Source organism: Amycolatopsis sp. 195334CR, from assembly GCF_017309385.1.
Taxonomy (GTDB): Bacteria; Actinomycetota; Actinomycetes; order Mycobacteriales; family Pseudonocardiaceae; genus Amycolatopsis.
Genome location: NZ_JAFJMJ010000001.1, coordinates 1,296,790 through 1,353,686 on the forward strand (window position 1 = coordinate 1,296,790; position 56,897 = coordinate 1,353,686).

A 56,897-nucleotide genomic window follows, 5' to 3' on the forward strand; every position below is an offset into this window, starting at 1 on the left:
GGTGATCACCAGGTCGGTGGCAGGCGAGACGATGCGCCACTGGCCGTCCGGCTGCCGCGCCAGCTGGACCGGCTTCTCGAACCCGCCGCTCAGCGGGATGAAGGCGCTGTCGGGCCCGAGCTTGCCCACGTTCGTCCCGCGCAGCAGCACGATGCGCCGATTGGGATCGGCGGGCTGCTCCGGGGCGTAGACCGTGTCGAACTTCTCCTCCATCACGGTCAGCCCGCGATCGGGCCGCCAGGTCGCCTTGGCCGGCGGGTCGAAGTAGACCCGCGCCCTGGCGTTGTCGTTTTGCGGCTGCGCGCTCGCCTCGACGAACTGCCGGACCACGCCCAGCGCGTCGAGGTCCTTGGCCGGTTCGGGCACCGACGGCGCCGGAGCCGCCACGCCCCCGGAGGAGATGACCCGCGCCTGCGACTCCTCGGGCACGGTCGCGCACCCGCTCGCACCCAGCACGGTCAGGCAGGCCAGGAGCGCCCCGATCGCCCGCAGACGTTTCCTCACCTGGCCTCCTCGCGTTCGGCGGCGACCAGATCCGGCGTCACCGACACCTCACCGGCTGGCTCGTCCGGCTCGATCCCGATGAACCCGCCCGGCGGCACGTCCGGCGGCAGGTCCAGCGGGCTGTCCTCCCACTCCTCGCCCTGGCGCAGCGGCAGCGTCAGCCGGAAGCAGGCACCGCGGTCCGGCTCGCCCCACGCCTCCAGCTCCCCGCCGTGCAGCTTCGCGTCCTCGTGGCTGATCGCCAGGCCGAGGCCGGTGCCGCCGGTCCGGCGGTTGCGCGAGGGGTCGGCCCGCCAGAAGCGGTTGAACACCAGCCCGGCCTCGCCGGTCCGCAGGCCGACGCCGAAGTCCTGCACGGTGATCGCCAGCGCGTGCTCGTTGGTGGCCAGCCGCACCCGCACCGGCTTGCCCTCGCTGTGGTCGACCGCGTTGGCCAGCAGGTTCCGCAGGATGCGCTCGACCCGGCGGCTGTCCAGCTCGGCCTCGACCGGGGTGTCCGGCAGCTCCACGTCGAGCAGGCTGTCCGCCTCGCCGGCGATCACCCGGACCTGCTCGACCACCCGCAGCACGATCGGCCGCGCGTCGATCAGCTCCGCGGACAGCTCCTCCACCCCGGCGTCCAGCCTGCTGATCTCCAGCAGGTCGCCGAGCAGCGCCTCGAACCGGTCCAGCTCGTCGACCAGCAGCTCGGTGGACCGCGCCAGCCCCGGCGGGAACTGCTCGCGCGAGGCGTGCAGCACGTCGGCGGCCATCCGCACGGTGGTCAGCGGGGTGCGCAGCTCGTGCGAGACGTCCGAGGTGAACCGGCGCTGCAGCTGGCCGAACTCCTCCAGCTGCCGGATCTGCCGCTGGATGCTCGCGGCCATCTCGTTGTACGACTCGGCGAGCTTGGCCAGGTCGTCCTCGCCGAGCACGCCGAGCCGCTGGTCCAGGTCCCCGTCGGCGAACCGCTCGGCGGCGGCCGCGGCCCGCCGGACCGGGTGCACCACCTGCCGGGTGACCAGGTTGGTGATCAGCACCAGCAGGAACAACAGCACCAGACCGCCGACCAGCAGCGTGTTCTGCACGGTCGAGACGGTGTTCTGCTCGGCGGTCAGCGGGAACAGCAGGTACAGCTGCAGCGGGCGCGGCGCGCCGGTGATCGGGGCGCCGATCATCAGGTACGTGGTGCGGGCGTTCTCCACGCCCGCGGTGTGGATCTGCTCGGAGAACTGCTCGCCCTCGACGAACTGCCGCAGCCGGGGCGTGACCTTGTCGAACGGCCCGGAGGAGACCAGGGTGTCGCTGGACTTGCTCGGGTCCACGCTGGCCAGCACCGGTTCGAAGGCGCCGGCGCTGGCGCTGGTCGGGTCCTGCCCGGCCGGCACGCTGGTGAGCTTGCGGAGCACGTTGTCCAGGCGCGACTTGAGCTGGTCGGTGGCCGCGTCGATCCCGGACAGCTCGCTCTCCGCGCTGTCCAGGATGGCCCTGGTCTGGGCGATCGCGGCGACCTTCTTGGTCTCGATCAGCCGGTCGGTGATCTGGTTCTGCAGCACCATGCCCAGCACGAAGACCACCGCTGACGAGAGCGCCAGGGTGGAGATGGTGACCCGGAACTGCAGGGACTGCCGCCACAGCTCGCCGAAGTCGATGGACCGGCGGCGGACGAAGGCGGAGACCCGCCTGCCGGTGGCCGCGGTGGCGCGGCCGAAGGCGGCGAGCCTGCTCATCCGGTCAGTGCCGGTCTGCTCACGGCGGGCCTGCCTTGTACCCGACGCCGCGCACCGTCAACACCACCTCGGGGTGCTCCGGGTCCTTCTCCACCTTGGAGCGCAGCCGCTGGACGTGCACGTTGACCAGCCGGGTGTCGGCGGCGTGGCGGTAGCCCCAGACCTGCTCCAGCAGCACCTCGCGGGTGAACACCTGGCGCGGCTTGCGCGCCAGCGCGACCAGCAGGTCGAACTCCAGCGGGGTGAGCGGGATGGCCTTGCCCTCCCTGGTCACCTCGTGGCCGGGCACGTCGATGGTCAGGTCGCCGATGGCCAGCGACTCGGCCGGTTCGGACTCGGTGCGGCGCATGCGGGCCCGCACCCGCGCCACCAGCTCCTTCGGCTTGAACGGCTTGACCACGTAGTCGTCGGCGCCGGACTCCAGGCCGAGCACGATGTCCACCGTGTCGCTCTTCGCGGTCAGCATCACGATCGGCACGCCGGACTCGGCGCGGATGGCCTTGCAGACGTCGATGCCGTTCATCCCCGGCAGCATCAGGTCGAGCAGGACGAGATCAGGCTTGAGCTCGCGCAACGCGGGCAGCGCACGCGAACCGTCCGCGACAACAGCGGTGTCGAAGCCCTCCCCACGCAGCACGATGGTGAGCATCTCCGCGAGCGCAGGGTCGTCGTCGACCACCAAGACACGTGCCTTCATGTTCACATACTCGCACTCACGGCCGTCCGGGTACGCACGACCCGGCGAACAGCCGTTGATCACCGCCGCACTTAGCCCGGATGGACGATCAAGCGGCCGGGTCGCCCAGGCCGCGGGCAGGGTCGCCTCACCCGGTCGGCCGAGCGGAACCGGGCAGAACGGTTACCGTTGCGCCATGCGGAACTCCGAGCAGAGCAAGGGAGCCCCGAGCCAGGTCCAGTCCGTCGACCGCGCGATCAGCGTGCTGGAACTGCTGGCCCGCAACGGGGAAACCGGGATCACCGCGATCGCGCAGGAACTGGGAGTGCACAAGTCCACCGCGTCACGCCTGGTCAGCGTGCTGGAAGCCCGCGGGCTGGTGGAGCAGCTCGGCGAGCGCGGCAAGTACGTGATCGGCTTCGGCATCGTGCGGCTGGCCGGGGCCGCCACCGGCCGGATGGACCTGGCCAGACTGGGCAGGCAGACCTGCCAGGCACTGGCCGAGTCGCTCGGCGAGACGGTCAACATCGCGGTCGCGGACGAGGGCGGTGCGATCAACATCAGCCAGGCCAGGGGGTCGGCCGCGATCACCACCCAGAACTGGACCGGCCAGCGCACCCCGCTGCACGCCACGTCCAGCGGGAAGGTGCTGCTGGCGTACATGTCCGACACCGAGCGGCGCCGCATCCTGCGCCGCCGGCTGGAGCAGTTCACCCCGCGCACCACCACCGACGCCGGTGAGCTGGGCACGGAGCTGGAGCGGGTGGTCGAGGACGGGTACGCGGCCTGCTTCGAGGAGCTGGAGCTGGGCATGCACGCGGTGGCCGTGCCCATCCACGGCGCGCACGGCGAGGTGGTCGCCGCGATGAGCGCTTCGGGGCCGTCCTACCGGCTCTCGCGCCAGCGCGTGCGGCAGCTGGTCCGTCCGATGACCGAGGCCGCGGAAGAACTTTCCGAGCAGCTGGGCTATTTCCAGCAGTGACCGTCCTAAACGGACATTAGCTGGGTGGCCAGCGCGGTGGTGTCCACGGTGTTCGCGCCGTCGAGCACGAACCACGGGGAGAGCCAGCTTTCCGCAGCCAGCTGGTCGTACACCTCGCCGCAACGGGCCTGCAGGCCGTCGTCGGATTCGAAGGCGTCCCTGGCGCGGTCGGCTTCCTCCCGCGCGCGCCGCTCGGCCCGTTCGGCGGCGACTTCGCGCGGTACGCGGAGCAGGATCTGCGCGTCGGGAAGGGGTAGGCCGAAGCGGCCGATCTCCAGTTCCCGCACCCATTTCACGACTTCGCCGCCGCTGTCCTGGTGCAGGCGGGCGGCCGCGTAGGCGGCGTTGGACGAGACGTAGCGGTCGAGCAGGACCACGTCGTGCCGGTCGAGCAGCCCGCGGATCTCGTCGGCGGCGCCTGCCCGGTCGAGCGCGTAGAGCAGGCCCATGCCGTACACGGAATCGGCGAGGTCGCCGTGGCCGCGGTGCAGCGCCTCGCGGACGAGGTCGGCGTGCACACTCGCTCCGTAGCGCGGGAACGCCAGCGTGCCGACGGTCGCGCCGGCGTTGTGCAGCGCTTTGGTCAGGCCCTCGGTCAGCGTCCGCTTACCGGCGCCGTCGAGTCCTTCGATCACTACGAGCCTGCCCACCGCCGCAGCGTACCGAGTGGGCACGGGCGGCGATGGGCAGGGACGGCGCGACCTCGCCTGCCGCGCCGGAGGCGCGGCCAATGACTCAGTAGCGGTAGTGGTCCGGCTTGTACGGGCCTTCGACGTCCACGTCGATGTACTCGGCCTGCTCCTTGGTGAGCTTGGTCAGCTCGCCGCCGAGGGCTTCGAGGTGGATCTTCGCGACCTTCTCGTCGAGCTTCTTCGGCAGCCGGAAGACCTCGTTGTCGTACTCCTCGTGCTTGGTGAACAGCTCGATCTGCGCGATCACCTGGTTGGAGAAGCTGTTCGACATCACGAACGACGGGTGCCCGGTGGCGTTGCCCAGGTTCAGCAGGCGACCCTCGCTCAGCACGATGATCGACCGGCCCGAGGGGAAGATCCACTCGTCGACCTGCGGCTTGATGTTGTTGCGGATGATGCCCGGGTACCGCGCGAGGCCGGCCATGTCGAGCTCGTTGTCGAAGTGGCCGATGTTGCCGACGATGGCCTGGTGCTTCATCTTCGCCATGTGCTCGACCATCACCACGTCCTTGTTGCCGGTGGTGGTGATCACGATGTCCGCCTCGGGCAGCACCGACTCCAGCGACTTGACCTGGTAACCGTCCATCGCCGCCTGCAGCGCGCAGATCGGGTCGATCTCGGTGACGATCACCCGCGCGCCCTGGCCCGCCAGGGATTCCGCGGCGCCCTTGCCCACGTCGCCGTACCCGCAGACGACCGCGACCTTGCCGCCGATCAGCACGTCGGTGCCGCGGTTGATGCCGTCGATGAGCGAGTGGCGGATGCCGTAGCGGTTGTCGAACTTCGACTTGGTCACCGCGTCGTTGACGTTGATCGCCGGGAACAGCAGCTCACCCGCGGCGGCGAGCTGGTAGAGCCGCAGCACACCGGTGGTGGTCTCCTCGGTGACCCCGAGCACGCCCTCACCGATCTTGGTCCACTTGCCGGTGTCGGTGGCCAGGGATTCCTTGAGCAGGCCGAGGAAAACCTTCCACTCGTCGGGGTCGTTGTCGTCCGGCGACGGCACCACACCGGCCTTCTCGAACTCGGATCCCTTGTGCACCAACATGGTCGCGTCGCCACCGTCGTCGAGGATCATGTTCGGGCCCTCGCCGTCCCAGGTGAGCATCTTCTCGGTGCACCACCAGTACTCCTCGAGCGTCTCGCCCTTCCAGGCGAAGCAGGGCACGCCCTTCGGCTCCTCGGGGGTGCCGTGCGGGCCGACCACCACCGCGGCGGCCGCGTGGTCCTGGGTGGAGAAGATGTTGCACGAGGCCCACCGCACCTCGGCACCGAGCGCGACCAGCGTCTCGATCAGCACCGCGGTCTGCACGGTCATGTGCAGCGAACCGGAGACCCTGGCGCCGCGCAGCGGGTAGACCTCCGCGTACTCGCGCCGGAGCGCCATCAGGCCGGGCATTTCGTGTTCGGCGAGGCGGATCTCCTTGCGGCCGAACTCGGCCAGTGCGAGATCGGCCACGGCGAAGTCGATCCCGTTGCGGGTCTGCAGCCGCGCGGCAACGCTTTCGGACGACATAGTGGTGGTTCCTCCAAGGCTCGCTGACGCCAGAACAGTACCGTGTCTTGCTTGACGAACAATTGAGCACAACTAAGGAGACCCTCAGTGCCGTTACCAGGTCCGGACGCCCGCGTGGTGGAGATTCGCGTGGCCGGCCTGGTCGGCACCACCGGCGAGGCCCTGCTCGACGCGACCGCCGCGGTGGACGTGGCCGGGGACGGGATCGGTCAGTTCACCCGCCCGGCCGATCGGCTCCGCCGACCGGCTCCCGGTCCGGTGCTCCAGGCGCTCGGCCGCACCGTACCGCGGATCCTCGAGGGGTACCTCTGGAGCCGGATGACCTCCGGTGGTGTGGCGAAAGCCACCTGGGCGCTGCTGTTCCCGTTCTCGCTGGCCAACGTGGCGCACTGGATGCTGCCGCCGGTCCCCGAGCGCAGCCGGGTCGCGCGCGTGCTCGCCGCGGTGTGCCGCAGCCTGCTGCGGGTCGCGTCGCTGGCGCTGACCATGTTGCTGATCAGCCAGGTCGCGGTGATCACCCTCGACCTGGTCGCCGCGCAGTGCCTGGCGCCGAACACCGGCTGCCTCGACTGGGCGCCGTCGTGGTCGCGGGAGAGTTCGGCCGCCCGGCTGTCGGCGGGGTTGCTTCCCTTGCTGGTCTTGATCTTCCTGCTGCACCTGATCTCGTCGACGAACTGGCCGGTCGAGCCGTCGAAACCGGTGGATGCGGTGGGCGACCCGCTGCCCGGTGACGATCTGCGCACCTCCCCCGACACGCCGCTGCTGCGCTGCCTGCACACGCTGTCCGCGCTGGCGTGCGTCGCGCTGCTCCCGCTCGGCGGTCCGCTGCGACCGCCGTCCGACGCGTTCGGCGCGGTGCTGTGGGGGGTGGCGGTCGGGCTGATCGTGCTCGGCCTGGTGCTGGTGGCGGTGCTGGACGTGCGGATGCTCACCCGGGCGATCGGCCGGTGGACCCAGCGGCTGGTGCTCGGACTCGGGCTGGCGCTGGTGGTCGCGGTGGTGGTGCGGGTGCGCGAGATGCCGCAGGCGCTGCCGGGGACGCAGGGCATGGTCGAGGTGATCGGTGGCGGGCTGCTCGTGGTGGTGGTGCTGTTCGCGCTGCTGCTCATCCCGTCCGCGCTGCTGGCCCGGCGCGGCTGGGCCGCGCTCCCCAAGCGGCTCCGCCCGTGGATGGGCGGCTGGGCGGCGGCGCCCGCGCTCGCGCTGGCCGGGCTGCTCGGCGGCGGGTTCGGCGCGGGCGTGGCGATCGCGGCGCGGAAGCTGCTCGGCGACGACGACCTGGTGCTGCCGCGCGGGTACACGCTGCTGACCATGGTGTGGGGCGTCGGGATCGTGGTGGCCGCCGCGCTGGCGGTGTTCGGTTTCGCCGGCGCGGTCCCGCGGCGGTTGCGCAAGCGCGGGGTGCCGAAGGTCGTCGAGATGCTGCAGGACAAGCCGGAGGACTCCCAGGAGGCGGCCGCCGCCTGGGCGCGCTCGGCCTGGGAACGGCGGCGGTTGCACCAGCTGGTGCTGGCCGTGGTGCTGGTGATGTCGGCGGCCACGCTCGCGCTGCTGACCGTGCGGATCGGCGACCTGCCGCTGCCGACCTGGCTCGACCCGCTGTCCGCGCTGGGCGTGTTCGCGCTGGGTGCGCTGGCCGCGGGTCTGTTGCGGGTGGTCTACACCGCGGCGACCAGCCCGGAACGCAGCAGGCACCTCGGCGCGCTGGCCGACCTCGTCTGCTTCTGGCCGCGGGCGGCGCATCCGACGGTGCCGCCTTGTTACGCGCTGAAGGTGGTCCCCGAGCTGGCCGCGCGCACCCGGACGCACCTGGAGGAGCCGAACACGCGCGTGGTGCTGGCGGGCTACAACCTCGGCGGGCTGCTCGCCGTGGTGACCGCGGCCAGGCTGATGCGGGAGCTGCCGGAGGCCGACCGGTCGCGGGTGGGCGTGCTCACCGCGGGGTCGCCGTTGCAGTGGGGGTACCAGCGCGCGTTCCCGGCGGTGCTGCCGCACCGGACGCTGGCGCGGTTGTTCGGCAGGCTGGACGGGCGGTGGCGCGGGCTGAGCCGCGGCACCGACACCTTCGGCGGCGGCGTGACGACGTGGCGGCACGAGGTGAAGGACGACAAGCTCCACGGCGTCGGTTATCTGCCGGACGGCACGGTCGGCCCGCTCGTGCCCGCCGAATGCGGCACCTCCGGCGCGGTGGTGCTCGGTGGTGACCACTGGCTGCCGGACCCGCTGCGCGCCCCCTCGCCCGGTCACCGGTGGGCGCCGGGCGTCTGCCGGCACGCCGACTACCTGGCGGACCCGGAATGGGACCGGGCGGTCGCCTGCGCGGCGGGCCTGGAGATCCCCGGCAAGCCGATGCGCCCGGCCGCCGAACAGTTCCCCCTGTTCGGCGACCTGCCGCCGGTAGAACGCCCCCGCTTCAAACTGGACCTACGCCACTCCCCCAACTGAGCGAGGCGCCAATGCTATGAGTGGGGCATTACTTGCAATCAACGCAAGTAATGCCCCACTCATAGCAATCAACCGGCTCGCGGGCCGGGGCCCGGCGCCCCTACTTCTTCGGGTCGGCGCCGTCCACCGGCAACGGCGTAGCCGTCGCGCCGTCTTCCTTGATCTTCTTGCCCAGCAGGGAATGGCGCCGGCTGTAGGCGAAGTACACCACCACGCCCAGCGCCATCCAGGCCAGGAACCGCAGCCAGGTCAGCACGGTCAGGTTCAGCATCAGCCACAGGCAGGCGATGATCGCCGCGATCGGGATCACCGGGACCCACGGGACGCGGAACGCGCGCGGCAGGTCCGGCCGGGTCTTCCGCAGCACGATCACACCCGCCGAGACCAGGATGAACGCGAACAGCGTGCCCACGTTCACCATCTCCTCCAGCTTGTCCGCCGGGAAGAAGGTGGCCGCCACCGCGACCAGCAGGCCGACCACCAGGGTGGCGTTCTTCGGTGTGCCGCGGCTGCCGGTCTTGGCCAGCGGGCGCGGCATCAGCCCGTCGCGCGACATCGCGTAGATGACCCGGATCTGGCCCAGCATCAGCACCATCACCACGGTGGTCAGCCCGGCCAGCGCACCCACCGAGATGATGTTCGCCGCCCAGTCGACGCCGTTCGCGGAGAACGCCGACGCCAGCGTCTTCCGGTCGGGGCTGCCGTCCGCCTTGGTGCCGGTGGACAGTTCGGTGTAGTTGACCATGCCGACGATCACCAGCGAAACCGCCACGTACAGCACGGTGACGATGCCCAGCGAGCCGAAGATGCCGCGCGGCACCGACTTCTGCGGGTTCTTCGTCTCCTCCGCGGTGGTGGCCACGATGTCGAACCCGATGAACGCGAAGAACACCAGCGAGGCACCGGCCAGCAGGCCGAACGCGCCGAAGCTGCTGCCCTCACCGCCGAGCAGCGCGGAGAACAGCGACTGCTCGACCCCGGTCTGCCCCTCGCCACCCGGCTGGGACGGCGGGACGAACGGCGAGTAGTTCGAGCCCTTGACGTAGAAGAACCCGAGCACCACCACGAAGAGCACCACGGCGACCTTGATGCCGGTGATCACCATCGACACCCGCGAGGACAGCTTCGTGCCCAGCGTCAGCACGGTGGCCAGGGCGAGCACCAGGATCAGCGCGCCCCAGTCCACGGTCATGCCGCCGAGGTCGAAGGTGGTCCTGGCGCCCTCACCGAAGATGTAGCCGAGCACCGTCTCCAGGTAGACCGACCAGCCCTTGGACACCGCGGCCGCGCCGACCGCCAGCTCCAGCACCAGGTCCCAGCCGATGATCCAGGCCATGAACTCGCCGAAGGTGGCGTAGGAAAAGGTGTACGCGCTCCCCGCCACCGGCACCGTCGAGGCGAACTCCGCGTAGCAGAGCGCGGCCAGCGCGCACGCGATCGCGGCGAGCACGAAGGCCACCGACACCGAGGGACCGGCGAGGTCACCCGCCGTGCGCGCGGTGAGGGTGAAGATCCCCGCGCCGATCACCACCGCCACGCCGAAGACCGTGAGGTCCCAGGCGCTGAGGTTTCTCCGCAGCTTCGTGTCCGGATCGTCGGTGTCCGCGATGGACTGCTCCACCGACTTCGTGCGCCACAAACCCGTGCCGGGCAACGTCGACCTCCTCGGGGGTGCCAGTTCGGGGATTCACCCTAATGGTCACCACCCGAGGCCGCCGCTCGGGCACGAAACGGCTGGTCAGCGCCGTTCGGCGAGGTTTCGGTCGAGATCGGGCTCGAGGTAGATCAGCCGGGCCGACGGCACCTTCGCCCGCACCCGCTGCTCCGCGTCGTCGATGGCCTGCGCCACCTCGGCGGTCTCCAGGCCGGGCCGCAGCGCCAGCTTCGCGGCGACCAGCAGCTCGTCCGGGCCGATGTACTGGGTGCGGATGTGGATGACCCGCTCGACCTTGCCCGCGGCCAGCTCGTCCTCGATGGTGCGCAGTTCGGTCTCGGTGGCGCCCTCGCCGATCAGCAGGCTCTTCATCTCGATGATCAGGATGATCGCGATGACGCCGAGCAGCAGGCCGATGCAGATGGTGCCGAGCGCGTCGAAGACCGGGTCACCGGTGATGGTGGACAGCCCGACGCCGAGCAGCGCGAGCACCAGGCCGAACAGCGCGCCCGCGTCCTCCAGCAGCACCACCGGCAGCTCCGGGGTGCGCGACTGGCGGATGAAGCCCCACCAGGAGGCGTCGCCCTTGATCTTCTTCGACTCGACGATCGCGGTGTAGAAGCTGTAGGTCTCCAGCCCGATCGCCACCACCAGGATCACCACCGCCACGATCGGCGACTTGAGGTCCTCGGGTTCCTGCAGCTTGTGGATGCCCTCGTAGAGCGCGAAGGCGGCGCCGAGGGTGAACAGCATCAGCGCCACGATGAAGGAGTAGAAGTACCGGTCGCGGCCGTAGCCGAACGGGTGCTCCTTGGTGGCCTTGCGCTGGGAGGTCTTCTGCCCGAGCAGCAGCAGGCCCTGGTTCGAGGTGTCGGCGACCGAGTGCACCGACTCGGCCAGCATCGACGACGAACCGGTGATCAGGAATCCGACGAACTTCGCCGTAGCGATCCCGGCGTTGGCGAACAACGCCGCCAGAATCGCCTTGGTCCCGCCGCTTGCTGCCACCACTGCCCCCTGGAGCGTCGACCCGTTTTGTCGGGTTGCAGCCTAGAGCCAGTTCACCCGTCCGCGCCCAGTAGGTGCAGGAAGTCGCGAAAGCTTTCCGACATGTCCACTTCGTCCGGCGCGAGCAGCCACTGCAACTGGAGGCCGTCGAGCACCGCGACCAGCAGCGGGGCCAGCCGCTCGGCGGGCAGTTCCGCGGGCAGGTCGATGCCCTGCTGCTCCAGCAGCAACGCCATCTGCCGCCGCAGCACGTGGTAGCGGCGGACGAAGTAGTCGTGCGCGGGATGCGCCTCGGTCACCGAATCCGCGGACAGCACGGTGTACGCCTGGGCGATGGCGCGGCGGCCCTGGTTGTACTCGACCAGGTCGGCCACCTGGGCCAGCCGCAGCCGGGACAGGTCGCCGCGGCTCTCCATCCGCAGCAGGTCCCACTCGTCCCGGGCCGCCAGCACGGCCGCGAGCAGGTGTTCCTTGCTCGGGAAGTAGTGCATCAGGCCCTGCTGGGTCAGGCCGACGCGCTCGGCCACCGCGGCCAGCGACGCCCGCTGGTACCCGCGTTCGGCGATCACGTCGAACGCCGCGCGGACGATCTCGTCGCGGCGGCGGGCGGCCCTCGTCATGGCAGGAGGATAGTCAGCCCGTTATAACGAAAACATTACGTCACCTACCGCGCACCAGGTGATCGCCGCACCCTGGAAGGCAGCCGAGGAGGTGCCGATGCAGATCACCGAACTGGTGCGGAAGCTGGACCTGGACACCAAGGCCGCGCTGCTGTCCGGGCAGGACGTGTGGACCCTGCCGCCGGTGGCCGGGATCGGGCTCGCCTCGCTGGTCATGTCGGACGGGCCGGTGGGCGTGCGCGGGGTGCACTGGACCGCCGACGACCCCGCGGTGACACTGCCCAGCCCGACCGCGCTCGCCGCCACCTGGGACCCGGCGCTGGCCGAGCGCGCCGGCGGCCTGCTCGCCCAGGAGGCCCGGCGCAAGGACGTGCACGTCCTGCTCGCGCCCACGGTCAACCTGCACCGGACACCGGTGGGTGGCAGGCATTTCGAGTGCTACTCCGAGGATCCGCTGCTCACCGGGACGATCGGCGCCGGGTTCGTCCGCGGCGTCCAGTCGGGCGGGGTCGCCTGCGCGGTGAAGCACTTCGTGGCCAACGACTCGGAGACCGATCGCTTCACCGTGGACGTGCGCGCGGACGAGCGCACCCTGCGCGAACTGTACCTGGCGCCGTTCGAGCAGATCGTCGCCGAGGCGCGGCCGTGGGCGGTGATGGCCGCCTACAACAGCGTCAACGGCGCCCTGATGACCGAGAACAGCTTGCTGTGCAACGGGGTCCTGCGCGGCGAATGGGGGTTCGACGGGATCGTGGTGTCGGACTGGCTGGCCGCCAGGCACACCACGCGCGGCGCGAACGGCGGGCTCGACGTGGCCATGCCGGGCCCGAAGACGGTGTTCGGCAAGCGGCTGGCGCAGGCCGTGCACGCGGGCGAGGTCGAAGAATCCACAGTGGACACCATGGTGGCCAGGGTGTTGCTGCTGGCGAGCCGGGTGGGTGCGCTGGACGGGTTCCCGCAACCCGTTGCACCCTCCTCAGTAGACGGCCCGGCGGTGGCCCGCGAGGTGGCGCACCGCTCGTTCGTCCTGTTGCGCAACGAGAATTCCTTGCTGCCGTTGCGGAAACCACGTCGGATCGCGGTGCTCGGCCAGGCGGCCACCGAAGCCAGGATTCTCGGCGGTGGCAGCGCGACGGTGTTCCCGTCCTCGGTGGTTTCGCCGTTGGAAGGGTTGCGCACGGGAGCTCCGGACGGCGTCGAGATCACCCACGCCGTGGGCGCGGACCCGCGCACCACGCTCCGGCCCGCGCTCGACGGATTCCTGCTGGAGGCGGTCGTCCGCGACGACGAGCAACGCGAACTGGGCCGGTACCCGCTCGGCGAGGGCTCGGTCGACTGGATCGGCGAGCTGCCGCGCGGGCTCAGCGCGAGCCGGATCGGCACGGTCGCGATCACCGGCACGTTCGTGCCCTCGGTGTCCGGCACGCACCTGCTGAGCTTCACCGGCAGCGGTGACCTGCGCTTCACCGTGGGCGAGCGGGTCCTGTTCGACGGGCGGCACCTGCCCGACGGCGAGGACCTGGTCACCGCGATCATGTCGACCAAGGAGGCGCGGTTCGAACTGGACTTCACCGCGGGCGACGCGGTCGAGGTCGAACTGGTCTACCAACCGCCCGCCCTACCGGAAGAAGACGAGGGATTCGCCTGGATTTCCTTCGGGCTCGGGCACGCGGCGCCGGGAGCGAGCAAGGACGAACTGCTCGACGAAGCCGCCGCGCTCGCCGCCGACGCGGAGGTCGCGGTGGTCGTCGTGGCGACGACGCCCGAAGTGGAGACCGAAGGCGTGGATCGGACTTCGCTGGAACTGCCGGGCAGGCAGGACGAACTGGTGGCGCGGGTCGCGGCGGTCAACCCGAACACGGTCGTGGTGGTGAACGCCGGTTCACCGGTGGAGATGCCGTGGACCGCCGACGTGGGCGCGGTGCTGCTCACCTGGTTCCCGGGGCAGGCTGGCGGGAGCGCGCTGGCGGACGTGCTGTTCGGCGACGAGGAGCCCGGCGGCAGGTTGCCGACCACCTGGCCCGCGCGGATGGCGGACAGCCCGGTGCTGCGGGTGCGCCCGGAGGACGGCGTTCTTCCTTATGAGGAAGGGGTTTTTGTCGGCTACCGGGCATGGGAGCGGTCGGGCGGCACGCCGGCGTACTGGTTCGGGCACGGGCTCGGGTACACCACGTGGTCCTACGATTCGGCGGCCGTCGAGCCGGGTGGCGTGCGGGTCGGGGTGACGAACTCGGGTGACCGGCCGGGGCGGGAGGTGGTGCAGGTGTACCTCGGTTCGTCCGATGTGGATCGTCCGGCGCGGTGGCTGGCCGGGTTCGCCGTGGTGACGGCGGGGCCTGGGGAGTCGGCGGAGGTGGTGGTTCCGTTGCCGGAGCGGGCTTTCCGCACCTGGACGCCGGATGGGTGGGAAGTGCGGCCCGGGGAGTACTCAGTGGAAATCGGCCACGCCTTGGACGACATCCGGCTGCGCACGGCCACCCACCGCTAATCCTGGTCGGGGGCGGTCAGTCGTCGGTGGCGGCCAGGCTGCCGAGGAGTTGCAGTGCTTCGGCGGTCTGGCTGTCCGCGTCCGCCTGGTAGATCACCAGCTGCTGCCCCGGGGCGCTGTTCACCGTCAGGCTCTCGTAGCTCAGCGTCAGCGCGCCGACCAGCGGGTGCCGGAACCGCTTGGTCTCGCCCGTCTTCTGCCGGATGTCGTGCCGGGCCCACAGCTTGCGGAACTCCGCGCTCTTCACCGACAACTCCCCGACCACCTCGATCAACCGAGGGTCGTCCTGGTCGGTCGCCGCCGCGCGCAGCGCGCCGACGGTGTTCACCGCCACCTTCTCCCAGTCCGGGTAGAACGCGCGCCCGTCGGGATCCAGGAAAACCAGGCGCAGCAGGTCGTCGCTGTACCGGTGCCCGGCGAACAACGCGCCACCGAGTGCGTTGTGCGCGAGCACGTTCAGGTACGGCCCGAGCACCACGGCCGGGGTGTCCGGCCAGGCGGCCATGCTGCGCAACAGGTTCTCGCTGACGCGATCACCGGCCGGGCGGCGGGCGGGCAACGGCCGCGCGACGCGGTGCAGGTGCGCGGCGAGTTCCTCGTCCAGGTCGAGCGCCTGCGCCAGCGCGTCGAGCACCTGCGCCGACGGGTTCCGCTCGCGCCCCTGCTCCAGCCGGATGTAGTAGTCGGTGCTGACCCCGGCCAGCAGCGCGACCTCCTCGCGGCGGAGCCCGCTCACCCGGCGGCGCGGGCCCGGCGCCAGTCCGGCGTCCTCCGGCTTGGCCTGCGCGCGGCGGGCCCGCAGGAACTGCCCCAGCGGATTCGTCATGCCTTCGAGGCTAAACCGGCCGGCCGCCCGCTGGGTGGCCGTGCCGCACCCAGGTTCAGCAGGTACCCGCGGTCGCGCGGAACAACTGGGCGGGCTGGTCCCCGGTCGGCGTGATCGTCACCGCCGGGTCGACCGCGGCCAGCCAGATCGACTGCCCCCGGTTCAACTCCAGCTCCGCGCCGTCCTCGGCGACCACGTGCAGCGCGCCCTCGGTGCACAGCAGGATCTGCGGACCGGTGCTCCCGGCGACCACCGGCTCCCGATCGCTCGCCGTCCACTCGATCCTGGACAGCTCGAACTCCGGCGCCCCGGTCCGGTACACCGCACCGCAGTCGCCCTCCTCGCCCTTGAGCACCGGCATCTCGGCGGCGGCGAAGTCCACCACGCGCAGCAGCTCCGGCACGTCCACGTGCTTCGGGGTCAGCCCGCAGCGCAGGATGTTGTCCGAGTTCGCCAGGATCTCCACGGCCGTGCCGTGCAGGTAGAGGTGCAGGTTCCCGGCGGGCAGGTAGATCGCCTCGCCCGCGCGCAGCACCAGCCGGTTCAGCAGCAACGCGGCCAGCACGCCGGCGTCACGCGGGTGCGCCTCGCCGAGTTCGAGGATCGTGCGGCATTCGGTGTCGAACTCGCCGTGGTCCTTCACGTGCGCCACGCACGCGTCGAGCACCTCGGGCAGCAGCTCGTCCAGCGTGGCCTGCGGCAGCGTGATCCAGGTGGTGAACAACGCGCGCAGCCCGTCCGAATCCGGCTGCGCGGCGAGCAGGCTGGAGTACTTCGCCAGCCCCGGCGTCTCGATCGCGTTCAGCAGCTTCACCGTGCGCGTCGGGTCGCGGAACCCGGCCAGCGCGTGGAACTCGGTGAGCGCGCAGACCAGTTCGGGCTTCGCGGTCGGGTCCGGGTAGTTACGGTTGGCCGCGTCCCGCGGGATGCCCGCCGCCTCCTCACGCGCGTAACCCTCGGCGGCCTGGTCGGCCGACGGGTGCGCCTGCATCGACAGCGGTTCCTCGGCGGCCAGGATCTTCAGCAGGAACGGCAGCCGCCCGCCCCAGGTACCGGCGCACTTCTCACCGAGCTGGGCCACCGGGTCGGCCTCGACCAGCTCCAGCAGGCTGCGCTCGGTGCCGTCGGCAGCGACGACCTTCGACGGGTCGCCGGGGTGCGCCCCCATCCAGAGCTCGGCCTCCGGGTGCGGGGCGGGCACCGGCCTGCCCAGCAGCTCGGGGATGGTCGTCCTCGAGCCCCATGCGTAGGGCCGCACGGCGTTGCGCAGCAGCTCCACTGTGTTCTCAACTCCTCGGCGACCTGGTCACGCGGTCGCGGACGTGTAGCGGCCGGCCCCGGGAATGCTTCCCGTCGCCAGACCCAGGTAGACCGCGGCGAGCTCGAACCGCAGCGCGAGCACCGCCGCCCTGGTGGGCTCGTCGGCGTCGATCTCCTCGGCGGGGGCGAGCACGTCGACCCCGGCGAGCATGTCCTCGGCCTGCCTCCGGGCGGCTTCGGCGCCGGGACCGGAACGCAGCGAGAGCAGCAGCACCCTCGGCTGCGGCAGCCCGCCCTCGTCCGGATCGGCGAAGATGTCGCGTTCGGTGGTGCTGCCGACCGCGGCGCGGTGCAGCGCCGGGCGGGCGAGCGCCTGGTGGTAGTCGGCCACGTCGCAGACCATCGCCGCCTGCGCGGCGAACGAGTGCGCGGCGTGCCCGGCCACGGCCAGCGCCACCGGGTCCAGCCCCCACAGCAGCGGGGTGCGGTCGGCCAGGCGCAGCGCGAGCACCTTCGCCGGGTTCACGAAGGACTCGTGGTTGGGCTGGTCGCGTTCGGCCTCGGCGTCGAGCTGGTCGGCCAGCGCCTCCACGTCGGCGACCAGCACGCCCAGCGCGTTGGCGGTGAGCAGACCGGTGGCGAACGCACGCGGGAAGGACAGCTCGGGCGGCACCGGGATGCGCGGCGCGAGCAGCAGGCCGCGCCCGGACACCGCGGCGGCCACCGGGCCGTCCGGCGGTGCCGAGAGCACCACGGTCGCGCCGTAGCGGGCGGCGCGCTCCAGCGACACCGCCAGCTCGCGGTCGTCGCCCTGCTCGGTGTGCGCCACCACGACGTCGAGCGCGCCGATCCACGACGGGACCGACTCGCTGACCACGATCGGCACCGGGCAGGTCGGGGTGAGCAGCGCGGCGAGCATGTTCGTCACCGTGCGGCCGACCCCGGGCCTGGCCAGCAGCACCAGCGCCCGCGGGCGGCCGACGTCCAGCCGGTCGGCCAGGCCGATCTCGGCCGCCGCCTCGGTGGTGGCCCGGACCTGCGCCCCCGCCATCGCGGTGGCGCGCAGCAGGCCCCGCGCGTCGACGTCGGTCAGCCGCGCCGGGTCGTCGAGCAGCGTGTCGTCAATCACCATCGGTCGCGGGATCCTTTTCGGCCCGTTCGACGGCCTCGTCGAGCAGGAGCACCGGGATGCCGTCGCGGACCGGGTACACCCGGCCGCACGAGGTGCAGGTGAGCGCGTCCGCCTCCGGGTCTTCCGGGGAACCCGGCCGCAGCGGCGCGTGATCCTCCGACGGACACGCCAGGATCTCGAGCAGCTGCTCGTCAAGCGTTACGGCCATGGTTCCTCCTTACCACCGCGAGGTCCGTGATTACCCTCGCCTCAGTCACGAACTATCGCCAGAACCTCATCGGTCAGAGCACGGACGGCCTGCTCGTCGGGTGCCTCGACGTTCAGCCGCAGCAGCGGCTCGGTGTTCGAGGCACGCAGGTTGAACCAGCTGCCGTCGTCGAGCCGTACGGTCAGCCCGTCCAGTTCGTCGACCAGCGCGCCGTCGCGGCCCGCGTAGGCGTCCTTGACCGCGACCTGGCGGGCGACCTGGTCGTCCACCGTCGAGTTGATCTCACCGGACGCGGCGTAGCGCGAGTACTGGGCGGTCAGCTCGGACAGCGGGCCGTCCTGCTCACCGAGCGCGGCCAGCACGTGCAGTGCGGCCAGCATGCCGGTGTCGGCCTTCCAGAAGTCGCGGAAGTAGTAGTGCGCGGAGTGCTCGCCGCCGAAGATGGCGCCGGTGGCGGCCATCTCCTGCTTGATGAACGAGTGCCCGACCCTGGTCCGCACCGGCTTGCCGCCGTGCTCGGTGACGATCTCCGGCACCGCCTGCGAGGTGATCAGGTTGTGGATGATGGTGGCGCCCGGCTCCTTGACCAGCTCGCGCACCGCCACCAGCGCGGTCACCGCGCTCGGGGAAACCGGCTCACCGCGCTCGTCGACCACGAAGCAGCGGTCGGCGTCGCCGTCGAAGGCCAGTCCGGCGTCGGCGCCGGTCTCGCGGACCTTGGCCTGGAGGTCGACCAGGTTCTTCGGGTCGAGCGGGTTGGCCTCGTGGTTCGGGAAGCTGCCGTCCAGCTCGAAGTACATCGGGATGACGTCGACCGGGAGTCCGTCGAACACAGTCGGCACGGTGTGGCCGCCCATGCCGTTGCCCGCGTCCACCACGACCTTGAGCCGGCGGTTGGCCGAGAGGTCGACCAGCTGCCGCAGGTGGGCGGCGTAGTCGGCGAGCACGTCCCGCTCGGTCACCGTGCCGCGCTGCCCGGCGAACTCGGGCACGCCCTGGCTCACCGTGTCGCGGATCTCACCGAGGCCGGAGTCCTGCCCGACCGGGGCGGCGCCGGCCCGGCACAGCTTGATCCCGTTGTACTGGGCGGGGTTGTGGCTGGCGGTGAACATCGCGCCCGGCAGGTTCAGCGAACCGGAGGCGAAGTACAGCTGGTCCGTGCTGGCCAGGCCGATGTTGATCACGTCGAGGCCCTGCGAGGTGACGCCCTCGGCGAAGGCCGCGGCCAGGCCCGGCGAGGACTCGCGCATGTCGTGGCCGATCACCACGGCCGTGGGCACGTCCAGCTTCACGAGCAGGGCGAACGCGGCCCCGAAGTCCCGGACGAGGTCGGCGTTCAGCTGCTCCCCGACAACGCCACGGATGTCGTAGGCCTTCACGATGCCCGACAGGTCTGACACGCCCTCTCCCGGTGGTTTCGACGACGACTCGTGCGCTCGATGCGCGTCGGAAAGCCTACCGGCGAGGTGCGACGGTGGATGCAGGTACTGAATTAACGGTAAGTGGATCAGTGCTTGATGGGGTCGGGCAGGACCCTGAGATGGCCGCGACGCCCGGAGGGCGCTTCCGGTTCGGCCTGGGTGGCGGGCCCGTCCTGGCGCCCCGCCTCCCGGACGGCTTCGGCGAGTGCGGTGAGCTCGTCACCCGAGGGCTGCGGTGCGGCGAAGCCGCCCTCGTGGCGCACGACCTCCCAGCCCCTCGGCGCGGTCAGCCGCAGGGCGTGCTCCTCGCACAGGTCGTAGGAGTGCGGCTCGGAGGCGGTCGCCAACGGTCCCACGACAGCGGTCGAGTCGCTGTAGGCGTAGGTCAGCGTGGCGACAGCGGGCTCCAGGCACCCTGTCCGCGAACACTTTCGTACGCTCGGCACAAGGTCAGACGATAGCGCTTAACACGCGCCACTTCGCGCAGGCGCACCGGTGAGGCGGATTCTCGCCTCGTGCACGGGGGCGCGTACCCTTCGTTCCGTGGCGATGGCTCGTGGATTCCGACAGCAGCAGCGCCTGCGCCGGGACCGGCACGGGCGTGGCCTGCGCGGGCCCCTGTACCCGTCCACCCTGCCCGCCGCCTCGAGCCGGGCGGAGAAGTTCGACGCGCTGGTCCTGGACGCGCTGGAGCCGATCGAGGCCCGCTGGCGGCACGAGCTGACCAAGCTGGACGTCGCGGTCGACGACGTGCCGGAGGTCCGGCGCAACGGCCGCCCGGTGAACACCGAGGGCGTGCTGCACGACGGCTCGGTCCCGCTGTCCAGGCTGGTCCCGGCCGGGGTCGACCGGGCTGGCCTGCCCACGCGCGCGCGGATCGTGCTGTACCGGCGCCCGCTGGAGGCCCGCGCGAAGGACCCGGCCGAACTCGCCGAGCTGGTCCACGACGTGCTGGTCGAGCAGGTCGCCGGTTACCTCGGCGTCGAACCGGACGTGATCGAAGGCGAGTGACCTCGCCGGGTCAGCGGCGCGCCGCCGAACCCGACGGCGACTGCGTGCCCCGCCGGCTCGGCACCGCGGTCAGCGCCGCGAACAGCAGGGCCGCCACCTGCGCCAGCAGCAGCACGTTCCGCCCGCCACCGGTGTACTCGACGACCACCTCCGCCTGCCGCGTCGGCACCGCGACCGCCACCTGGTGCCCCCACGCCCGCACGATGGCCGCCTGCTCCCCGTTGACCGTGGCCTTCCAGCCCGGCTCCTCGTCGGCGGCCAGCACCAGCAGCCGCCCGGCCGGACCGTCGGACACCCGCACCCTGACCTCCGGCGGCACCGCCTCGACCACCGCGGTCCCGGCCACCGAGGCGTCCGCCGACTGGATCTCCGGCGGCCGTCCGTTCACCGCCCGCTGCGCCAGCTCCGGTGAGATGAGCACCACCGGCCCGCCGACCGTGGTCAGCCGCAGCACCTGCCGCCCGTCCGCGGCCGGTGGCGCCGCGGCCACCTGCTCCTCGGCGATCGCCAGGATCGGCGCGCCGTCCACGCCCGGCGGCAGCACCACGAACAGCACCCCGCTGGCGGCCATGCCCGCCACCGCCTCCTGCACCGGCTCGCGCACGCCGCTGAGCAGGTTCACCTGCCAGTCGGCCAGCCGCTCGCGCGCGCCGGTGGTCGGCACCAGGTCGTCGTCCCCGTAGGCGGGCAGCCGTCCGGCGGTCTGCCGCGCCGGTTCACCACCACCGGCCAGCACCACCACCGACCGCTGGGTCTGCGCGAGTTCGTTGGTCAGCGGGTCGGCCAGGCGCAGGCCACCGCCGACGGTGAGCGGGCCCGCACGCCCGGCGACCAGCGCCCCGGTGGCCAGCACCACCAGCAGCACCACCCCGCCGACGGCCGCCGCCTTGGGCAGCCAGGCCGCACCCGGCGTGGCCGTCCGCTCGCACGCCGCGAGCACCGCCCACAGCAACCCGGCCCCGGCCACCAGCAACGGCACCCCGGCGAACCCGGGGGTCAGCACCCCGCCCGGCGTGTCGGCGATCTCGACCGAGCGCACCAGCACCACCCCCGCCGCCCCCAGCAGCGCCAGCAGCAGGCCCGGCACCGCCCGCGCGGTCGGCCGCAGGATCAACGCCATCAACGCCGCCGCCAGCACCACCACGCCGACCGGCCAGGCACCGGGACCGCCGGGCGCCAGCCCGAACAATTCACCGGCACCGGGCTGCGCCCCACCCGGCGCGCCCAGGCCGTGCAGCAGGAACTTCGGGTACCGCACCAGCACCGCGGGCCACGGCAGCAGCAGCAACAACGGCAGGAAAACCACGATCACCACGGACGCCGCCCGCCGCAGCAGCAGGCCCGGCGCCGGGAGCACGACGAAGGCGACCACCAGGCCGACCAGCGCGAGCGCGTGCCCGAGTGGCGAGAAGGCCCCGAACACCGCGAGCCCGAGCGCGCACAACACCGAGGTGTGCAGCCACTTCCGGCGCTCGGCGGTCAGCACGGCGACGATCCCGGCGAGCACCACCGGCAGCAGCAGGTGCGCGCCGACCACGTCGAGCCGTCCCTGCGCGACGCCGGCGGTGGCCGCGGGCAGCAGCCCGTACCCGGCCGCGACCGCCGCGCGCACCCAGCGGCGCACCCGCAGCCGCCGCGTCACCGCGTAGGCGAGCAGCGCGGCGATCGGCGCCTCCAGCAGCAACACCAGCGCGACCAGCGTGGCCGGTCCGCCGACCGGGGCGAACACCGCGCCGAGCAGGCCGAGCACGGCCAGCGTCGGCGGGGCCGCGGCCGCCGTGCCGCCCCCGACCGCGTGCCACGAGGCCACGTAGTCCGACCACAGCTGCCCCAGCCCGCCGACCGGCAGCAGGTGCCCACCGGCCAGGTCGAAGCCGAGCCGCCCGGTGTTCGTCACCAGCGCGATCGCGGTGAGCACCGCAAAAAGCACCACTGGCGGCGAAAACACCGTCGCGGCGAGGATCCGCCGCCGGTTGACTTCGACAAAAACGAGTTCGCGCGGCGTCTCGCGCGGACCGGGTGACGGCCGCGGCCGCTCCGGTTCGGCGGCGGGCTCGTCGGGCAGTTCGACCGCGACCACCCCGGCCGGCCGGCGCAACCCGGACACCAGCGACCGCCCCGAAGCCCGCACCCCGGCGGGCAGCGCGTCCGGGCCGACCGGACGGCGGCCACCGGTGGCACCGCCCATCGCCTCCGGCGGGATCCAGGCGGTTTCGGCGGCGGTGGTTTCGGGCAACCTGCCGAGTGCGGCCTCGCTCGCCACCCGGCGCCGGATCAACGACAGCACCAGCGCCCGGGTCGCGTTGCGCAGCCGGACGAACCGGCCGACCAGCAAACCGCGCACGGAACCGCGGTGGCCGGCCCGCTCCCGGCGCGCCGCTCTCAGCCCTGCCCGCCCACCGGCGAGGTAGCCGATGGCCCGGAACTCCGCGGCGGCCCGATTTCCCCGGCGCAGCAAGGCAAATCCCAGCCCGCGCAGCACGCACAGCAGGAGCAGCCGAGGCAGTCCCCACCAGAACGAGAGCGCCGAGCAGTTCACCAGGAAGGTGCGCAGGCCGAGCGCGCGATCGGCGGCGGCCAGCCCGTGCGGCACCGCGTGCGCGGTCCGCTGCCCGGTGGCCAGCGCACGTACGTGCCGCAGGCGCGCGGTCGGCACCGACAGCACCACGCTGCCCGCCGCGTTCGCCCGCCAGCCGAAGTCGATGTCCTCGCGCAGCAACGGGATCGCGGTGTCGAAGCCGCCGAGCTCGGTCCACAGCTCACGCCGGACCAGCACTCCGGCGCTGGGCACGGCGAGCACCTCGGTGCTCTGCTCCGGCCGGTTCTCCAGGTCCCCGGCCACCGACTGCCGGTGCCCGGAGGCGTCGGTGGACAGCCCGGCTTCGGTGATCAGCCGCGGGTCGGTCCAGTCGACCGAAATCGGGCCGAGCACCCCGGCCGAGGGTGAGGTCTCGGCCGCGCGCAGCAACCGGTCGAGGCAGTCCGGCTCCGGCGCGCAGTCGTCGTGCAGCAGCCAGAGCCACGATCCCGGGTCGCCCCAGCGCTCGGTGGCGTGGGACACCGCGGCGGAAACCGCTTCGGCGAAGCCGGTTTCACCCGTGAGTGTGAGAACTCCGTCAAGGATCGGGCCCTCCCCGCCGACCGCCCCGTCCGGATCGGCGGCTTCGGCGAGCAGCAACGGCGTCCGGTCCGTGGAACCGGTGTCCACGGCGAGCACGTGACGGGGGCGCGGGCCGCTGCGGCGCAACGCGGACAACGCCAGCGGCAGCCAGGCTTCCCCGTTGTGGCAGACCAAAACCGCGAGGACGGGCACGGTGGCGAAGCTCGGCACGCGCTCACCCTACGGGCCGGGCGGGCAGGCACCCCGGCGGGGCGACTGTCGCGTTAGGAGGGTCTCACTGACTGGAAACCCGGCCGCTCAAATGGCGAGACGGCGTGCTCGCCGGGGTGCGCACACCCTGGCGAACACGCCGTCTCGCGGAGCTTTTGCTTAGACCGCGCGTTTCTTCAGCTTGCGCCGCTCGCGCTCGGACAGCCCGCCCCAGATGCCGAAGCGTTCGTCGTGCGCCAGCGCGTACTCGAGGCATTCGTCCTTCACCTCGCAGCCCTGGCAGATCCGCTTGGCTTCCCTGGTGGAGCCCCCCTTTTCCGGGAAGAACGCCTCCGGGTCGGTCTGCGCGCAGAGCGCGCGCTCCTGCCACTGCTGTTCCTCGGCCGGGTCGAAAAGATCAGTGAGAACCCCCAGTTCCTGCTCCGGGCGTTCGCCCCAATCCATGACCGAGCCCCCTTCCCTTCCGTCGATCGCTGTCCGCATGTCCGCCTCCTCGCTTCCACGCACTCCCAGGCTGGCGGTACCGCAATCACCCGTTGATCCCCTAGCTCCAACGAATGACATCGTTGTGATTACACCCGTGTAATCGGGTCAGGTCAAGCTGAGTAGCGTGTTCGGGGGATACCCGAGACCTTTCGCGCAAGCGGACACGCCGTGCGCCACCCAACGTCGATGGGGAAGACTGGACCAGTGCACCGATCTGCCACCCGCCCAAGCCCCTTGTTCTACGCCCTGCTGGCGGTCACCGTCGCGGGCGGGGTCATCATGGCCCTGCAGAGCCCGTTCCCGTTCGAGGACGGCCGCGTGTTCCTCGGTGAGCGCGACTGGCTCGGCACCGCCGGCGCCGTGCTGCTGATCCTCGGCGGCTGGGCGGTTTCGTTGGTGCTCCACGAGTTCGGCCACGCGCTGGTGGCCTACCGCGGCGGCGACCACGAGGTGGCCGCCAAGGGCTACCTGACGATGGACATCCGCCGGTACACCGATCCGGTCTTCTCCATCCTGATCCCGCTGCTGATCCTGGCCATCGGCGGCATCCCGCTGCCCGGTGGTGCGGTGTGGATCAACCGCTGGGCGCTGCGGTCCCGTTCGGTGTCCTCGTGGGTCTCGCTCGCCGGGCCGCTGAGCAACCTCGCGCTCGGCATCCTGCTGACCGTCTCGGTGGCGCTGATCCCGATGCCCACCGGGCTCACCATCGGGCTGTCCTACCTGGCCTCGCTGCAGATCCTGGCCTTCGTGATCAACATCCTGCCGGTGCCGGGGCTGGACGGCTACGGCGCGATCGAGCCGTACCTCTCGCCTCAGGCACGTGAATTCGGTGCGAAGGCACGGCCTTGGGCACCGCTGGTGCTGTTCGCGCTCATCCTCGCCGTGCCCGCGGTCGGCAACGCGCTGTGGAGCCTGACCGACCTGGTCTTCGACTCCGTCGGCGGCAACTCCGTGGCTTCGACGGTGGGCCAGTACGCCTTCCGCTTCTGGAGCTACTGAGTCCCGCCCGGCCCCTGGGGCACGCTTTCCCGATCGATCCAGGCGTGGGCCCGCTTGGCCACCTTCTTGAGCCCGGACCGTTCGCCGAGGTAGTCCCCGGCCATGCCGACCACCGGCAGCAAACCGAGCGCGCGGTGCACCAGCCGCCCGCGCGGGCGCTTCTCCAGTTCGTCCACGATGGACAGAAGGGAGCGCCCCAGCCGCCACAGCGTGCGCGCGGCCGCCTTCACCGTGAGGCGGCCGTGCTCGCGTTCGGCGCCGGTGAGTTCTTCGGTCAGTTCGTCGGTCCGCGAGTCCTCCGCCGAAGCGTCGTGCTCCGCGTTCTTGCCAGCGGCCAGCACCGGATCGATGTCCCGCTCGAACAGCACCCACGCGATCAGGCGGACGCGGTCACCGATTTCGGTGATGCCGTGTTCCCCGCTGATCGCGCACAGCAACAATCCCTGCGCGGCCGCACCGAGCGTGTCCTGCACCGGGAGCCGGTCGGCCAGCGCGCCGCCGAGGCCGGGGATCGAGGTGAGCAGCGCGGTGAACCGGCCGACCCGGTTGACCCACCACCGGGTCCGCTCGTCGGCGTCCATCGCGGCCCAGGCTTCGGTACCGGGAACCTTCACCGAAGTCAGTCCGTTGAGCAGTTTGTCGCGCAGGCCCGGATCGACCTCGTCCAGTTCCGAGTCCTCGTCCCGCCTGCGCGCGCGAGCCAGCAGGCCGAGCGGATCGGACTCGCGCAGCGCGTCCAGCATCGGACCGCAGCCGCGGACGAACGGCCGCAGCACCTTGACCACCTGCGCGTCCGAAATCGCCTCACCCACGGAGCTTCGCCTCCTGTCCCGCTCGCACCGCGCCACCGACGGCGAACGCGCCGGGGAGCGCGCCGACGGCCAGCAACAGCAATCCTCGCCAGTCCTCCACGAATACCCGATCGCCGCCGGGACCGAACATGGCGAAGGCGATCGCGGTGAACGCCCACACCGCCAGCACCACACCGGCGAACGGCGGGCCGACCAGCGCCCGCCCGGCCAGCACCAGCATCGGCGTGGTGATCGCGGCCACCAGCAGCGAGAGCGGTACCGGGAACGCGCCGAGCGCGGGCAGCAGCGTGCCGTCGGCGCGCAGCGGCAGGAAGAACAGCTCCAGCACGGCCAGCAGGACCGCGTCCACGACCAGCACGACGGCCAGCAGCGCGCGCATCAGTCCCAGCCCCCGAACAGATCGGTGGCCGCGCCGGTGCCGTCCCCGGCGACCAGCACGAAGCACTCGGTGGTGGCCAGCGGCTGGGCGAGGTTGTTGGACAGGGCGAACAGCCCGTCGCCGACGTGCACCTGCGTGGCGTGCGCCCGCAGGGCGGCCACCTTCGCGGCCAGGTGCCCGGAGACGTCCACCCTGGTGGTGATCACCTCGTCCGGGGTGGACGGCAGCTCGCTGTCGGCGGGCACCGCGAACGGCAGGTCCGCGCGGTCACGGAGCAGCGCGAGCCCGCGGGAGGTGTCCCCCGCCGAGGACACCGTGTGGAACACGCGCCGCACGGACTCGGCACCGGCCACCGCGGCCATGGTCACCTCGTGCGCGCGGATGTGGTCGGGGTGGCCGTACCCGCCGAAGTCGTCGTAGCTGACCACCACCTGCGGCCGCAGTTCGCCGAGCAGGGTGCGCAGCTGCCCGGCCTGCTCCTCGATCGACCCGCGCACGAAGGCCCGCGGGTGCTCGGCCGACGGGGTGCCCGCCATGCCCGAGTCGCGCCAGCGGCCCACCCCGCCGAGGTACTCGTGCCGGGTGACGCCCAGCGCCTCGCAGGCGGCCGCCAGCTCGCCGCTGCGGTAGCCGCCGAGCTGGTCCCCGGCCCAGGAACCGAGCTGGGCGAGTTCGGGCGGGATGATCTCGCCCTCCTCCCCCAGGGTGCACGTGACGACGGTCACTTCGGCACCTTCGGCCGCGTACCGGGCGATGGTGCCGCCGGTGGTCAGCGTCTCGTCGTCGGGGTGGGCATGGACCAGCAGCAACCTGCGGGGTTCTGGCGAGATCACGGCTTCAGATTAATTCGTGCGTTGGTATTCCACGCGGGCCGACCTCGGATATCCTGCCCGGCAGAGTTGTACGTGACGGGCGAGCGGTACCTCGAATGCGGCGAACAAAAGCGCTGTGGCTGAAGGGCTCGCTACGTGTACCCCCACGAAGGGCATCTTGGTGAGCACTGAAGCAACAACGACATCGGGTTCCGTGCTGTCCATCTCGGACCTGCACATCACGTTCTCCACCGACGACGGCATCGTCCAGGCCGTCAAGGGGATCGGGTTCGACGTGGCGCCCGGCGAGATCGTCGCCGTGGTCGGCGAGTCCGGCTCCGGCAAGTCCGTGACCTCGATGTCGGTACTCGGCCTGCTGCCGAAGACCACCAAGATCGCCGGCGAGCGCCGCCTCGAGCAGACCGACCTCGGCGTGCTGAAGGACGCCGAACTGCGCAAGGTCCGCGGCAACGAGATCGCGATGATCTTCCAGGAGCCGATGAGCGCGCTGAACCCGGTCTACACGATCGGCTGGCAGATCCGCGAGGCGCTGCGCACCCACCAGGACCTGTCGAAGGCCGCCGCCGACGCCCGCGCCATCGAGCTGCTGGACATGGTCGGCATCCCGAACCCGCCGGTCCGGTTCAAGCAGTACCCGCACCAGCTCTCCGGCGGGCTGCGCCAGCGCGTGGTGATCGCCATGGCGATCGCCTGCGACCCGAAGGTGATCATCGCCGACGAGCCGACCACCGCGCTCGACGTGACCGTGCAGGCGGAGATCCTCGGCCTGCTGCGCAAGCTGCGGGACACGCTGAACACCGCGATCGTGCTGATCACGCACGACATGGGCGTGGTGGCCGACCTGGCCGACCGCGTGGTGGTGATGTACCAGGGCGAGATCGTCGAAACCGCGCCGGTGCGCGAGCTGTTCGCCTCGCCGAAGGAGGAGTACACCCGCAAGCTGCTGGCCGCGGTGCCGGTGCTGGGCCAGCGCCCCGAGGGCAGGCGCCTGCTGGAGACCGAGTCGATCGAGGTCGCCACCGAGGAGATCCGGCTGACCGACAAGGAGCTGGAAGCCCAGATCGAGGAAACCGCGTACGCGCTGGAGATCAAGAACCTGGTGCTGGAGTACCCCGGCCGGCGCGGCCAGCAGAAGAACCGCGCGGTCGACGACGTCTCGCTGCACATCAGCAAGGGCGAGATCCTCGGCCTGGTCGGTGAGTCCGGTTCGGGCAAGTCGACCGTCGGCCGCTGCGCGATCCGCCTGCTCGACCCGACCGAGGGCCAGGTGTTCATCGCCGGGCGCGACATCACCAAGCTCAGCACCAAGGAACTGCGCCCGCTGCGCCGCTACTTCTCCATCGTGTTCCAGGACCCGGCGTCTACTTTGGACCCGAAGATGACCATCGGCGAGTCCATCGCCGAGCCGCTGGTGCTGCACAAGGTGGTCGAGGGCAAGGCGCTCAACGACCGGGTGAGCACCCTGCTGGACAACGTGGAGCTGGGCGGGCACTACCGCAACCGGTACCCGCACGAGCTCTCCGGCGGCCAGCGCCAGCGCGTCTCGATCGCGCGGGCGCTCGCGCTGGACCCGCAGCTGCTGATCGCCGACGAGCCCACCTCGGCGCTGGACGTGTCGGTGCAGGCGCGGGTGCTCGACCTGTTCCTCGACCTGCAGCAGAGCCTCCAGTTCGCCTGCCTGTTCATCAGCCACGACCTGGCCGTGGTCGACCTGCTGGCGGACCGGGTGGCGGTGATGCAGCACGGCAAGCTGATCGAGGTCGGCACCCGCGACCAGGTGCTGCACACCCCGCAGGAGGACTACACCCGCCGCCTGCTCTCGGCGGCCCCGGTGGCCGACCCGGTCCTGCAGGCCGAGCGGCGCAAGGCGTGGGAAGCGGGCAAGCTCGCCCCGGTCGCGGACTGACCCAGAGCACGCGAAAAGGCCCCCGCGTCCCGAGTGGACGCGGGGGCCTTTCGCTGTGCCCGTACTACGCCTTCTGGCGACGCTGACGCGGGTCGAACGCGTCCCGCAGGCCGTCACCGATGAAGTTGATGGTGAGCGAGATCAGCACCAGCACCACGAACGGCCCGAAGAACAACCACGGCCTGCCCTGCAGCTGCGCGTAGTTCTCCAGGATGACGCGGCCGAGCGAGGTGTCCGGCAACTGCACCCCGAGGCCGATGAACGACAGCGCCGCCTCGGCCAGCACGGCCTGCGCGACCGCCAGGGTCGCGTTCACCGTGATGCTGCCGACCATGTTCGGCACCAGGTGCTTGAAGATGATCCGCCCGGTACCGGCACCGGCCGCCCGCGAGGCCTCGACGAACTCCCGCTGCGACAGCGACATCGCCTCGGCCCGGACGATCCTGGCGATCGGCATCCAGCCGAACGCCGCCAGCACCATCGCCACCACGTACCAGGACCCGCCGCCGGCCACCTTCACCAGGATGGCCGCCGCCGCGATCTGCGGCACGATCAGGAACAGGTCGGTCAGCCGCGAGGCCGCCGAGTCGGTGAACCCGCGCAGGTACCCCGCGCTGGCCCCGATCAGCACCCCGAGCGTGGTCGAGACCACCGACACGGTGAGCGCGATCAGCAGCGAGTACTGGGTACCCCGCAGCACCTGCGAGACCATGTCCTTGCCGACCTGCGTGGTGCCGAGCGGGTGCTCCCCGCTCGGCGGCAGGAAGCCGCCGACCGTCTCCTCGTAGCCGTACGGCCAGAAGATCGGCATGATCACCGTGATCAGCACCAGCAACAGCAGCACCGCGCTGGAGACCATCGCGGCCTTGTGGCGCAGGAACTTCCGCAGGACGAGCTTGCCCTGGCTGGTCGGCTCCGGCGCGCCCGACGGCGGCAGGGCCCCGTCCGCCATGGTCGGGGCGTCCGTCTGTGCTCCGGTCAGGAGCGAGTTCATGTCAGCCAACGCGAATCCTCGGGTCCAGGATGCCGTACATCAGGTCGGCGATCAGATTGGCGACCACCACCATCGTGGCGACCAGTACGAGCCAGCCCATCAGCACGTTCGGGTCGTTCCGGTCGACGGCTTCGACCAGCACCGACCCCATGCCGTTCCAGTTGAACACCCGCTCGGTGATGATCGCCCCGGTGAGCACACCGGCGAAGTTGACCGAGAACAGCGTGGTCACCGGGATCAGGGCGTTGCGGAAGGCGTGCCGGAAGATCACCCGGGACGAGGACAGGCCCTTCGCCCGCGCGGTCCGCACGTAGTCCGCGTTCAGCGTCTCCAGCATCGAAGCGCGCTGGAAGCGGCTGTAGGCCGCGAAGCTGATCGCCATGATCGACAGGGTCGGCAGCAGGAACGCGCCGACGTACTTGGTGGCGAAGTCGAACAGACCGTCCGCCTGCAGGTTCTCCGGACTGGTGGTGCGCAGCCAGGGATTGCCCAGCCATTCGTCCCACCCGAGGTCGCGGACCAGCACGTTGATCTCGATCGCGTACTGCTTGAGCACGATGGCGACGCAGAAGATCGGCATCGAGAACAGCAGGAACGCCACCGTGGTCGCCAGGTAGTCGACGATGGAGTACTGCTTGACCGCGGCGATCACGCCGACGGTCACGCCGAGGACCACCGCGAGGAGCTCGGTACCGATGACCAGCCGGGCGGTCACCTCGAAGGCGCTCATCACCTTCGGGAAAACCGGTTGCAGGCCCTGGCCCTGGGCGATAGACACACCCCAGTCACCGGTCAGGAAGCTGCCGAGCCAGTCGAAGTACCGGGGCACCAGGCCCTGGTCGAGGCCGAGTTGGCGGGCCAGCTCGTCGACCGCCTCGCGGCTGACGTTCGGGTTCCCGCGCAGTTCCCCGAGCGGGTCGCCCGCGCCGGCGACCATCAGGAAACAGAGGAATGTCGCGATCAGCAGAATGGGAATGGAGATCGCGATGCGACGTAGTACGTAGACAACCAGGTTCAACTAATTGCTCCTCGTCGGGGCCCGGCCTTGGAACGCAACCGAGCCCGGAATTCAGGTACACCGTAGTGCCCCGGTCCCGGGCGTCAACAGCTACTTCCGAAGGGGATCGGGGCCGGCTTGTGGCCGTGCCCCGATCCCCGCCGGGTCGATCGGTAGGAAGCGGGAAAGACCAGGACTAGCTGGTCTTCTCCCACTCGCCGGCGTTCCACAGCGCACCGTTGTACGACTGCATGTACACCTTGTCGATGCCCCGGAAGCCCCACATGGACGGGGTCTGGAACAGCGGCAGCGTCGCATAGTTGTCCGCGATCGCCTTGTCGGCTTCCTGGTAGGCCTGCGTACCCTGCGCCTCGTCCGTCGCCGAGACCGCCTTGTCGAAGGCCGTCTTGATGTTCGGGTCGTTCAGGCTCTGGTAGTTCTGCGCCCCACCCTGGTCCTTCGGGATGTAGATGGACGGCTGCTCGGCCTTGAACGGCGCCGACGACCAGCCGAACAGGGCGATGTCGTACTCACCCTTGTCCAGGTTCCCCTTGAGGAAGTTCGGGTCGGTCTGGTCGGTGATCTCGATGCCCGCGGCCTTGGCCTGGGCGATGATGATCTCGACGGTCTGCTTGCGGCGGTCGTTCTGGTTGTGCGTGATGGTGACCGAGAAGCGCTGGCCGTCCTTCGCGAAGATGCCGTCGGCACCCTTCACCCAGCCCGCGTCGGTCAGCGTCTTGGCCGCCACCTCGGCGCCCTTGCCCGCCTTGTCGCTGTAGAGGTCGACGTAGCCCTGCTCGCCCGGGTAGAAGACGATGCTGTTCAGCGGCTGCGCGTCGGCCTGGACCTCCTTGAGGAGCTTGTCCACGATCTCCTGGCGGTTGACCACCTCGAAGAACGCCTTGCGGGTCTCCTGCTTCTGGAAGATCGGCTTGGCGAAGTTCAGGTCGAGGTGCTCGAAGGTCAGCTGCGAGGCCGAACCGTAGGTCACGCCCTGCGAGGCGAGGCCCTTCATGGTGCCCGCCGCGGTGGCGTCCGGCTGGGTCGACGCCGCGACGTCGATCTCACCGTTCTGCAGCGCGGTGGCCATCGCCTTGGTGTCCTTCATGGCGCGGACGACGATCTTCGCCGGGCCGCCCTTCTCGCCGATCCAGAGCGGGTTCTTCTCCAGGGTCACCGACTCCTGGTTGGCGTCGAAGGCGGTGATCTTGTAGGGCCCGGAGCCCGGCATGGTGGCCGGGTCGAAGTCCTTGAACTTGTTGGTCCAGTAGTCGCCGGCCTTCTTCAGCTCCTCGAGCGGGCTGCTGAGGGTCAGCTTGGTGATGTCGGCGATGCCGGTCTGCTTCTCCACGATGTGCGCGGGCATCACCGCGGTGGAGTTGAACATGCCCTTGTAGTCGAGGTAGGGCTTCTCGAACTTGGCCTCGAAGGTCAGGTCGTCCTTGCAGGTGGCCTCGTTGACCAGGCTGTAGCCGGCCGAGGACGCGGAGTTGAAGACCGGCGTCTCGCCGTCCTTGACCTTGCCGCTGTGCGAGAGCCAGGCGAGGTAGAAGTCATCGCAGTCCCAGGCGTCGCCGTCGGACCACTTGACGCCGGGCTTGATCTTCCACTCGACGACCTGCGGCTCCTTCGAGGTGACCGTCCACGACTCGAGCACGTCGTTGTTGAGCAGCACCTTGTTGTTGCCGTCGAGCACGTCGGCACCGGAGAGCACCGTGGTCAGCACGTAGGTGTTGTACGAGCTGTTCGAGTCCGGCGTGTCGTTGTTGTACGCCGAGAAGCCCTGGTCGATGCCGACGATCACCTGGTCGCTGTTCGCCGCGGCGCCCAGCTTGAAGTTCTCGCCGCTCTGGGCCTTGCCCGTCGCCATACTTTTGATATCGGCGCTCGAGCCGGTGTTCGGGTCGCCACCCTCGTTGCCGCCGCCGCTGCACGCGCTCAACAGCAGCGCGGAGCCGGCGACCAGCGACAGGGCGGAGACTGCTTTGCTTCTCCTCATTTACGTGTGCCCTCCTAGCACTGGGTCCCGGGGCATCGGACCTGGGGACCCACCCGCCCCGGATAGTTGAGCCGGAGCTTATGACACGCCAAGCAACACTCAATTGGCGCACTGCGGGTGCACGCTAGAAAGCGCGGGCACGCGCGGTCACCAGTTACCGCGCGATCGTGACCAAAGGGTGACTTCCCACCAACGTCCGGAAATACAACGGTTACCACCCGGTACCGACCGCGCAACGGACCTCACCCGGACGCAACACGGGGCCGGGTGTTCGCCCGGCCCCGCGCGGTGATCAATGATCACTCAGTCGTGCGTATACCTACTTGGTGACGGCCCACTCCCCGACGTTCCACAGGGCGCCGTTGTAGGACTGGTTGAACACCCTGTCGATACCGCGGAAGCCCCACATCGAGGGAGTTTGGAACAGCGGGAGCGACGCATAATTTTCCGCGATGTACCGGTCCGCCTCGGCGAAGCCCTCCCGCGCGACGTTCTCGTCGGTGGCCGCGATCGCCTTGTCGTACGCGGTCTTGATCCGCGGGTCGTTCAGGCTCTGGTAGTTCTGGTTGCCGCCCTGGTCCTTGGGCACGTAGATGGGCGGCTGCTCGGCCTTGAACGGGGCCGCCGACCAGCCGAACAGGGCGATGTCGTACTGGCCCTTGTCCAGGTTCCCCTTGAGGAAGTTGGGGTCGGTCTGGTCGGTGATCTCGATGCCCGCGGCCTTGGCCTGGGCGATGATGATCTCGACCGTCTGCTTGCGGCGGTCGTTGGTGTTGTGCGTGATCACCACGGAGAAGCGCTGGCCGTTCTTGGCGAAGATGCCGTCGGCGCCCTTCACCCAGCCCGCGTCGGTCAGCGTCTTGGCCGCGGCCTCGGCGCCCTTGCCGGCCTTGTCGCTGTAGACGTCGGCGTAGCCCTGCTCACCGGGGTAGAACACCAGGCTGTTCAGCGGCTGGATGTCTGCCTGGACCTCCTTGAGCAGCTTGTCCACGATCTCCTGGCGGTTGACCACCTCGAAGAACGCCTTGCGCGTGGCCTCCTCCTGGAAGATCGGCTTGGCGAAGTTCAGGTCGAGGTGCTCGAACGACAGGCGCGGCGCCGAGCCGTACTTGACGCCCTGCGCGGCCAGGCTCTTGAGCGTGTTGGCCGCGGTGACGTCCGGCTGCACCGAGGAGGCGACGTCGATCTCGCCGTTCTGCAGCGCGGTGGCCATCGCCTTGGTGTCCGGGATGCCGCGGACGAGCACCTTCGCCGGGCCGCCCTTGGCGCCGATCCAGTGCGGGTTCTTCTCCAGGGTGACCGACTGCGCGTTCTGGTCGAAGGCGGTGATCATGTACGGCCCGGAGCCGGGCATGAGCGCCTTGTCGAAGTTCTTGAACTTGGTGTTCCAGAACTCGCCGACCTTTTTGAGGTCCTCGATGCTGCTCTGGAGGTTGAGCGTCTTGATGTCGGCGATGCCGGTGCCCTTCTCGACCACGTGCGCGGGCAGCACCGCGGTCGAGTTGAACATGCCCTTGTAGTCGAGGAACGGGCTGGCGAACTGGGCCTCGAAGGTCAGGTCGTCCTTGCAGACCGGGGCGCTGACCTTGTCGTAACCCGCGATCGAAGCCGACTGGAAGACCGGCGAGTCGCCGTCCTTGACCTGGTCGCTGTGCGAGAGCCAGGCGAGCCAGAAGTCGTCGCAGTCCCAGGCCTCGCCGTCGGACCACTTCACGCCCGGCTTGATCTTCCACTCGACGATCTGCGGGTCCTTGGACTTGACCGTCCACGACTCCAGCACGTCGGTGTTGAGCAGCACCTTGTTGTTGCCGTCCAGCACGTTCGCCCCGGCCAGCACCGAGGTCAGCACGAAGGTGTTGTACGAGCTGTTGGCGTCCGGGGTGTCGTTGTTGTACGCCGAGTACCCCTGGTCGATGGCCACCGTTACGGCATCGCTGGCCGGCGCGTCACCCAGCTTGAAGTTGTCGCCGGTCTGCGCCTTGCCGATGGCCATGCCCTTGATGTCCTCGGCCGAGCCGGTGTTCGGGTCACCGCCCTCGTCACCCCCGCCACCGCAGGCGCTCAGCACGAGCGCCGCGCCGGCGAACAACGAGATCGCCTGGACCGCTCTGGTTCTCCTCATGTCGGTTGTGCCCTCCTAGCACCTGGCCGTGGCGATGGCCGCCGGCCGTTGGTGCACGCTAGAAAGGCTCTGTGGCCCTGGTCATCAGTTGACCGGCGATCGTGACCAAAGGGTGACGAGCGGAACAACCACGCAATTCACGCGCAACACGCGCGGTCAGTTGGTCCCGCGCGTCCAGTTCACCGCGTTGCCGAACGGCCCGGTCATCGGCGGGCCCGGGGTGACCCCGGAAACGCCCTTGCCGACGGCGAGCGTGTCCGACAGCTGGAACAGCGGGATCACCACGTTTCGCTGCCACAGCTGGGACTCCGTGCTCTCGATCAGCTCGCCCGGCGCGCTGGTTCCGGTGAGTGCCGACTCGATTCCGCTCTGCAGTCCCTGATCGCAGAACGCGGCCGGGTTCGGCGAGGATTCCGGAGTGGTCGGTGTGGTGCCGGGCTGGGTGGGGCGGCAGCCGAACTCGGACGCCAGGGTGAGCGCCGGATCGGTGCCCACCGCCTGCGGCACCACCGCCAGGTCCACCCCGACGCCGCCGTCGACCGGCGGGAGCGCGGTGCCGTCACCGGCCGGTTGCGCGAGCAGGTTCGAGAACAGTTCGCGCGGCTGCGGGTTGATCAGGCGCACGTCCACGCCGGCCGCGACCAGTTGCGAGGTCAGTTCCTTGGCAATGGTGGCGTACGGCTCCTGCTGGCCCGGCGAAGCGACCACAAGGGACAGTTGCCTGCCGTTGGAATCCCGCCAGGTTCCCGCATCCCGGGTGTAACCGGCGTTGGCGAGCAGTTCGCCCGCCTTCGCCGGGTCGGCGGTGGCGGGCGGGCCGCTGCCCGGGATGGTCGGCCGGTACCCGGCCACCGAGGGCGGGGTCAGCAGCGAATCGGCGCGCAGCGCGGCGGACGAACCGCCCTTGGTGCCCTCGTCGATCAGCTGGTTCCGGTCGAGCAGCGCGGCGATCGCGCCGCGCACGCGGTCGTCGGTGAGCTCGGGTCCGCTCGGCCGCAGCAGCACGCTGGCCAGCCGCGGTTTGGCCACGGTGTGCAACTGCACGGATTCGCCGAGTTCACCAAGCAGCTTGAGACCGGTGGAGTCGGTGCGGGACAACGAGAACTGCACGGTCCCGCTGCGCAGGGCGGCCGCGGTGCCCGCCTGATCGGCCCGTCGCAGCACCAACCGGTCGACCGCGGCCGGTTTCTCCCACCAGCGCTCGTTGCGCTCCAGGATGATCTCACCGCGGTCGCGGTCGAGCGTCTTGATCGAGAACGGACCGCCGTACGCGGGGAAGCCGCCTTCGAGCGCGGCCCGCCAGCCGCCGGGCGCGTCCTTGAACAGGTGCTGCGGCAGCAGTCCGCTGAACAAGGTCTTCCAGCCGGGGTAGGGCTTGGCGAAGGTGACCTCGACGCGCTTGCCGCCCTCGCGCGACTGGATGTCGGAGATCAGCCGGTAGCCCGCCGGGTCGACCACCCCCGGCTCCTCCTTCATCGCGTTGGCCAGGTAGGCGAAGTCCTCGGCGGCGATCGGCGCGCCGTCGGACCAGGACGCGTCCGGCCGGATGTCGTAGGCCACCACGAACGGCATTTCGGAGCTGACCTGCGCCGAGCCGGAGATGACCTCGGCGGACTCCATCAGGTTCTCGTCCAGCTGCGGGATGCCCCCCGCGTCGGGCCGGAACACCGAGGGCAGCAGGAGCTCGGACAGCGCGGAGGTGACCGTCGAGGAGTCGGCGAGGTTGTGCGGGTTGTACCCGCCCACGATGTCGTCGACGCCGATGACGATCTGCGACGGCGTTTTCCCCGGTGGCGTGGACTCCTCGGCGACCGGTGTGCTCACCACCGGCGGTGGCGGGGTGTTGGTGCACCCGGCGAGCAGTGCGGCGGCGAGCAGCCCGACGGCGCCCAGCCTCGGCCGGCGCCCGCCGGTTTCGCCCCTCACCCGCAACTGCTCGCCTCTCGGTAGCTGGACCGCCATGCTGCCATGGGCAGCGACTGGCACGACACCGGGTTTACGTCCCCCGGTAAGGGGACGCTCCAACCCCGGTGCCGGTTCCAGGTCCGGGCTCAGCCGCGGTTCTTGACCCGGTTGCGCTCCTTGGCCCTGGTGTTCACGTCCAGGATCACCTTGCGGATCCGGACCACCTCGGGCGCGACCTCCACGCACTCGTCGGCGGCGCAGAACTCCAGCGCCTCCTCCAGCCCCAGCTTGCGCGGGCGGGCCAGGCGCTCCAGCTCGTCACCGGTGGAGGAGCGCATGTTGGTGAGCTTCTTCTCCTTGGTGATGTTGATGTCGAGGTCCTCCGCACGCGGGTTCTCCCCGACCACCATGCCCTCGTAGACCTCGGCACCCGGCTCCACGAAGAAGGTGCCGCGGTCGGCCAGCTGGATCATCGCGTAGGCGGTGATCGGGCCGGACCGGTCGGCGACCAGCGAGCCGCTGTGCCGGGTGCGGATCTCGCCCGCCCACGGCTGGTAGCCCTCGAACACGTGGTTGGCGATGCCGGTGCCGCGGGTCTCGGTGAGGAAGTCGGTGCGGAAGCCGATCAGGCCGCGGGCGGGCAGCACGTAGTCGAGCTTGATCCGGCCGGTGCCGTGCCCGCCCATGTGCTCCATCTTGCCCTTGCGCGCGGCCAGCAGCTGGGTGATCGAGCCGAGGTACTCCTCCGGCGCGTCGATCGACAGGCGCTCGAACGGCTCGTGCAGCTTGCCGTCGATGGTCCGGGTGACCACCTGCGGCTTGCCGACGGTCAGCTCGAAGCCCTCGCGGCGCATCTGCTCGACCAGGATGGCCAGCGCCAGCTCACCGCGGCCCTGGACCTCCCAGGTGTCCGGGCGCTCGGTGGGCAGCACGCGGATGCTGACGTTACCGATCAGCTCGGCGTCGAGGCGGGCCTTGACCAGCCGCGCGGTGACCTTGTCGCCGCCGTTGCGCCCGGCCAGCGGCGAGGTGTTCACGCCGATGGTCATCGAGATGGCCGGCTCGTCGACGGTGATCCGGGGCAGCGCCTCCGGGTCGTCCACGTCGGCGAGGGTGTCGCCGATGGTGATGTCCGGGATGCCCGCGATGGCGACCAGCTCGCCGGCGCTGGCCTCGGTGGCCGGGACGCGGGTGAGGGCCTCGGTGACCAGCAGCTCGGAGATGCGCACGGACTGCACCGAGCCGTCCTCGCGCAGCCAGGCCACGGTCTGGCCCTTGCGCAGCTTGCCCGAGTGGATGCGGATCAGCGCGATGCGGCCGAGGAAGTTCGACGCGTCGAGGTTGGTGACCAGCGCGCGCAGCGGGCCGTCCGGGTCGGCGACCGGGGCGGGCACGTGGTGCAGCAGGGTCTCGAACAGCGGGTCCAGGTTCTCGCTCTCGGGCAGGCCGCCGTCGGCGGGCTGCTCCAGGCTGGCCTTGCCCGCCCGGGCCGAGGCGTAGACGACCGGGAGGTCGAGGACCGCGTCGAGGTCGGCGTCCTCGATGTCACCGGCCAGGTCGAGCAGCAGGTCGTGGGTCTCCTCGACCACCTCGGCGATGCGCGCGTCCGGGCGGTCCACCTTGTTGACCACCAGGATCACCGGCAGGCCGGCTTCGAGCGTCTTGCGCAGCACGAACCGCGTCTGCGGGAGCGGGCCCTCGCTGGCGTCGACCAGCAGCACCACGCCGTCGACCATGGCCAGGCCGCGCTCGACCTCACCACCGAAGTCGGCGTGGCCGGGGGTGTCGATGACGTTGATGGTCACCGGCCCGTCCGCGGTCTGGCGCCGGATCGAGGTGTTCTTGGCGAGAATGGTGATGCCCTTCTCGCGTTCGAGCTCGCCGGAGTCCATCACCCGGTCGACCATCTCGGCCCGTTCGGCGAACGCGCCGGACTGGCGGAGCATGGCGTCGACCAGGGTGGTCTTGCCGTGGTCCACGTGTGCGACGATGGCGACGTTGCGCAGGTCGGGCCGGGTCCGGCCGGACGTCTCGCGGTCGGCTCCGGCGGCGATGACACTGGCTGCGGGCACGCTCGAGCTCCTGATACTTCGGAATTGGGGTGGCCGACCGCGGATACCCGTGTTGGAATCGATCCAAGGCACGCGCGAGAGCGGCGCTGGTCATACGCGATCACGAACAGGATACCTGCCGTGTCCCTGTGACCAGGGCCACGCCCCAAGATCGGTTAGCCTCACCTAACCTGAGGAGCTGGAACCAGGCGGGTAGGAGTGTGCGTGGGCAAGAAGAAGCACGGTGACGATCCACGAGCGCTCGTGCGCAAGTGGATGAAGGCGGGCAAGGTCAAGAAGAAGTGCTGCCGGTCCAAATCCCGGTGCAAGAAATGCCCGGTGCTCGCGCTGAAGAAGGCGAAGACGAAAGTCGCCGCCTGATTCCGCCGGTCGGTGTTTTCAGTGCGCGATGGCCTCGTTCACGAGGTGCAGCTCGTGGGCGGTCCTGGTGGCGGAGAATTCGATCACCTCGTAGGTGGCCAGGTGCTGCAGCGCGAAGGGATCGGTGGCCAGGATCGCGTCGAGTTTGCCGCGGGGCATGGGGCGCGTGATGATCACGCCGCCGACGCGGGGATTCCGCCTGCCCGAGGCGAGGAAATGCTGGCTCTCGTAGTGCCGGGTCAGCCATTCGGCGTGGTCGGCCAGCGCGTAGTCGATTTCTTCCAGCGGTGCGGTGTAGTTCACCAGGACGACATACATCCGTTCAAGGTAACTCCGCTCCGGCGCGGTGAACCAGGTTCACCACCTGGTCGATGCGGGTCTGATCCCTTAGCATGGTCGCTATGCGCTTTTCGTCTCAGATGTGGTGGCCGCCGACGGCGGCCTGAGACTTTCGCGTGACAAACCGGCCGCCCGATCGGGTGGCCGTTGTCGTGTTCGGTGTCCGATCCGGGTGGTCCTGACCGAAGGGACCCCTCCGTTGATCCGGCTTTCCGCCATCACCCCGTCCGGCCACGTCCACCTCGGCAACCACCTCGGCGCCATCCGCCGGTGGGCGGCCGAGGGCGAGCCGGACGACCTGTACTTCATCTCCGACCTGCACGGCATGACCGGTGCGCACAACCCCGGCGTGCTGCGGGCGCTGGCCAGAGAGCAGCTCGCCGTGCTGATCGCCGCCGGGGTCGGCGAGCGGACCGTGTTCGTGCAGTCCGATCTGGCCCGTGAGCTGGGCGCGCTGACCTGGGTGCTGGAGTGCACCTGCAGCTACGGCGAGGCCGCGCGGATGATCCAGTTCAAGGAGAAGAGCAAGGGCCAGGCCGGGGTCCGGCTGAGCCTGCTCACCTATCCGGCGCTGATGGCCGCGGACATCCTGCTGCAGGGCGCCGCCCAGGTGCCGGTCGGCGAGGACCAGCGGCAGCACGTGGAACTGGCGCGGGTGCTCGCGCGGCGGTTCAACGCCACCTACGGCGAGGTGTTCACCGTGCCGGAGGCGGTGCTGCCGCCCGCCGCCGCGCGGGTGCGGGACCTGAGCGAGCCGACCAGGAAGATGTCGAAGTCGACGCGGGACTCGGCCGGGGTGCTCTTCGTGCTCGACGAGCCCGACGCGCTGCGGCGCAAGATCAAGCGCGCGGTGACCGACGGTGGTTCCGAGGTGGCCTACGACCCGGCCGGACGGCCCGGCCTGGCGAACCTGCTGGACATCCTGGCGGGCTGCCTCGGCGGGGACCCGGCCGAGCTGGCCGCCTCGTTCAGCTCGTACGGGGCACTGAAGGAGGCGGTGACCGAGGCGGTGGTGGAGACGCTCGCGCCCATCCGGACGGCCGCCGTCGCCCTGCTCGAGGACCCGGCGGAACTGGACCGCATCCGGAAGGCGGGCGCCACCCGGGCCGCCGCCAGGGGCGAGCACCGCCTCCAGTCCGCCCTGCGCCTCATCGGCGCCGGCTGACGGAGGCCGCGCCGGCTGACGGAGGCCGCGCTGTGAATGTGGCTTTCACTGCGGATTTCGCTGTGAAAGCCACATTCACAGCAGGGCGGCCAGGTCCGGGATGAGGAGGCGGTCCGCCGGTAGCCAGTCCAATGACTTCAGCTCGTCCGGCCCCAGCCACCGCAGGTTCCGGTGTTCCACCGCCCGCGGCTCGACCCCCGGCTCCAGCAGCGCCGCGTAGATCCGCAGCACGGCACCGCCCGGCAACGGCACGTCGGCGCCGACCCGCTCCCCCACGCTGATCGCCGCGTCCAGTTCCTCCACGCACTCCCGCCGCAGCGCGTCCACTTCGGACTCGTCCGGCTCGACCCGGCCGCCGGGCAGCTCCCACTTCCCGGCCGCGTCCGCCGGCCAGGCCCGCTGCTGCACCAGCAACTTCCCGTCCCGCACCACGGCGGCACCCACCACGACCTTCACAAGCGCGGCACGCTAGCCGACCGCCACCGCACCTCGAACCGCGCCCCGCCCTCCGGCGACTCCCCCACCTGCACCGAACCACCCCGGCGCCGCACCGCCTCGGCCACCATCGCCAGGCCGAGCCCGGTGCCGCCGGACGAGCGCGCCCGGTCGTCCGACACCCGGTAGAACCGGTCGAACACCCGATCCCGGTGCTCCGCCGCGATCCCGGGCCCGTCGTCGTCGACCACCAGCCGGACGCTCGACCGCGCCGCCAGCACCGACACCACGATCTGCCCGCGCGCGTACCTCGCGGCGTTGCGCAGCAGGTTGTTCAGCACCAGCTCCACCTCGGCGTGCGACGCGTGCGCCCACGCCTCGCCGACCGCGCCGGTGATCCGGGTCTCCGGCGCGTCCGCCGGCATGCGCGCGACCGCGGCCCGCGCCTCGGTGACCAGTTCGACCGGCTCCGCGGGCGGCAGCTCCCCCGCGTCCGACCGCGCCAGCGCCAGCAGCCCGTCCAGCAGCGCCGAGAGCCGTTCGGCCTCGGCGAGCACGTCGGCCAGCGTCTCCTGCGCGAGTTCCGGATCCGGGTTGGCGACCGCGACCTCGGCCTGCACCCGGATCGAGGCCACCGGCGACCGCAGTTCGTGCGCGGCGTCCCCGGTGAACCGGCGCAGCCGCTGGGCGGCCTCCTCCTGCCGCGCGAGCAGCTCGTTGAAGTCGGCGGCCAGCGCGCGCAGGTCGTCCTGCGCGGTGGGCAGCGGCAGCCGTGCTCCGGCCGGCAGCGCGCGCACCGACCGGCGCATCCTGGTCACCGGCCCCAGCGCGGACCGCACGCCGAGCCAGGTCGCCATGGCCGCCACGAGCGCGCTCAGCAGGGCCACCCAGACCAGCCAGAACGCCCCGTCGGAGACCGCCTCGTGGAAGCCGACGAGCCCGGTGCCGACCACCACGAGCCGTTGCGAACCGTCCGGCTCGGTCACCACCGAACCGAGCCACCGCCAGCGCGGCCCGTGGTCGCCGTCGTCGTCGGTGCGCACGGCGACACCGGACTTCAGCGCGCGGATCTCCTTCGGCCCGAGGCCGGGCGCGGGCGGCAGGCCGTCACGCGGCGCGCCCGCGATGTCGAGCACGCGCACGGTCACCCCGGACAGCGGCGTGGCCGGGCGCCCGGCGGCAACCTCGGCGGTGGCCGGGGCCAGCGCCTGGTTCAGCTCGAAATCCACCGATCGGATGAGCAGCGGGCCCAGTCCGCGACCGGCGATCAGCGCCAGTCCGGCCAGGCAGGAGAAGGTGACCGCGGCCGAGATGAGCGTGATCCGGAACCGCAGGCCGCGGCGACTCCACCAGTTCACCCCGGGGTCAGGACTTCGTCCAGTTGCGGGTCCGAAGCCAGGTAGCCGTGCCCGCGCACGGTGCGCACCACCGAGCCCGCCCCGACCGCGTCCAGCTTCCGCCGCACGTATCCGACGTACACCTCGACGACATTACGGGTGGCCGCCTGCTCGTCGCCCCACACCGCGCGCAACAGCTCGTCCTTGGTCACCACCGTGCCCGCCCGGCCGACCAGCACCTCCAGCAGCGCGAACTCCCGCGGGCTCAGCGCCACCTGCTCGTCGCCCCACCTGACCTCGCGCGAGGCCCGGTCCACCTGCAGCGACCCGATGCGCAGCGGCCCGCGCGCGCCGTCCGGGGCGGTCCGCCGCAGCACCGCGCGCACCTGCGCCACCAGCACCACGAACGAGAACGGCTTGACCAGGTACCCGTCGGCGCCCAGATCCAGCCCGTCGGCCTGGTCCACCTCGCCGTCCTTGGCCGAGACCAGCAGCACCGGCGTCTGCACGCCCTGGGCCCGCAGCGCCTGCAGCACGCGGTACCCGGACAACCCGGGCAGCATGATGTCGAGCAGCACCACGTCGAAGGCCCCGGTCTCGGCGAGTTTGAGCGCGCTCGGCCCGTCCGCGGCGGCGATCACTTCCATGCCCTCGGCCCGGAGCCCGCGCTGCAGCGCCTTCCGCACACCCGGTTCGTCGTCGACGACCAGCACCCGTGGTTTCACGGTTCTCAGAATGCCCTGAATGTCGGCTTGCGCGCCGAACCTCTCAGCCGACTCTCAGCTGGCGCGGCCGTCTCAGGGCCATCTCAGCCTCAGGAGGGAAGCCTCGGTGCCGGGAATCCTCCACACTGGCAGTCGAGACCACAGGGAGTTCACGCGATGCAACCCAGGAAGAAAGCACTCGTCGCCGCGGCCTCGGGGACCGCGATCGGCCTGGCCGGGCTGGCCTTCGTCGCCATGCCGGCCGGCGCCGGTGAGGCCCCGCCCGAGCTGCCCGCGGTCAGCGCCGAGGACCTGGTCCAGTCCGTGCTCACCGCGGACGCGCCGGCGCTGCGCGGCACGGTGACCGTCTCCGAACAGCTCGGCCTGCCCGCCGCGCTGCCCGGGGTCGGCGCGCTCAACCTCGACGAAGCGAGGGTGTTCAACGACGGCAACGGCAAGACCAGGCTGGCGATCAAGCAGGGCGGCACGGAGAACACCGTCGTGCACGACGGCGCCACCGTCTGGTCCTACAACTCGAGCGACAACACCGCGACCAAGGTCACCCTGCCCCAGGGCGTGGAGAAGCACGAGGGCGTCACCGAGAACGGGCAGCTGACCGATCCGACCGCGGCCGCCGGGCAGCTGCTCCAGGCGGTGCGCGAGTTCAGCACGGTCACCGTCGACGGCACCGCCAGGGTGGCCGACCGCCCGGCCTACGAGCTGGTGCTCACGCCGAAGCCGGACGAGCGGACGCTGCTGCGCGAGATCCGCGTGGCGGTCGACTCGGAGACCCGCCTGCCGCTGCGGCTGGAGGTGCTCACCAACGGCACCACCGAGCCGGCGCTGGAGATCGGCTTCAGCGAGTTCGCCGTCGAGCAGCAGCCCGCCGACCTGTTCACCTTCACCCCGCCCGCCGGGGCCAAGGTCGAAGAGGTCACGCCGGAGGCCAAGCCGCACGACGAGGCCGAGGCGGGCAAGGTCAAGGACGCGGTCGACCCGCAGGTCGTCGGCACCGGCTGGGACTCGGTGATCACCGGGCGCGTGCCAGCCGACGTGCTCGCGGGCGGTCAGCTGCCGTCCGAGCTGCCCGAGGGCAAGGACGGGCAGGAGCCGGTGAACGTGCAGGCGCTGCTGGGCCAGATCGCCAAGCCGGTCAGCGGGCCGTTCGGCACCGGCCACGTGATCACCACCAAGGTGGGCACCGCGCTGCTGACCGACGACGGCCGCTTCGCCGCCGGCGCCGTGCCGGAGCAGGTGCTGATCGAAGCACTGGGCGCCAAGTGACCACCACCTACCAGGGGGTAACCGAAGTGGCCGTTCCGGAAGGAGCGGCCACTTCGGCCGTCCCGCTGGCTGCCAGGACCAGGGGCTTGCGCAAGGTCTACCGCGGCACGGTCGCGGTGGACCAGGTCGATCTCGACGTGCCGTCCGGGGCCGTGCTCGGCATGCTCGGCCCGAACGGTTCCGGCAAGACCACCACCATCCGCATGCTGCTCGGGCTGGTCCGGCCCACCGAGGGTGAGGTGGAACTGCTCGGCGAGCGGATGCCGGACGGGGCCGGGCGGGCGCTGCCGGACGTCGGCGCGCTGGTCGAGGGCCCCGGTTTCCACCCGTTCCTGTCCGGGCGGGAGAACCTGTTCCGGATGGCCGCCGCCGAGCCCCGGCTGGCCTCGGGGGACATCCCCGGCGCGGTCGCCGCGGCACTGGAGCGGGTCAACCTGACCGGCGCCGCGCACCGGCGGTACCGGGGTTACTCGCTGGGCATGAAGCAGCGGCTCGGGCTGGCCGCGGCGCTGCTGGTGCCGCGCCGGATGGTGGTGCTGGACGAGCCGACGAACGGGCTGGACCCGGCCGGTACCCGGGACATCCGCAAGATCATCGCCGAACTGCACGCCGCGGGCACCACCGTGGTGGTCTCCTCGCACCTGCTCGCCGAGGTCGAGGCGACCTGCACGCACGTGGCCGTGCTGCACGCGGGCACCGTGGTCGCCCAGGGCGAGCTGGCCGAGCTGCTGGAGTCCGGTTCGCCGAACCTGCTGGTGTCCACTCCGGACACCGAGCTGGCGATGGAGGTGTTGCGGGAGAACCGGATGCCGAGCAAGCTCACCCCGGAGGGGGTCCGGGTGGAGCTGAGCACCACCACCCCGCCGCAGGTGCTGGAGACGCTGGTCAAGGCCGGGGTCGGGGTGTACGAGGCCCGCCGCGCCCGCACCGGGCTGGAGGACCTGTTCGCCCGGCTGACCCAGGACGACCCGATCGAAGAGGACCGCTCATGACTGCCGTCGCGGCCCTGCCGCACACCTCGCCCGCGCCGGCGATCGGCGTGCCGCGCCTGCTGCGCGCGGAACTGCGCTGGATCTTCCGCCGCCCGCGCACCCTGGCGGTGCTCGGCCTGCTCGCCGCGATGCCCGCGGTCATCGGCATCGGGCTGACCTTTGTGGACGGTCCGCCGAGCGGCGGCTCCGACGGGCCCAACAACGGCGGTGACTCGCTGCTGGTCGCGGCCGCGGGCAACGCACTGGTGCTGCCGATCGCCGCGCTGACCATGGGCCTCGGCCTGCTGCTGCCACTGGCCGCGGCGATGGCCAGCGCCGACGCACTGGCGGGCGAGTCCTCCCACGGCACGCTGCGCAGCTGGCTGCTCGCGCCGGTGAGCCGGGGCAGGCTGCTCGCGGTCAAGGCGCTCGGGGTCGGCGTTGTCGTACTGGTCGCGACCACCTCGATGGCGGTGGTCGGGGTGACCACCGGGCTGATCCTGAACGGGCCGGACGCGGTGTTCACCCTGTCCGGCACCACCCCCGGATTCGGGGCGGTGCTGGGGAAGATCGCGATCGCGGTGCTGTGGGTGACGCTGCAGGTGTGGGCGATCGCCGCGGTGGCGCTGGCCATCTCGGCCTGCACCGAGCACCCGATGCTGGTGGTGGCCTCGGTGCTGGGCGGGGTGATCGTGTCCTCGGTGCTGCAGCTGCTCGACTCGCTGTCGTGGCTGCACCCGTTCCTGCTGAACTCCTCCTGGGAGGCGCTGGCGGACGTGCTGCGGGACCCGGTGCCCAGTTCGGGCCTGCTCGAAGGCGCGCTCCGGGCCGGTTGTTATGTCGCGATCGGACTGTCGCTGGCGTACGCCCGCATGGTCACGAAGGACGGCTGAGCAACGCGATTCCGTCCGGGTCGAGCCGGAGCCGGACGGAATCGCCCTCGCCCAGCTCGGCCAGCACCGGTGCCGCCGCGTCCACTGTGGACCCGTCTTCGAGCCGGACCCGGAGCCGGACGTGGTCCCTTCGGTACACCTGCGAGACAACCTCGCCGGGGATGCCGTTCTCCGCGACCCGGAGCGCGGTCGGCCGCAGTCCCAACCGGACTTCCCCCGCCACGTCCGCCTCGACTTCACCGAGGTTCGAGCGGACGACGCCCTGCTTCCCGGTCGCGTCCACAAAGGACGTGATGCCGAGGAAGCGCGCCACGCGCTCGTCGACCGGACGCCGCCAGACCTCCCGCACCGGCCCCGCCTGGCGGATCCGCCCGCCCTCCAGCACGGCGACCCGGTCGGCCAGGGTGAACGCCTCCTCCTGGTCGTGGGTGACCAGCAGGGTGCTGACCCCGGCCCGGCGGAGCAACGCGGCCAGGTCGATGGCGAGCTGTTCGCGGAGTTCGGCGTCCAAACCGGACAGTGGTTCGTCCAGCAGCAGCAACCGCGGCCGCGGCGCCAGCGCCCTGGCCAGCGCCACCCGCTGCGCCTGGCCGCCGGACAGCTCGGTCACCCGGCGGCGCTCGTACCCCTTGAGCCCCACCAGTTCCAGCAGTTCGGTCACCCTGGACGCCTGTTCGGCCTTCGGCACGCGGTGCATGCGCAGGCCGAACGCGATGTTGCCGGCCACGTCGCGGTGCGGGAACAGCTGGCCGTCCTGGAAGACCAGGCCGAACTCCCGCCGGTGCACCGGCAGCCCGGCGAGATCGGTGTCGTTCCAGCGGACCCGGCCGTGGACGAGCGGCTCCAGCCCGGTGATCGCCCGGAGCAAAGTGGACTTCCCGGAGCCCGAAGGTCCCAGCAGCGCCAGCACTTCCCCGTCGGCGATCTCCAGCGACGCCTGGTCGACCGCGGTCACCGAGCCGTAGCGGACGGTCAGCTGCTCGGCTGTGAGTGGCATCAGAACTCCCCGGTTGACGGCTTGAGCCGGTCGATCACCGTCACCACCGCGGCGGTGACCACCATCAGCAGCACGCAGGCCGCGTAGGCCATCTGGTTGTTCAGCTCGCCCGGCCGCGAGATCAACGCCGCGATCGCCACCGGCAACGTCGGTTCACCGGGACGCGCGAGAAAGCTGGTGGCGCCGAACTCCCCGAGCGCGATCACGTACCCGAACCCCGCGGCGGCCACCAAAGACCGTGCGGCCAGCGGAAAGTCGATCTCCCGCCAGACCCGCACCGGCCCGGCGCCGAGGGTCGCGGCGGCCTGGCGCAGCCGCTCGTCGACCGAGCGCAGCACCGGCAGCACCATGCGCACGATCATCGGGATGATCACCAGCGCCTGCGCGAACGGCACCAGCAGCGGCGAGGTGCGCAGGTCGCCGGGCAGGTCGTCGAGCGTGACCAGGTAACCGAAACCGACCGTCACCGCCGAGACACCGAGCGGCAGCATGAGCGCGGCGTCCATCGTCTCGCCTGCTCCCCTGGCCAGCCTGCCGGGCGCGCGCCGCAGCGACACGAGCACCACCGAGGCCAGCACGCCGACGCACATGGCGAGCACAGTCGCGTCCGTGGCCGTGCGCAGCGAGCGCAGGGCAGCGTCCCAACCGGACACTTGCAGCGCGCCTCCGGTGGTGGCGAGCCCTTCGAACCCGGCGATACTGGCCTTCGAAAGCAACGCGGCGATCGGTGTGAGCAGCAGGCCCAGCACGACCACCGCGGCGCCGACCACCCACCACTCGCGGCCCTCCGGCCGTCGCGCCGCTTCCGCGGCCGAACGCAGGCGCAACGCGGTCTCCCGGCGCCGCCGCGCGATCGCACCGAGCACCAGCGCGGCGACCACCGCGAGCAACTGCACCAGCGACAACGCCGCCGCGCCGGACAGGTCGAGCAGGTTCACCGTGCGCAGGTAGATCTCGGTTTCCAGGGTGCGGAACCGGCCGCCGCCCAGGATGAGCACCACGCCGAAACTGGTGGAGCAGAAGAGGAACACCACGGCCGACGCGGAGAAGATCGCCGGGGTCAGCCGCGGCAGCGTGACCGAGCGGAACGCCTGCCACGAGGAAGCGCCCAGCGCCCTGGCCGCTTCCTCGGCACGACGGTCCAAATGGGACCAGAGCCCGCCGACCGTGCGGGCCACCACCGCCACGTTGAAGAAGGCGTTGGCCAGCACGATGGAGAGCACGCCACCGTCCGGCCACAACGCGCGGAAGGCCAGCCCGACCACCACCGTGGGCAGCACGAACGGCACCAGCACGATGGTCCGGACCAGCGCGATACCGGGCAGCTTCACCCTGGCCAGCACGAACGCGATCGGCAGGCCCGCGAGCACGGACAAGACGGTCGACGCGGCCGCCTGCGCCACGGTGAACCCGGCCAGCTGCCAGGTCGACGCCCTGGTCAGCACCTCGGTCACCCCGCCGTCGCCGAAGCCGAGCCCGACGATCGCGGCGACCGGCCAGGCGAAGAAAACGACCAGGAACGCGACGGGCAGGAGGGCGACGAGGGCTAGCCCTCGATGAGTCCGCGCCACTGCTCGATCCACCGCTCCCGGTTCGCCTGGATCTCCTCACCGGGCAGCGACGCCGGCTTCGGCGGTTGCGGGGCCGCCTGGGTCCAGCTCGCCGGGAGTTCGACGCCCTCGCGCGAGGGGTAGACGTACATGTTCTCCGCGACCGTGCTCTGGAACTGCTGGGAGAGCAGGAAGTCCACCACGCGGCCCGCCTTGTCGGCCTGCTTGCCGCCGGTCAGCAGGCCGGCGTACTCGACCTGGCGGAAGCAGGTGTCGAGCAGCGCCTTGGTGCGCGGCTTGCCGTCCTCACCGAGTTCGGCGGCCGGTGACGAGGCGTAGGAGACGACCAGCGGGCGCGGCCCCTTGCCGGAGGAGCCGGAGAACTCCTGGTTGTAGGCGATTTCCCAGCTGCTGACCGCCTTGACGCCGTTGGTCTTGAGCTTGCCCCAGTACTCGGACCAGCCCTGCGGGCCGTACTTGGCGACGGTGCCGAGGAGGAAGGCGAGGCCGGGCGAGCTGGTCGCCGGGTTCGCCACCACCAGGAGGTCCTTGTACTGCGGGTCGGCGAGGTCGTCGAAGGTCTTCGGCTCGGGCAGGCCCTTCTCGGCGAACCAGCCGGTGTCGATGTTCACGCACACATCGCCGACGTCGACCGCGGAGAGCCGGTGCTCGGGGTCGATGGCGTAGCGCTGCGGGCCGCGGTCGGCCTCCGGGCTGGTGTACGGCTCGAACACGCCCTCGCTGAGCGCGCGGGTGGCGAAGGTGGAGTCGACGCCGAAGGCGACGTCGGCGATCGGGCTGGCCTTGGTCAGGACCAGCTTGTTCGTCAGCGCGCCGGCGTCGCCCTCCTTGAGCACCTCGATGCGGATGCCGGACTGCTGCTGGAAGGCGTCGAGGATCTCCTGCGGCGCGGCGAACGAGTCGTGGGTGACCAGTTTGATGGTGGTCACGTCGTCGGCCGGTTCCTCCGAACCGGACAGCGTGCAACCGGCGAGCAGCACCCCAGCCGCGGACAACGCGGCCACCGCTCGGACGGTGCGGGTCATGAGCCCCTCCTTGCTCGGGATCATCGGCGGCAGGCGGGGGCGGACCTCCCTACGCCGGCGTGATCCGGGTCAGGTGCGAACGGTCGCGGGCGAACGCCCGCCTCTCAGCCCGGCGCACCGGACTCCCGTGGCGAAGGTGCAGCGTACCCGCCGGGGTACCACCATGGGGGCATGGCGGAACTATTGAGTGATCAAGAACTGGCCGAAGCCCTCACCCACCTGCCCCGCTGGACCCGCGCCGGTGACACGTTGGAGGCAACCGCGGCCCTCCCCACCTTCCCGGCGGCCATCGCGGTGGTCAACCGGGTGGCCGAGATCGCGGAGAGCGTCGACCACCACCCGGACATCGACATCCGGTGGCGGAAGCTGACCTTTCGGTTGTCGACGCACTCGGAAGGCGGATTGACCGCGAAGGACACCGCGCTGGCGGCGCAGATCGACGAGGTGCTGGACGTGAGTTCAGCCACACCCTCGTAACGAATCGCCTGATCAAGGCGCTGTTCCGGGCGACGCCGACACTTCGTTATTAGGACGCGCCCATGAACAACGTCGCCCCTGTCCTCACCGCCGCCCAGCGCGCCTGGGTCACCGTCTTCGCCACCGCGGTCACCCTGATCGCGGTGATCGGCCTCGGCATCGCCGGCTGACGGCTCACCCTTTTCAGTAGCGCGGCATGTTCGGGATGGCCTTCTCGGCTATCCCGATCACCGCGACCACCTTCGCAACGTCCGCGGAGGTCACCGCGGGAGCTCCCGAGGGCCTGTGCGAGCACGGCCTCGTAAGCGATGACCGCCCGGCTCGTGGCGCCCAACCCTGGTTCGGCCTACCGCACCGACGCGATGTGCGTACGAGCTCGTTCTCGGCTGTCCTCAGATCTCCTGGCTGAGTTTCAAACGGGTCAGTGGACGCTCGCGGACGCTGGTGAGGAACGGGTCCGAGGTATTCGTCGCGGCCCACGCCTCGGGCGTGACCCGGTGGACGTTGACCTCACGCCCCAGCCGCCGCGACGCGTGTTCGGCCAGGTCGAAAAGCGCGTCCTGATCGGGCGAACCGACAACGAGCACATCGACGTCGCCGGGTGGTGGTCCCGGTTCACCGCTGTAGCGCGCCGCCCAGGAGCCGTAGATGTAGGCCTCGTGCACGCCCGGCAAGTCGGACAGGGCCTCGCCCAGCAGCGGCATCGGCCCGAAGGTGACCGCGATGAGGTCGCTCAGCGGCTGGTAGATCGGGGTGTCCGTGCGGGCTTTGACGAGACGGCTCCGGCCCACCCGTCGTTCCTCCAGTATGCCGCCCTCCGCGAGCCGATTGGCCTCGCGCAGCAGGGCGGTGGGCGTCACGCCGCAAGCCTCGGCGAGTTCGGTGATCGTGTATTCGCGGTCCGGGTGGAGCAGCACCAGCGCGAGCAGTTCCCCCTGCATGCGGGAACGCAGCAGCGGGAGCAGACTCGGCGAGGTTTTCATTGGACGCAGTATATCCTGCGCCCAATGAAAGTAACACTCAGTATTGATTGGTAACTGCTAGGCCTCGATCGACGGACCCGCCTCGCCGGGCAACGGCCCCAACCGCAGGCGGCGCACCTCGGCGAAGTACGCGTTCGTCTTCGGCAGGTAGAGCAGGACCAAGCCCGCCACGGTGAAGATCGCGGTCAGCCCGCTCAGCGTCAGGCTGATGATCCCGGCGCCCGTCCACTGCACCTCGCCGCCGACGCGGTTCGCCCAATCGGTCTGGTCCGCGTACTCCACCAACGCCGCGACGCCGGCCAGCAGCATGGCCACCCCCAGACACGCGGCGGTCAGCGTGAGCACCACCCGCGCCGACCCGCGGCCCGCTCGCGCGAAGGTGCAGAGCACCAACTGCACTATCGCCGTGATCAACCCGGCGACCACGGCGGTCCCGGACCCGCCGGACTCACTCCGCTCGGACCGGACCTCCGACGGATCCGCCGGCCCGGCGAACACGTTGAGCACCAGCACCGCGATGCAGGCCAGCGCCACCGCGGACAGGAGCACGGTGGCCCACTTCAAGGTTTTCGGCACGTTGATCCCACCCCCAAGGAACACAACCCTTGACGGAGTGTAGCCGCGGTTCAGCCGTCGAACCGGACTTCGGCAGGCGGAGGAACCACGGAACTGGTCCACCTCGCCAGGCTTTCCGCGACTTCGCCGTAGGCAATGGCTCCGGTCGCGGTCGCGATCACGAGGTCGTATGCCTCGTCTTCGGGTGCTTCCAGGTCAACGCCGTTGAGTCCGTAGAAAACGAAGACCGCCATCCAGCCCAGCCGCTTGTTGCCGTCGACGAGCGGATGGTTGCGGACGAGCGACTCCAGCAAAACAGCCGCTTTCTCGTCCAGGCTCGGGTAAGCGTCCTGACCCATCAGCGAGGACTGCGGCCGATGCGCCGCCGCGTCGAGCAGCCCCAGATCACGGACCCGGGAAACACCCAGATCGGCAGCGAGGGTGAGCAGGTCGTCGAGGGTCAGGTACTCGATCTTCACTGCGCCAAACGATCGAGCAACGACGCGTAGCGCTCACGCCCATCCCGCGACAAGGCACGAACTCGATCATCACGGACCGACCTCGCCGCGGCGTCGGTGATCGCCCGCACCACCGCTTCGTGCTTGCTCACGCCGTTGACCTCGGCGAGCATGGCCAGAGCGCGTTCCTGCTCGTCGTTCAGCCTCAACGTCATCGCCATGAGTTCATGCTACCACTTCGGTATCATGATCACTTCACACGTTGAACCTGAACTCCACCACGTCGCCGTCGGCCATGATGTAGTCCTTGCCTTCCATGCGGACCTTGCCTGCCGACCGAGCCGCCGCCATCGAGCCCGCCTCCACCAGATCGGCGTAAGACACGATCTCCGCCTTGATGAAGCCCCGTTCGAAGTCGGTGTGGATTACGCCGGCGGCTTGCGGGGCGGTGGCGCCCTTCGCGACGGTCCAGGCCCGCGACTCCTTCGGCCCCGCCGTCAGGTAGGTCTGCAGGCCCAGCGTGTGGAACCCCGCGCGCGCCAAGGCGTGCAGCCCCGGCTCCGCCTGCCCCACCGACTCCAGCAGCTCCCGCACCGACTCCTCGTCGTCGAGTTCCAACAGCTCTGCCTCGACCTTGGCGTCCAGGAACACCGCGTCCGCCGGGGCGACGAGCTTGCTCAGCTCCTCCCGCCGCGCCTCGTCGGTCAGCACGCCCTCGTCCGCGTTGAACACGTACAGGAACGGCTTCGTCGTCAGCAGGCTCAGCTCCCGCAGCAGCGACCCGTCGATTTCCTTCGAGGCCGAGAACAGCGTCCGCCCGGCGTCCAGGATTTCCTTCGCCTGCTGCGCGGCCTCCAGCTGCGGGCGGTTCTCCTTCTTCGTCCGCGCTTCCTTCTCCAGCCGCGGCAGCGCCTTCTCCAACGTCTGCAGATCGGCCAGGATCAGCTCGGTGTTGATCGTCTCGATGTCGGACAGCGGGTCGATCTTGCCGTCCACGTGCACCACGTCCGGATCGTCGAAGACCCGGATGACCTGGCAGATCGCGTTCGCCTCACGAATGTTGGCCAGGAACTTGTTGCCCAGCCCGGCGCCCTCGGAGGCGCCCTTCACGATGCCGGCGATGTCCACGAACGAAACCACCGCGGGCACCGTCTTCGCCGAACCGAACAGCTCGGCCAGCTTGTCCAGCCGGGGGTCGGGCAGCGGGACCACGCCGACGTTGGGCTCGATCGTGGCGAACGGGTAGTTCGCGGCGAGCACGTCGTTGCGGGTCAGCGCGTTGAACAGGGTGGACTTGCCGACGTTGGGCAGGCCGACGATGCCGAGGGTCAGACTCACGGGCTGGCAGTCTACGTGCCGCCCCCGAACGGGCGGACGGCGGACGTGACGTCGGATTTCCGCCAGTCGGGACCGCCACCCGGTGGCACCATCGAGCCATGACGATCGCGCTGGAAGCACCGGTCGGCCTCTGGCGGGACACCGAGCGCTGCTACCGCGCGGTGGCCTCCCGCGACTCCCGGTTCGACGGGCAGTTCATCATGGCCGTGCGCACCACCGGCATCTACTGCCGCCCGTCCTGCCCGGCGAACACGCCGAAACCGCAGAACGTGCGCTTCTACCCGACCTCGGCCGCCGCCCAGTCCGGCGGGTACCGCGCCTGCCGCCGCTGCCTGCCCGACGCCGTGCCCGGCTCCCCCGAGTGGAACGTGCGCGCCGACCTCGCCGCCCGCGCGATGCGGCTGATCGCCGACGGCACCGTCGAACGCGAGGGCGTGCCCGGCCTGGCCAGCCGCCTCGGGTACTCGGAGCGCCAGCTCGGCCGCGTGCTCACCACCGAGCTCGGCGCCGGCCCGCTCGCGCTCGCCCGCGCCCACCGCGCGCACGCCGCCCGCCTGCTGATCGAGATGTCCGCGCTGCCGCTGACCGACGTCGCCTTCGCCGCCGGGTTCGCCAGCGTCCGCCAGTTCAACGACACCATTCGCGAGGTGTTCGCGGCCACGCCGTCCCAGCTCAGGGCCGCGCGCCCACGTCAGGAGGCCGACCCGGCCGGGATGCGCCTGTCGCTGCGGCTCCCGTTCCGGCCACCGTTCGACGCCGACGGCCTGCTCGCCTTCTTCGCCGCCCGCGCGGTGCCGCTGGTCGAGGCGACCGGCCCCGGCACCTACGCCCGCACCCTGCGCCTGCCCCACGGCCCCGGCATCGCCCGGCTCACCCCCGAACCGGACCACGTCCGCTGCGACCTCAACCTCGCCGACGTCCGAGACCTCAGCAGCGCGGTCACCCGCGTCCGGCGCCTCTTCGACCTCGACGCCGACCCGGAGGCCATCGCGAGCGTGCTCGCCGCCGATCCGGCGCTGGCGCCGGTTTTCGACCCCGGCATCCGCGTTCCCGGCGCGGCCGACGGGCACGAGCTGGTCGTGCGCGCCATGCTCGGCCAGCAGATCTCCGTCGCCGCCGCGCGGACCGCGGCGGGCAGGCTCACCGCCGAACTCGGCGACCCGCTGCCCGACACCCTGCGCACCGACGAGCTGACCAGGCTGTTCCCCACCGCGCAGGCCATCGCCGAGCACGGCCGCGACGTCCTCCGCGGACCGCGCAAGCGGATCGAGGCCATCTGCGGGGTCGCCGCGTCGCTCGCGTCCGGTGAGGTGTCCGTCCACGTTGGACGGATCTGCGCGGAGCTGCGCGTGGACCTGCTCGCCCTGCCCGGCATCGGCCCGTGGACCGCCGACTACGTGCTGATGCGCGTGCTCGGCGCGCCCGACGTGCTGCTCACCGGCGACGTCGCGTTGCGCAAGGGCGCCGCCGCGCTCGGCCTGCCCGACGACCCCTCCGCCTTGAGCGAACGCGCTTTGCCTTGGCGCCCTTGGCGTTCCTACGCGGGCATGCACCTGTGGCGCGCGTCAGCCGGCGTGTAGCGCCAGCGTCGACCCGGAGCGCGCCTTCCGCACCTTGAGCCGGGTCGGGATGCGCTGGCGCAGTTCCTCCACATGCGACACGAGCCCGACCACGCGCCCACCGGCCCGCAGCTCGTCGAGCACGTTCATCACCACGTCCAGCGTTTCCGCGTCGAGCGTGCCGAAGCCTTCGTCGATGAACAACGTGTCCAGCAGCGCGCTGCCGGTCTGCGCGGCGACGACGTCCGCCAGGCCGAGCGCCAGCGCGAGCGAAGCGAGGAAGGATTCCCCGCCGGACAGGGTTTTCGCCGGGCGGACCGTGCCGGAGAAGTCGTCGAGCACGTCCAGCCCGAGGCCACCGCGGGTGCCGCGCGCGCCCGCCGCGTCCGAGTGCACGAAGGAGTAGCGGCCCTGGCTCATCGTGCGCAGGCGGGCCGTCGCGGCCAGCGCGACCTCCTCCAGCCGCGCGGCCAGCACGTACGACCGCAGCGAGATCTTGCGCGCGTTCTGCCCGCGGCCGTTCACCACGTCGGTCAGCGCGTCCAGTTCGGCGGCTTCTTCTTCCAGCGGCGCCAGTTTGCGCAACGCGGCGTCGAAGCGGGTGCCCAGCGCGGTGAGGTCCTCGGCGACGCGCGCGGCGGCCCGGTGCGCGGCCACGGCCGACTCGACCTGCGCCGATGCCTGCTCCAGCGCTTCGCGCGCGGCGTCGATGTCGACGACCTCGTCACCGGTGATCCCGGCCAGTTCGGGCTCGGTGAGCGTGGACTGCGCGACCGCCGCCGCCCGGTCCGCCTCGACCAGCGCCTCGTCCAGCCGGGCGATGTCGGCCTCGTCGCGCACCGCGCCGAGCGCCTTCTTCACCGTCTTGAACTCCGCGCGCCGCAGCACTTCGGCGACCGTCTCGCGTTGCTCGGCCAGCCGTTCCTCGGCGACCACGACCGCCGCCCGCACCTCGGCCAGCTCCTCGATCGCCTTGACCCGCGCCAGCAACGCGGCCCGGCGCGCGGCGACGTCCTCGTATTCCTTGCGGGCCTCGTCGAGCCGCTGCGCGCGCTCGGCGACGGTCATCGCAAGCGCTTGCTGCTCGGCCTCCGCCTTCGCCGACTCGCGCTCGGCCGCGGCCCGCTGCTCGGTCAGCCGCTCGATCTCGGCGGCCAGCCCGCGCTGCTCCTGCTCCAGCCGTTCGCGGTGCTCGGCCAACTCGGCCAGCTCCGCCACGTTCGCCCTGACCTCGGCCAACTCCGTGGCGAGGTCCTCGGCGGTGCGGCCGAGCAACGCCTCCCGCAACGCCCCGAGCCGGGTTTCGGCCTGGTGCCGGGCTTCCAGTGCTTCCTGGCGCCGGGCGTCCGCCGTGCGCTCGGCCTCGGCCGCGGTCCGTTCCTCGGCCTCGCCGACCTGCTGCTGCCCGGCGAGCGCGGGCGCGGGGTGCTCGGCGGAACCGCACACCGGGCACGGATCG

At 70.9% G+C, this 56,897-nt stretch carries 51 protein-coding genes and 1 riboswitch (2 of these 52 only partly in view); of the genes, 13 read left to right on the plus strand and 38 right to left on the minus strand.

The genetic code is table 11. The features are described 5' to 3' along the window. The 3 genes in view from JYK18_RS06320 to mtrA are tightly spaced (at most 19 nt apart) and all read right to left on the minus strand, a layout consistent with a single transcriptional unit that may run on beyond the window. On the minus strand, window positions 1–504 hold the 5' portion of the coding sequence (locus JYK18_RS06320) for an LpqB family beta-propeller domain-containing protein (RefSeq protein ID WP_307795795.1). It extends 1,245 nt beyond the left edge of the window; the window shows 504 of its 1,749 coding nt (coding positions 1–504); it begins with the start codon at window positions 502–504; the stop codon falls past the left edge of the window. Then, window positions 501–2,213 (minus strand): MtrAB system histidine kinase MtrB, encoded by a 1,713-nt coding sequence (gene mtrB, locus JYK18_RS06325; protein WP_206801213.1) that lies wholly within the window; start codon window positions 2,211–2,213, stop codon window positions 501–503. Before mtrB ends, JYK18_RS06320 begins: the two co-directional genes overlap by 4 nt. Window positions 2,214–2,232: 19 nt before the next feature. Then, complete coding sequence (gene mtrA, locus JYK18_RS06330; RefSeq protein ID WP_113697829.1) at window positions 2,233–2,910, minus strand: MtrAB system response regulator MtrA; 678 nt, start codon at window positions 2,908–2,910, stop codon at window positions 2,233–2,235. A 175-nt stretch (window positions 2,911–3,085) separates the two neighbouring features. Between mtrA and JYK18_RS06335 the strand changes: the two genes are divergently transcribed. Then, complete coding sequence (locus JYK18_RS06335; RefSeq protein ID WP_206801214.1) at window positions 3,086–3,871, plus strand: IclR family transcriptional regulator; 786 nt, start codon at window positions 3,086–3,088, stop codon at window positions 3,869–3,871. Window positions 3,872–3,876: 5 nt separating this feature from the next. Here JYK18_RS06335 and JYK18_RS06340 read toward each other — a convergent pair whose 3' ends face one another. Both JYK18_RS06340 and ahcY read right to left on the minus strand, forming a co-directional pair. Then, the gene (locus tag JYK18_RS06340; protein WP_206801215.1) at window positions 3,877–4,521 is read right to left on the minus strand and encodes a dTMP kinase; all 645 of its coding nucleotides are present in this window, start codon (window positions 4,519–4,521) and stop codon (window positions 3,877–3,879) included. Window positions 4,522–4,606: 85 nt separating this feature from the next. Then, window positions 4,607–6,079, minus strand: coding sequence for an adenosylhomocysteinase (ahcY, locus tag JYK18_RS06345; RefSeq protein ID WP_206801216.1), 1,473 nt, complete (start codon window positions 6,077–6,079; stop codon window positions 4,607–4,609). 87 nt (window positions 6,080–6,166) lie between these two features. On the opposite strand from ahcY, the gene JYK18_RS06350 reads away from it, so the two are divergent. Beyond that, window positions 6,167–8,524 (plus strand): hypothetical protein, encoded by a 2,358-nt coding sequence (locus JYK18_RS06350; protein WP_206801217.1) that lies wholly within the window; start codon window positions 6,167–6,169, stop codon window positions 8,522–8,524. 100 nt (window positions 8,525–8,624) lie between these two features. On the opposite strand, the gene JYK18_RS06355 is transcribed toward JYK18_RS06350, so the two are convergent. The 3 genes from JYK18_RS06355 to JYK18_RS06365 all read right to left on the minus strand — a co-directional run bounded on the left by JYK18_RS06355 (window position 8,625) and on the right by JYK18_RS06365 (window position 11,806). Beyond that, entirely contained in the window at window positions 8,625–10,178 is a 1,554-nt protein-coding gene (locus tag JYK18_RS06355) for an APC family permease (RefSeq protein WP_206801218.1), read from the minus strand. A gap of 84 nt (window positions 10,179–10,262) precedes the next feature. Continuing rightward, window positions 10,263–11,186 (minus strand): cation diffusion facilitator family transporter, encoded by a 924-nt coding sequence (locus tag JYK18_RS06360; protein ID WP_206801219.1) that lies wholly within the window; start codon window positions 11,184–11,186, stop codon window positions 10,263–10,265. Window positions 11,187–11,239: 53 nt separating this feature from the next. Beyond that, window positions 11,240–11,806 (minus strand): TetR/AcrR family transcriptional regulator, encoded by a 567-nt coding sequence (locus JYK18_RS06365; RefSeq protein WP_206801220.1) that lies wholly within the window; start codon window positions 11,804–11,806, stop codon window positions 11,240–11,242. 58 nt (window positions 11,807–11,864) lie between these two features. Here JYK18_RS06365 and JYK18_RS06370 point away from each other — a divergent pair, with 58 nt between their 5' ends. Further along, window positions 11,865–14,294 carry a glycoside hydrolase family 3 C-terminal domain-containing protein gene (locus tag JYK18_RS06370; protein ID WP_307795796.1) on the plus strand — a complete coding sequence of 810 codons (2,430 nt, stop codon included), beginning with the start codon at window positions 11,865–11,867 and terminating at the stop codon, window positions 14,292–14,294. Between the two features lie 16 nt (window positions 14,295–14,310). Here the strand turns inward: JYK18_RS06370 and JYK18_RS06375 are convergent, their stop codons facing one another. From JYK18_RS06375 to JYK18_RS06400, 6 genes are all read right to left on the minus strand, one after another. Next, a complete protein-coding gene (locus JYK18_RS06375) occupies window positions 14,311–15,120 on the minus strand; it encodes a helix-turn-helix transcriptional regulator (RefSeq protein WP_206801221.1) in 810 nt (269 codons plus the stop codon). Between the two features lie 55 nt (window positions 15,121–15,175). Next, a complete protein-coding gene (gene manA, locus JYK18_RS06380) occupies window positions 15,176–16,399 on the minus strand; it encodes a mannose-6-phosphate isomerase, class I (protein WP_206801222.1) in 1,224 nt (407 codons plus the stop codon). Window positions 16,400–16,426: 27 nt separating this feature from the next. Next, the gene (locus tag JYK18_RS06385; RefSeq protein WP_206801223.1) at window positions 16,427–17,512 is read right to left on the minus strand and encodes an SIS domain-containing protein; all 1,086 of its coding nucleotides are present in this window, start codon (window positions 17,510–17,512) and stop codon (window positions 16,427–16,429) included. Continuing rightward, entirely contained in the window at window positions 17,502–17,720 is a 219-nt protein-coding gene (locus JYK18_RS06390) for a Trm112 family protein (protein WP_153029284.1), read from the minus strand. The genes JYK18_RS06385 and JYK18_RS06390 overlap by 11 nt, the downstream gene beginning before the upstream one ends. A 41-nt stretch (window positions 17,721–17,761) precedes the next feature. Continuing rightward, window positions 17,762–19,120, minus strand: coding sequence for a phosphomannomutase/phosphoglucomutase (locus JYK18_RS06395; RefSeq protein WP_206801224.1), 1,359 nt, complete (start codon window positions 19,118–19,120; stop codon window positions 17,762–17,764). Between the two features lie 107 nt (window positions 19,121–19,227). Next, on the minus strand, window positions 19,228–19,587 hold the full coding sequence (locus JYK18_RS06400) for a DUF3499 domain-containing protein (RefSeq protein WP_206801225.1): 360 nt from the start codon (window positions 19,585–19,587) through the stop codon (window positions 19,228–19,230). A 103-nt stretch (window positions 19,588–19,690) separates the two neighbouring features. Here JYK18_RS06400 and JYK18_RS06405 point away from each other — a divergent pair, with 103 nt between their 5' ends. Beyond that, the gene (locus JYK18_RS06405) at window positions 19,691–20,152 is read left to right on the plus strand and encodes a metallopeptidase family protein (RefSeq protein ID WP_206801226.1); all 462 of its coding nucleotides are present in this window, start codon (window positions 19,691–19,693) and stop codon (window positions 20,150–20,152) included. A 10-nt stretch (window positions 20,153–20,162) separates the two neighbouring features. On the opposite strand, the gene JYK18_RS06410 is transcribed toward JYK18_RS06405, so the two are convergent. Both JYK18_RS06410 and JYK18_RS06415 read right to left on the minus strand, forming a co-directional pair. After that, entirely contained in the window at window positions 20,163–23,483 is a 3,321-nt protein-coding gene (locus tag JYK18_RS06410) for a glycosyltransferase family 2 protein (RefSeq protein ID WP_307795797.1), read from the minus strand. Between the two features lie 159 nt (window positions 23,484–23,642). After that, window positions 23,643–23,927: a WhiB family transcriptional regulator gene (locus JYK18_RS06415; protein WP_374195045.1), complete on the minus strand. Its 285-nt coding sequence runs from the start codon at window positions 23,925–23,927 to the stop codon at window positions 23,643–23,645. A 246-nt stretch (window positions 23,928–24,173) separates the two neighbouring features. On the opposite strand from JYK18_RS06415, the gene JYK18_RS06420 reads away from it, so the two are divergent. After that, window positions 24,174–24,968 (plus strand): site-2 protease family protein, encoded by a 795-nt coding sequence (locus tag JYK18_RS06420; RefSeq protein ID WP_206801228.1) that lies wholly within the window; start codon window positions 24,174–24,176, stop codon window positions 24,966–24,968. On the opposite strand, the gene JYK18_RS06425 is transcribed toward JYK18_RS06420, so the two are convergent. The 3 genes from JYK18_RS06425 to mshB are packed head-to-tail and all read right to left on the minus strand — an operon-like array spanning window position 24,962 to window position 26,992. Continuing rightward, on the minus strand, window positions 24,962–25,780 hold the full coding sequence (locus tag JYK18_RS06425; protein WP_206801229.1) for a hypothetical protein: 819 nt from the start codon (window positions 25,778–25,780) through the stop codon (window positions 24,962–24,964). The genes JYK18_RS06420 and JYK18_RS06425 overlap by 7 nt on opposite strands. Then, window positions 25,773–26,159, minus strand: coding sequence for a hypothetical protein (locus JYK18_RS06430; protein WP_206801230.1), 387 nt, complete (start codon window positions 26,157–26,159; stop codon window positions 25,773–25,775). The genes JYK18_RS06425 and JYK18_RS06430 overlap by 8 nt, the downstream gene beginning before the upstream one ends. After that, entirely contained in the window at window positions 26,159–26,992 is an 834-nt protein-coding gene (mshB, locus tag JYK18_RS06435; RefSeq protein WP_307795798.1) for an N-acetyl-1-D-myo-inositol-2-amino-2-deoxy-alpha-D-glucopyranoside deacetylase, read from the minus strand. Before mshB ends, JYK18_RS06430 begins: the two co-directional genes overlap by 1 nt. Window positions 26,993–27,152: 160 nt before the next feature. Between mshB and JYK18_RS06440 the strand changes: the two genes are divergently transcribed. Next, window positions 27,153–28,898 carry an ABC transporter ATP-binding protein gene (locus JYK18_RS06440; protein WP_206801231.1) on the plus strand — a complete coding sequence of 582 codons (1,746 nt, stop codon included), beginning with the start codon at window positions 27,153–27,155 and terminating at the stop codon, window positions 28,896–28,898. Between the two features lie 64 nt (window positions 28,899–28,962). Here JYK18_RS06440 and JYK18_RS06445 read toward each other — a convergent pair whose 3' ends face one another. The 6 genes from JYK18_RS06445 to typA form a co-directional block, all read right to left on the minus strand. Then, window positions 28,963–29,892 (minus strand): ABC transporter permease, encoded by a 930-nt coding sequence (locus JYK18_RS06445; protein ID WP_206804050.1) that lies wholly within the window; start codon window positions 29,890–29,892, stop codon window positions 28,963–28,965. A gap of 1 nt (window position 29,893) precedes the next feature. Then, complete coding sequence (locus JYK18_RS06450; RefSeq protein ID WP_206801232.1) at window positions 29,894–30,910, minus strand: ABC transporter permease; 1,017 nt, start codon at window positions 30,908–30,910, stop codon at window positions 29,894–29,896. A gap of 175 nt (window positions 30,911–31,085) precedes the next feature. Continuing rightward, complete coding sequence (locus tag JYK18_RS06455) at window positions 31,086–32,888, minus strand: ABC transporter family substrate-binding protein (RefSeq protein WP_206801233.1); 1,803 nt, start codon at window positions 32,886–32,888, stop codon at window positions 31,086–31,088. Window positions 32,889–33,207: 319 nt separating this feature from the next. Beyond that, window positions 33,208–35,010 (minus strand): ABC transporter family substrate-binding protein, encoded by a 1,803-nt coding sequence (locus JYK18_RS06460; RefSeq protein ID WP_206801234.1) that lies wholly within the window; start codon window positions 35,008–35,010, stop codon window positions 33,208–33,210. A 156-nt stretch (window positions 35,011–35,166) separates the two neighbouring features. Further along, a complete protein-coding gene (locus tag JYK18_RS06465) occupies window positions 35,167–36,972 on the minus strand; it encodes an ABC transporter family substrate-binding protein (RefSeq protein WP_206801235.1) in 1,806 nt (601 codons plus the stop codon). An 89-nt stretch (window positions 36,973–37,061) separates the two neighbouring features. Next, window positions 37,062–38,987, minus strand: coding sequence for a translational GTPase TypA (gene typA, locus JYK18_RS06470; RefSeq protein ID WP_374194991.1), 1,926 nt, complete (start codon window positions 38,985–38,987; stop codon window positions 37,062–37,064). Between the two features lie 204 nt (window positions 38,988–39,191). Between typA and JYK18_RS06475 the strand changes: the two genes are divergently transcribed. After that, window positions 39,192–39,347, plus strand: coding sequence for a hypothetical protein (locus JYK18_RS06475; protein WP_206801236.1), 156 nt, complete (start codon window positions 39,192–39,194; stop codon window positions 39,345–39,347). An 18-nt stretch (window positions 39,348–39,365) separates the two neighbouring features. On the opposite strand, the gene JYK18_RS06480 is transcribed toward JYK18_RS06475, so the two are convergent. Beyond that, on the minus strand, window positions 39,366–39,665 hold the full coding sequence (locus JYK18_RS06480) for a YciI family protein (protein WP_206801237.1): 300 nt from the start codon (window positions 39,663–39,665) through the stop codon (window positions 39,366–39,368). Window positions 39,666–39,885: 220 nt separating this feature from the next. Between JYK18_RS06480 and trpS the strand changes: the two genes are divergently transcribed. Further along, complete coding sequence (gene trpS / locus JYK18_RS06485) at window positions 39,886–40,851, plus strand: tryptophan--tRNA ligase (RefSeq protein WP_206801238.1); 966 nt, start codon at window positions 39,886–39,888, stop codon at window positions 40,849–40,851. Window positions 40,852–40,926: 75 nt separating this feature from the next. Here the strand turns inward: trpS and JYK18_RS06490 are convergent, their stop codons facing one another. From JYK18_RS06490 to JYK18_RS06500, 3 genes are read right to left on the minus strand one after another with little or no spacing between them, the layout of a single operon-like run. Then, window positions 40,927–41,307, minus strand: coding sequence for a (deoxy)nucleoside triphosphate pyrophosphohydrolase (locus JYK18_RS06490; RefSeq protein WP_206801239.1), 381 nt, complete (start codon window positions 41,305–41,307; stop codon window positions 40,927–40,929). Next, the gene (locus JYK18_RS06495) at window positions 41,304–42,644 is read right to left on the minus strand and encodes a cell wall metabolism sensor histidine kinase WalK (protein WP_206801240.1); all 1,341 of its coding nucleotides are present in this window, start codon (window positions 42,642–42,644) and stop codon (window positions 41,304–41,306) included. The genes JYK18_RS06490 and JYK18_RS06495 overlap by 4 nt, the downstream gene beginning before the upstream one ends. Then, window positions 42,641–43,360 (minus strand): response regulator transcription factor, encoded by a 720-nt coding sequence (locus JYK18_RS06500; RefSeq protein WP_206804052.1) that lies wholly within the window; start codon window positions 43,358–43,360, stop codon window positions 42,641–42,643. Before JYK18_RS06500 ends, JYK18_RS06495 begins: the two co-directional genes overlap by 4 nt. 144 nt (window positions 43,361–43,504) lie before the next feature. Between JYK18_RS06500 and JYK18_RS06505 the strand changes: the two genes are divergently transcribed. The 3 genes from JYK18_RS06505 to JYK18_RS06515 are packed head-to-tail and all read left to right on the plus strand — an operon-like array spanning window position 43,505 to window position 46,475. Beyond that, window positions 43,505–44,611 (plus strand): outer membrane lipoprotein carrier protein LolA, encoded by a 1,107-nt coding sequence (locus JYK18_RS06505; RefSeq protein WP_206801241.1) that lies wholly within the window; start codon window positions 43,505–43,507, stop codon window positions 44,609–44,611. 26 nt (window positions 44,612–44,637) lie between these two features. After that, complete coding sequence (locus JYK18_RS06510; RefSeq protein WP_374194992.1) at window positions 44,638–45,603, plus strand: ABC transporter ATP-binding protein; 966 nt, start codon at window positions 44,638–44,640, stop codon at window positions 45,601–45,603. Continuing rightward, a complete protein-coding gene (locus tag JYK18_RS06515) occupies window positions 45,600–46,475 on the plus strand; it encodes an ABC transporter permease subunit (RefSeq protein WP_206801243.1) in 876 nt (291 codons plus the stop codon). Before JYK18_RS06510 ends, JYK18_RS06515 begins: the two co-directional genes overlap by 4 nt. On the opposite strand, the gene JYK18_RS06520 is transcribed toward JYK18_RS06515, so the two are convergent. Genes JYK18_RS06520 through JYK18_RS06530 form a run of 3 tightly spaced genes read right to left on the minus strand, consistent with a single transcriptional unit; the run spans window position 46,459 to window position 50,068 of the window. Continuing rightward, window positions 46,459–47,472, minus strand: a complete 1,014-nt coding sequence (locus tag JYK18_RS06520; RefSeq protein ID WP_206801244.1) for an ABC transporter ATP-binding protein — start codon at window positions 47,470–47,472, stop codon at window positions 46,459–46,461. The two genes, JYK18_RS06515 and JYK18_RS06520, sit on opposite strands and share 17 nt — an antisense overlap. After that, window positions 47,472–49,043 (minus strand): iron ABC transporter permease, encoded by a 1,572-nt coding sequence (locus JYK18_RS06525; RefSeq protein ID WP_206804053.1) that lies wholly within the window; start codon window positions 49,041–49,043, stop codon window positions 47,472–47,474. Before JYK18_RS06525 ends, JYK18_RS06520 begins: the two co-directional genes overlap by 1 nt. Continuing rightward, on the minus strand, window positions 49,019–50,068 hold the full coding sequence (locus JYK18_RS06530; RefSeq protein ID WP_206801245.1) for a thiamine ABC transporter substrate binding subunit: 1,050 nt from the start codon (window positions 50,066–50,068) through the stop codon (window positions 49,019–49,021). The genes JYK18_RS06525 and JYK18_RS06530 overlap by 25 nt, the downstream gene beginning before the upstream one ends. Window positions 50,069–50,112: 44 nt before the next feature. Then, window positions 50,113–50,199, minus strand: a riboswitch (TPP riboswitch). A 40-nt stretch (window positions 50,200–50,239) separates the two neighbouring features. On the opposite strand from JYK18_RS06530, the gene JYK18_RS06535 reads away from it, so the two are divergent. After that, entirely contained in the window at window positions 50,240–50,545 is a 306-nt protein-coding gene (locus tag JYK18_RS06535; protein ID WP_206801246.1) for a 4a-hydroxytetrahydrobiopterin dehydratase, read from the plus strand. A 392-nt stretch (window positions 50,546–50,937) separates the two neighbouring features. Here the strand turns inward: JYK18_RS06535 and JYK18_RS06540 are convergent, their stop codons facing one another. The 5 genes from JYK18_RS06540 to ychF are packed head-to-tail and all read right to left on the minus strand — an operon-like array spanning window position 50,938 to window position 53,879. Further along, on the minus strand, window positions 50,938–51,528 hold the full coding sequence (locus JYK18_RS06540) for an ArsR family transcriptional regulator (protein ID WP_206801247.1): 591 nt from the start codon (window positions 51,526–51,528) through the stop codon (window positions 50,938–50,940). A gap of 57 nt (window positions 51,529–51,585) precedes the next feature. Next, on the minus strand, window positions 51,586–52,104 hold the full coding sequence (locus tag JYK18_RS06545) for a hypothetical protein (protein WP_206801248.1): 519 nt from the start codon (window positions 52,102–52,104) through the stop codon (window positions 51,586–51,588). A 50-nt stretch (window positions 52,105–52,154) separates the two neighbouring features. Then, window positions 52,155–52,562, minus strand: a complete 408-nt coding sequence (locus JYK18_RS06550) for a type II toxin-antitoxin system death-on-curing family toxin (protein ID WP_206801249.1) — start codon at window positions 52,560–52,562, stop codon at window positions 52,155–52,157. Then, a complete protein-coding gene (locus JYK18_RS06555) occupies window positions 52,559–52,762 on the minus strand; it encodes a CopG family transcriptional regulator (RefSeq protein ID WP_206801250.1) in 204 nt (67 codons plus the stop codon). Before JYK18_RS06555 ends, JYK18_RS06550 begins: the two co-directional genes overlap by 4 nt. 34 nt (window positions 52,763–52,796) lie before the next feature. After that, on the minus strand, window positions 52,797–53,879 hold the full coding sequence (gene ychF / locus JYK18_RS06560; protein WP_206801251.1) for a redox-regulated ATPase YchF: 1,083 nt from the start codon (window positions 53,877–53,879) through the stop codon (window positions 52,797–52,799). 98 nt (window positions 53,880–53,977) lie between these two features. On the opposite strand from ychF, the gene JYK18_RS06565 reads away from it, so the two are divergent. Next, on the plus strand, window positions 53,978–55,459 hold the full coding sequence (locus tag JYK18_RS06565; RefSeq protein ID WP_206801252.1) for a DNA-3-methyladenine glycosylase 2: 1,482 nt from the start codon (window positions 53,978–53,980) through the stop codon (window positions 55,457–55,459). On the opposite strand, the gene JYK18_RS06570 is transcribed toward JYK18_RS06565, so the two are convergent. Further along, a protein-coding gene (locus JYK18_RS06570; protein ID WP_206801253.1) for an AAA family ATPase crosses the window boundary here: on the minus strand, window positions 55,445–56,897 show its end. It continues 1,496 nt past the right edge of the window; the window shows 1,453 of its 2,949 coding nt (coding positions 1,497–2,949); the start codon falls outside the window, past its right edge; it ends in the stop codon at window positions 55,445–55,447. The genes JYK18_RS06565 and JYK18_RS06570 overlap by 15 nt on opposite strands.

Bases quoted from the DNA above. Each gene is read 5' to 3' on its own strand.
- mtrB (WP_206801213.1), bottom strand. From the start codon at position 2,213: ATGAGCAGGCTCGCCGCCTTCGGCCGCGCCACCGCGGCCACCGGCAGG.
- mtrA (WP_113697829.1), bottom strand. From the start codon at position 2,910: ATGAAGGCACGTGTCTTGGTGGTCGACGACGACCCTGCGCTCGCGGAG.
- JYK18_RS06335 (WP_206801214.1), top strand. From the start codon at position 3,086: ATGCGGAACTCCGAGCAGAGCAAGGGAGCCCCGAGCCAGGTCCAGTCC.
- ahcY (WP_206801216.1), bottom strand. From the start codon at position 6,079: ATGTCGTCCGAAAGCGTTGCCGCGCGGCTGCAGACCCGCAACGGGATC.
- JYK18_RS06365 (WP_206801220.1), bottom strand. From the start codon at position 11,806: ATGACGAGGGCCGCCCGCCGCCGCGACGAGATCGTCCGCGCGGCGTTC.
- JYK18_RS06375 (WP_206801221.1), bottom strand. From the start codon at position 15,120: ATGACGAATCCGCTGGGGCAGTTCCTGCGGGCCCGCCGCGCGCAGGCC.
- JYK18_RS06385 (WP_206801223.1), bottom strand. From the start codon at position 17,512: ATGGTGATTGACGACACGCTGCTCGACGACCCGGCGCGGCTGACCGAC.
- JYK18_RS06390 (WP_153029284.1), bottom strand. From the start codon at position 17,720: ATGGCCGTAACGCTTGACGAGCAGCTGCTCGAGATCCTGGCGTGTCCG.
- JYK18_RS06405 (WP_206801226.1), top strand. From the start codon at position 19,691: ATGGCTCGTGGATTCCGACAGCAGCAGCGCCTGCGCCGGGACCGGCAC.
- JYK18_RS06415 (WP_374195045.1), bottom strand. From the start codon at position 23,927: ATGGATTGGGGCGAACGCCCGGAGCAGGAACTGGGGGTTCTCACTGAT.
- JYK18_RS06430 (WP_206801230.1), bottom strand. From the start codon at position 26,159: ATGCGCGCGCTGCTGGCCGTCGTGCTGGTCGTGGACGCGGTCCTGCTG.
- JYK18_RS06445 (WP_206804050.1), bottom strand. From the start codon at position 29,892: ATGAACTCGCTCCTGACCGGAGCACAGACGGACGCCCCGACCATGGCG.
- JYK18_RS06455 (WP_206801233.1), bottom strand. From the start codon at position 32,888: ATGAGGAGAAGCAAAGCAGTCTCCGCCCTGTCGCTGGTCGCCGGCTCC.
- JYK18_RS06460 (WP_206801234.1), bottom strand. From the start codon at position 35,010: ATGAGGAGAACCAGAGCGGTCCAGGCGATCTCGTTGTTCGCCGGCGCG.
- JYK18_RS06465 (WP_206801235.1), bottom strand. From the start codon at position 36,972: ATGGCGGTCCAGCTACCGAGAGGCGAGCAGTTGCGGGTGAGGGGCGAA.
- JYK18_RS06480 (WP_206801237.1), bottom strand. From the start codon at position 39,665: ATGTATGTCGTCCTGGTGAACTACACCGCACCGCTGGAAGAAATCGAC.
- JYK18_RS06505 (WP_206801241.1), top strand. From the start codon at position 43,505: ATGCAACCCAGGAAGAAAGCACTCGTCGCCGCGGCCTCGGGGACCGCG.
- JYK18_RS06515 (WP_206801243.1), top strand. From the start codon at position 45,600: ATGACTGCCGTCGCGGCCCTGCCGCACACCTCGCCCGCGCCGGCGATC.
- JYK18_RS06520 (WP_206801244.1), bottom strand. From the start codon at position 47,472: ATGCCACTCACAGCCGAGCAGCTGACCGTCCGCTACGGCTCGGTGACC.
- JYK18_RS06530 (WP_206801245.1), bottom strand. From the start codon at position 50,068: ATGACCCGCACCGTCCGAGCGGTGGCCGCGTTGTCCGCGGCTGGGGTG.
- JYK18_RS06535 (WP_206801246.1), top strand. From the start codon at position 50,240: ATGGCGGAACTATTGAGTGATCAAGAACTGGCCGAAGCCCTCACCCAC.
- JYK18_RS06540 (WP_206801247.1), bottom strand. From the start codon at position 51,528: ATGAAAACCTCGCCGAGTCTGCTCCCGCTGCTGCGTTCCCGCATGCAG.
- JYK18_RS06555 (WP_206801250.1), bottom strand. From the start codon at position 52,762: ATGGCGATGACGTTGAGGCTGAACGACGAGCAGGAACGCGCTCTGGCC.
- JYK18_RS06565 (WP_206801252.1), top strand. From the start codon at position 53,978: ATGACGATCGCGCTGGAAGCACCGGTCGGCCTCTGGCGGGACACCGAG.